This is a genomic window from Rhizobium sp. FG113, from assembly GCF_057809895.1.
In genome coordinates this window covers 110,774-168,444 of the sequence record NZ_JBMDKV010000008.1, presented here as the reverse complement: position 1 = coordinate 168,444, position 57,671 = coordinate 110,774, and the positions used below count along the sequence as shown (strand labels likewise).

General features: G+C 60.9%; 46 protein-coding genes (2 of these 46 running past the window's edge). 18 read left to right on the top strand and 28 right to left on the bottom strand.

What is annotated here, in order from left to right:
* From rho to ACODTZ_RS19615, 6 genes are all read left to right on the top strand, one after another.
* Positions 1-1,014, top strand: partial view of a transcription termination factor Rho gene (rho, locus tag ACODTZ_RS19640; RefSeq protein WP_018901115.1) — the 3' portion only. It extends 252 nt beyond the left edge of the window; only the last 1,014 of its 1,266 coding nucleotides appear in the window; its start codon lies off the left edge, out of view; it ends in the stop codon at positions 1,012-1,014.
* A 147-nt stretch (positions 1,015-1,161) separates the two neighbouring features.
* The gene (gene mnmE, locus ACODTZ_RS19635; protein ID WP_489027370.1) at positions 1,162-2,475 is read left to right on the top strand and encodes a tRNA uridine-5-carboxymethylaminomethyl(34) synthesis GTPase MnmE; all 1,314 of its coding nucleotides are present in this window, start codon (positions 1,162-1,164) and stop codon (positions 2,473-2,475) included.
* A 105-nt stretch (positions 2,476-2,580) separates the two neighbouring features.
* Positions 2,581-4,443 carry a tRNA uridine-5-carboxymethylaminomethyl(34) synthesis enzyme MnmG gene (mnmG, locus tag ACODTZ_RS19630; RefSeq protein ID WP_489027368.1) on the top strand — a complete coding sequence of 621 codons (1,863 nt, stop codon included), beginning with the start codon at positions 2,581-2,583 and terminating at the stop codon, positions 4,441-4,443.
* 31 nt (positions 4,444-4,474) lie between these two features.
* Positions 4,475-5,092 carry a 16S rRNA (guanine(527)-N(7))-methyltransferase RsmG gene (rsmG, locus tag ACODTZ_RS19625; protein ID WP_489027366.1) on the top strand — a complete coding sequence of 206 codons (618 nt, stop codon included), beginning with the start codon at positions 4,475-4,477 and terminating at the stop codon, positions 5,090-5,092.
* 19 nt (positions 5,093-5,111) lie between these two features.
* Positions 5,112-5,906, top strand: coding sequence for a ParA family protein (locus ACODTZ_RS19620; protein ID WP_113199342.1), 795 nt, complete (start codon positions 5,112-5,114; stop codon positions 5,904-5,906).
* A 31-nt stretch (positions 5,907-5,937) separates the two neighbouring features.
* A complete protein-coding gene (locus ACODTZ_RS19615; RefSeq protein ID WP_018901110.1) occupies positions 5,938-6,822 on the top strand; it encodes a ParB/RepB/Spo0J family partition protein in 885 nt (294 codons plus the stop codon).
* 6 nt (positions 6,823-6,828) lie between these two features.
* On the opposite strand, the gene holA is transcribed toward ACODTZ_RS19615, so the two are convergent.
* The 3 genes from holA to leuS are packed head-to-tail and all read right to left on the bottom strand — an operon-like array spanning position 6,829 to position 11,016.
* Positions 6,829-7,863: a DNA polymerase III subunit delta gene (gene holA, locus ACODTZ_RS19610; RefSeq protein WP_489027363.1), complete on the bottom strand. Its 1,035-nt coding sequence runs from the start codon at positions 7,861-7,863 to the stop codon at positions 6,829-6,831.
* 11 nt (positions 7,864-7,874) lie between these two features.
* A complete protein-coding gene (gene lptE, locus ACODTZ_RS19605; RefSeq protein ID WP_047509109.1) occupies positions 7,875-8,396 on the bottom strand; it encodes an LPS assembly lipoprotein LptE in 522 nt (173 codons plus the stop codon).
* Positions 8,386-11,016 (bottom strand): leucine--tRNA ligase, encoded by a 2,631-nt coding sequence (gene leuS / locus ACODTZ_RS19600; RefSeq protein WP_489027361.1) that lies wholly within the window; start codon positions 11,014-11,016, stop codon positions 8,386-8,388. The genes lptE and leuS overlap by 11 nt, the downstream gene beginning before the upstream one ends.
* 198 nt (positions 11,017-11,214) lie before the next feature.
* Here leuS and ACODTZ_RS19595 point away from each other — a divergent pair, with 198 nt between their 5' ends.
* The gene (locus ACODTZ_RS19595) at positions 11,215-11,874 is read left to right on the top strand and encodes a YggS family pyridoxal phosphate-dependent enzyme (RefSeq protein ID WP_489027359.1); all 660 of its coding nucleotides are present in this window, start codon (positions 11,215-11,217) and stop codon (positions 11,872-11,874) included.
* A 134-nt stretch (positions 11,875-12,008) separates the two neighbouring features.
* Here the strand turns inward: ACODTZ_RS19595 and ACODTZ_RS19590 are convergent, their stop codons facing one another.
* Positions 12,009-12,710, bottom strand: coding sequence for a DUF1013 domain-containing protein (locus tag ACODTZ_RS19590; RefSeq protein WP_026283466.1), 702 nt, complete (start codon positions 12,708-12,710; stop codon positions 12,009-12,011).
* Between the two features lie 222 nt (positions 12,711-12,932).
* Here ACODTZ_RS19590 and acs point away from each other — a divergent pair, with 222 nt between their 5' ends.
* Positions 12,933-14,888, top strand: a complete 1,956-nt coding sequence (gene acs, locus ACODTZ_RS19585) for an acetate--CoA ligase (RefSeq protein ID WP_112980303.1) — start codon at positions 12,933-12,935, stop codon at positions 14,886-14,888.
* A 48-nt stretch (positions 14,889-14,936) separates the two neighbouring features.
* Here acs and ACODTZ_RS19580 read toward each other — a convergent pair whose 3' ends face one another.
* On the bottom strand, positions 14,937-15,386 hold the full coding sequence (locus ACODTZ_RS19580) for a thermonuclease family protein (RefSeq protein WP_489027357.1): 450 nt from the start codon (positions 15,384-15,386) through the stop codon (positions 14,937-14,939).
* A 48-nt stretch (positions 15,387-15,434) separates the two neighbouring features.
* Positions 15,435-15,659, bottom strand: a complete 225-nt coding sequence (locus ACODTZ_RS19575) for a DUF1674 domain-containing protein (protein WP_112980301.1) — start codon at positions 15,657-15,659, stop codon at positions 15,435-15,437.
* A gap of 118 nt (positions 15,660-15,777) precedes the next feature.
* Between ACODTZ_RS19575 and htpX the strand changes: the two genes are divergently transcribed.
* From htpX to purH, 4 genes are all read left to right on the top strand, one after another.
* The gene (gene htpX / locus ACODTZ_RS19570) at positions 15,778-16,740 is read left to right on the top strand and encodes a zinc metalloprotease HtpX (protein ID WP_026283465.1); all 963 of its coding nucleotides are present in this window, start codon (positions 15,778-15,780) and stop codon (positions 16,738-16,740) included.
* Positions 16,731-18,125 (top strand): RsmB/NOP family class I SAM-dependent RNA methyltransferase, encoded by a 1,395-nt coding sequence (locus ACODTZ_RS19565; RefSeq protein ID WP_489027448.1) that lies wholly within the window; start codon positions 16,731-16,733, stop codon positions 18,123-18,125. Before htpX ends, ACODTZ_RS19565 begins: the two co-directional genes overlap by 10 nt.
* A 109-nt stretch (positions 18,126-18,234) precedes the next feature.
* A complete protein-coding gene (locus tag ACODTZ_RS19560) occupies positions 18,235-19,905 on the top strand; it encodes a heparinase II/III family protein (RefSeq protein ID WP_489027354.1) in 1,671 nt (556 codons plus the stop codon).
* Between the two features lie 93 nt (positions 19,906-19,998).
* The gene (purH, locus tag ACODTZ_RS19555; RefSeq protein ID WP_018901098.1) at positions 19,999-21,618 is read left to right on the top strand and encodes a bifunctional phosphoribosylaminoimidazolecarboxamide formyltransferase/IMP cyclohydrolase; all 1,620 of its coding nucleotides are present in this window, start codon (positions 19,999-20,001) and stop codon (positions 21,616-21,618) included.
* 16 nt (positions 21,619-21,634) lie between these two features.
* Here purH and ACODTZ_RS19550 read toward each other — a convergent pair whose 3' ends face one another.
* Both ACODTZ_RS19550 and ACODTZ_RS19545 read right to left on the bottom strand, forming a co-directional pair.
* Positions 21,635-23,020 (bottom strand): MFS transporter, encoded by a 1,386-nt coding sequence (locus ACODTZ_RS19550; RefSeq protein ID WP_489027352.1) that lies wholly within the window; start codon positions 23,018-23,020, stop codon positions 21,635-21,637.
* Between the two features lie 31 nt (positions 23,021-23,051).
* Entirely contained in the window at positions 23,052-27,827 is a 4,776-nt protein-coding gene (locus ACODTZ_RS19545) for an NAD-glutamate dehydrogenase (protein ID WP_489027350.1), read from the bottom strand.
* Between the two features lie 245 nt (positions 27,828-28,072).
* Here ACODTZ_RS19545 and pdxY point away from each other — a divergent pair, with 245 nt between their 5' ends.
* A complete protein-coding gene (gene pdxY, locus ACODTZ_RS19540) occupies positions 28,073-28,948 on the top strand; it encodes a pyridoxal kinase PdxY (RefSeq protein ID WP_111562716.1) in 876 nt (291 codons plus the stop codon).
* A gap of 69 nt (positions 28,949-29,017) precedes the next feature.
* A complete protein-coding gene (locus tag ACODTZ_RS19535; RefSeq protein ID WP_018901094.1) occupies positions 29,018-29,659 on the top strand; it encodes a carbonic anhydrase in 642 nt (213 codons plus the stop codon).
* 75 nt (positions 29,660-29,734) lie between these two features.
* On the opposite strand, the gene ACODTZ_RS19530 is transcribed toward ACODTZ_RS19535, so the two are convergent.
* The 14 genes from ACODTZ_RS19530 to ACODTZ_RS19465 all read right to left on the bottom strand — a co-directional run bounded on the left by ACODTZ_RS19530 (position 29,735) and on the right by ACODTZ_RS19465 (position 49,546).
* A complete protein-coding gene (locus ACODTZ_RS19530; RefSeq protein WP_113011936.1) occupies positions 29,735-30,559 on the bottom strand; it encodes a lytic murein transglycosylase in 825 nt (274 codons plus the stop codon).
* Between the two features lie 170 nt (positions 30,560-30,729).
* A complete protein-coding gene (locus ACODTZ_RS19525; protein WP_026283462.1) occupies positions 30,730-31,764 on the bottom strand; it encodes an aspartate-semialdehyde dehydrogenase in 1,035 nt (344 codons plus the stop codon).
* A 111-nt stretch (positions 31,765-31,875) separates the two neighbouring features.
* On the bottom strand, positions 31,876-32,103 hold the full coding sequence (locus tag ACODTZ_RS19520) for a hypothetical protein (protein WP_489027347.1): 228 nt from the start codon (positions 32,101-32,103) through the stop codon (positions 31,876-31,878).
* Positions 32,100-33,335 carry an OpgC family protein gene (locus tag ACODTZ_RS19515; protein ID WP_489027345.1) on the bottom strand — a complete coding sequence of 412 codons (1,236 nt, stop codon included), beginning with the start codon at positions 33,333-33,335 and terminating at the stop codon, positions 32,100-32,102. Before ACODTZ_RS19515 ends, ACODTZ_RS19520 begins: the two co-directional genes overlap by 4 nt.
* 98 nt (positions 33,336-33,433) lie before the next feature.
* Entirely contained in the window at positions 33,434-41,953 is an 8,520-nt protein-coding gene (locus ACODTZ_RS19510; RefSeq protein ID WP_489027344.1) for a glycoside hydrolase family 94 protein, read from the bottom strand.
* 331 nt (positions 41,954-42,284) lie between these two features.
* Positions 42,285-42,449: a DUF1328 domain-containing protein gene (locus tag ACODTZ_RS19505; RefSeq protein WP_018901089.1), complete on the bottom strand. Its 165-nt coding sequence runs from the start codon at positions 42,447-42,449 to the stop codon at positions 42,285-42,287.
* Between the two features lie 90 nt (positions 42,450-42,539).
* Entirely contained in the window at positions 42,540-42,704 is a 165-nt protein-coding gene (locus ACODTZ_RS19500) for a hypothetical protein (RefSeq protein WP_181459267.1), read from the bottom strand.
* Positions 42,705-42,843: 139 nt separating this feature from the next.
* Positions 42,844-43,026: a hypothetical protein gene (locus ACODTZ_RS19495; RefSeq protein WP_209234527.1), complete on the bottom strand. Its 183-nt coding sequence runs from the start codon at positions 43,024-43,026 to the stop codon at positions 42,844-42,846.
* Positions 43,027-43,186: 160 nt separating this feature from the next.
* The gene (locus ACODTZ_RS19490) at positions 43,187-43,936 is read right to left on the bottom strand and encodes an ABC transporter ATP-binding protein (protein ID WP_113011955.1); all 750 of its coding nucleotides are present in this window, start codon (positions 43,934-43,936) and stop codon (positions 43,187-43,189) included.
* A complete protein-coding gene (locus ACODTZ_RS19485) occupies positions 43,933-44,766 on the bottom strand; it encodes an ABC transporter ATP-binding protein (RefSeq protein WP_018901086.1) in 834 nt (277 codons plus the stop codon). Before ACODTZ_RS19485 ends, ACODTZ_RS19490 begins: the two co-directional genes overlap by 4 nt.
* Positions 44,763-45,710, bottom strand: a complete 948-nt coding sequence (locus ACODTZ_RS19480; protein ID WP_209188582.1) for an ABC transporter permease — start codon at positions 45,708-45,710, stop codon at positions 44,763-44,765. The genes ACODTZ_RS19485 and ACODTZ_RS19480 overlap by 4 nt, the downstream gene beginning before the upstream one ends.
* Positions 45,707-46,774: an ABC transporter permease gene (locus ACODTZ_RS19475; RefSeq protein WP_018901084.1), complete on the bottom strand. Its 1,068-nt coding sequence runs from the start codon at positions 46,772-46,774 to the stop codon at positions 45,707-45,709. Before ACODTZ_RS19475 ends, ACODTZ_RS19480 begins: the two co-directional genes overlap by 4 nt.
* Positions 46,775-46,792: 18 nt before the next feature.
* The gene (locus tag ACODTZ_RS19470; protein WP_489027340.1) at positions 46,793-48,436 is read right to left on the bottom strand and encodes an ABC transporter substrate-binding protein; all 1,644 of its coding nucleotides are present in this window, start codon (positions 48,434-48,436) and stop codon (positions 46,793-46,795) included.
* Between the two features lie 51 nt (positions 48,437-48,487).
* Complete coding sequence (locus ACODTZ_RS19465; protein ID WP_489027338.1) at positions 48,488-49,546, bottom strand: dipeptidase; 1,059 nt, start codon at positions 49,544-49,546, stop codon at positions 48,488-48,490.
* A gap of 259 nt (positions 49,547-49,805) precedes the next feature.
* Between ACODTZ_RS19465 and ACODTZ_RS19460 the strand changes: the two genes are divergently transcribed.
* Complete coding sequence (locus ACODTZ_RS19460) at positions 49,806-50,315, top strand: DUF1993 domain-containing protein (protein WP_113199320.1); 510 nt, start codon at positions 49,806-49,808, stop codon at positions 50,313-50,315.
* Positions 50,316-50,322: 7 nt separating this feature from the next.
* Here the strand turns inward: ACODTZ_RS19460 and ACODTZ_RS19455 are convergent, their stop codons facing one another.
* Both ACODTZ_RS19455 and galE read right to left on the bottom strand, forming a co-directional pair.
* Positions 50,323-51,843, bottom strand: a complete 1,521-nt coding sequence (locus ACODTZ_RS19455; protein WP_489027336.1) for an alkaline phosphatase family protein — start codon at positions 51,841-51,843, stop codon at positions 50,323-50,325.
* 12 nt (positions 51,844-51,855) lie between these two features.
* On the bottom strand, positions 51,856-52,839 hold the full coding sequence (gene galE / locus ACODTZ_RS19450; RefSeq protein ID WP_489027334.1) for a UDP-glucose 4-epimerase GalE: 984 nt from the start codon (positions 52,837-52,839) through the stop codon (positions 51,856-51,858).
* 344 nt (positions 52,840-53,183) lie between these two features.
* Here galE and ACODTZ_RS19445 point away from each other — a divergent pair, with 344 nt between their 5' ends.
* Entirely contained in the window at positions 53,184-53,966 is a 783-nt protein-coding gene (locus tag ACODTZ_RS19445) for a class I SAM-dependent methyltransferase (protein WP_489027332.1), read from the top strand.
* 174 nt (positions 53,967-54,140) lie between these two features.
* Here the strand turns inward: ACODTZ_RS19445 and ACODTZ_RS19440 are convergent, their stop codons facing one another.
* Genes ACODTZ_RS19440 through ACODTZ_RS19425 form a run of 4 tightly spaced genes read right to left on the bottom strand, consistent with a single transcriptional unit; the run spans position 54,141 to position 56,762 of the window.
* Complete coding sequence (locus ACODTZ_RS19440) at positions 54,141-54,794, bottom strand: CDP-alcohol phosphatidyltransferase family protein (protein ID WP_489027330.1); 654 nt, start codon at positions 54,792-54,794, stop codon at positions 54,141-54,143.
* Positions 54,791-55,183, bottom strand: coding sequence for a hypothetical protein (locus ACODTZ_RS19435; RefSeq protein ID WP_489027328.1), 393 nt, complete (start codon positions 55,181-55,183; stop codon positions 54,791-54,793). Before ACODTZ_RS19435 ends, ACODTZ_RS19440 begins: the two co-directional genes overlap by 4 nt.
* A complete protein-coding gene (locus tag ACODTZ_RS19430) occupies positions 55,180-56,130 on the bottom strand; it encodes a phosphatidate cytidylyltransferase (protein WP_489027326.1) in 951 nt (316 codons plus the stop codon). The genes ACODTZ_RS19435 and ACODTZ_RS19430 overlap by 4 nt, the downstream gene beginning before the upstream one ends.
* Positions 56,127-56,762: a lysophospholipid acyltransferase family protein gene (locus tag ACODTZ_RS19425; RefSeq protein ID WP_489027446.1), complete on the bottom strand. Its 636-nt coding sequence runs from the start codon at positions 56,760-56,762 to the stop codon at positions 56,127-56,129. The genes ACODTZ_RS19430 and ACODTZ_RS19425 overlap by 4 nt, the downstream gene beginning before the upstream one ends.
* A gap of 227 nt (positions 56,763-56,989) precedes the next feature.
* Here ACODTZ_RS19425 and ACODTZ_RS19420 point away from each other — a divergent pair, with 227 nt between their 5' ends.
* Complete coding sequence (locus ACODTZ_RS19420) at positions 56,990-57,271, top strand: DUF6074 family protein (RefSeq protein ID WP_409457180.1); 282 nt, start codon at positions 56,990-56,992, stop codon at positions 57,269-57,271.
* Between the two features lie 93 nt (positions 57,272-57,364).
* On the top strand, positions 57,365-57,671 hold the 5' portion of the coding sequence (locus ACODTZ_RS19415; protein WP_489027324.1) for a DUF2322 family protein. Its footprint extends 23 nt past the window's final position; 307 of the gene's 330 nt are visible here — the first part of the coding sequence; it begins with the start codon at positions 57,365-57,367; its stop codon lies beyond the right edge, outside the window.

The following is a 57,671-nucleotide window of genomic DNA, read 5'->3' as shown; positions in this document are numbered from 1 at the left end:
TCCCCGTCCCAGATCCGCCGCTTCTCGCTGAAGACTGGCGATACGGTTGAAGGCCCCATCCGCGGACCGAAAGAAGGCGAGCGCTACTTCGCGCTGCTGAAGGTCAACACGATCAATTTCGACGATCCGGAAAAGATCCGTCACAAGGTTCACTTCGACAATCTGACGCCGCTCTATCCGAACGAGCGCTTCAAGATGGAACTCGAGATCCCCACCAACAAGGATCTCTCTTCGCGCGTCATCGATCTCGTCGCGCCGCTTGGTAAGGGCCAGCGTGGTCTGATCGTCGCGCCGCCGCGCACGGGTAAGACGGTTCTCTTGCAGAACATCGCACACTCGATCACCGCCAATCACCCGGAATGCTATCTCATCGTTCTCCTGATCGACGAGCGTCCCGAAGAAGTGACGGACATGCAGCGTTCGGTGAAGGGCGAAGTCGTTTCCTCGACCTTCGACGAGCCGGCAACCCGCCACGTGCAGGTCGCCGAGATGGTGATCGAGAAGGCAAAGCGCTTGGTCGAACATGGTCGCGACGTTGTGATCCTTCTCGATTCGATCACGCGTCTCGGCCGCGCCTACAACACTGTCGTTCCCTCTTCCGGTAAAGTTCTGACCGGTGGTGTCGATGCCAACGCACTGCAGCGCCCGAAGCGCTTCTTCGGTGCTGCGCGTAACATCGAAGAAGGTGGATCGCTCACCATTATCGCGACTGCGCTGATCGATACGGGTAGCCGTATGGACGAAGTCATCTTCGAAGAATTCAAGGGTACCGGTAACTCGGAAATCGTTCTCGACCGCAAGGTCGCCGACAAGCGCATCTTCCCGTCGATGGACATTCTCAAGTCCGGTACGCGTAAGGAAGACCTGCTTGTTCCACGCCAGGATCTGCAGAAGATCTTCGTTCTCCGCCGTATCCTGGCGCCGATGGGCACGACCGATGCGATCGAGTTCCTCATCGACAAGCTGAAGCAGACGAAGAGCAATTCGGATTTCTTCGAATCGATGAACACCTGATTTATCCTTAGCCGGATTCAATCAAGCAAAGCCGGCCGCTATATTGGCCGGCTTTTCTGTTTCTATGAGCCTGACTGAAGTAGACCGACGACACTCACTCAGGCGGATGACAGATCGATTCGGTATCGTATCAATTGGAGTGTGTCCGTGGCGGAATTCACAGAGACGATCTATGCGCTTTCCAGCGGCGCCGTTCCCGCCGGCCTAGCCGTGATCCGCATAAGCGGGCCAAGTGTTCGGGATGTGATGGCCAGCATGGTCTCGGGCACCGTCCCTGCCCGCACCACCACGTTGCGAACGATTCGAACCCGTAACGGTGAGGTGCTGGACAATGGCCTCGTGCTGTTCTTCCCGGGACCTAACTCCTTTACTGGTGAAGACGTCGTGGAGTTTCACCTGCATGGCGGCCGCGCTGTCGTAAGTGCGGTTTACCGGGAGCTGAACTCGTTTGATGGGTTGCGACAGGCCTTGGCCGGCGAGTTTTCCCGACGCGCGTTCGAAAACGGGAAGCTTGACCTGCTGGAGATCGAAGGCCTTGCGGATTTGATCTCCGCAGAGACAGAGATGCAGCGTCGCCTCGCTCTTGAACAGAGCTCCGGCGGACTCTCGGCCGTCTATGAAGCTTGGGCACAGCGATTGACGCGCGGGCGTGCGTTGATCGAGGCTGAACTTGATTTTCCCGACGAGGACGATGTCCCAGGTTCCGTGTCGGACCAGGTCTGGTCAGACATGACTGAGCTTGCCAACGAGATCCATCAGCACCTTGGTATGGCGAAGACAGGCGAGATTATCAGAGACGGCTTTAAGGTTGTTATTGCCGGTCTGCCAAATGCGGGGAAATCGAGCCTGATGAATGCGCTTGTGAGGCGCGACATTGCGATCGTTACGGATATCGCCGGAACAACGCGCGATGTACTATCCACCGACCTCGATATCGATGGATTTCTCGTCAAGCTCTTCGATACTGCGGGATTGCGTGAGACAGAAGAGGTCGTCGAACGGGAGGGCATTCGGCGCGCACGCACCGCAATGGAGGCCGCGGATCTCGTTATCTATATAGAGGACATGTCCGTCTCGCCGGAGGACAGCACTGCTCCGTCATCCGCGTTGCGCGTTGGAACGAAGGCGGATTTGCCCAGCATCTCATCGAATCCATACGATGTGAGGATCTCTGTGGAAACCGGCGCCGGCTTGGACCAGTTGCGACAGGCGATCGGAGATCGGTTGCGCGAGATGGTACCTCCGCATTCGCTTGCTATCCCTACCCGCACGCGCCACAACGATTCGTTAGCGGAATGTATTGCAGCTATCGAGCGAGCCATCGCTAACGAGCATATTGACCTGGACATTAGAGCGGAGGAGCTCCGCATGGCCGGTGGCGCGCTTGGCCGCATCACAGGCCGGGTCGATGTCGAGAATCTGCTCGATGTCATCTTTGGTGAATTCTGCATTGGGAAATGATTCACGTGAAACACTGCGACGACGCCGAAAAGCGTGGTTTCACGTGAAACGTCTTGACTCGCGGGGCGGCTTGCCGCATCACCGAGCGATCTCAGGAGCATTGTTATGAATACCTCACGGTACGATGTCATCGTCATTGGTGGCGGGCACGCTGGATGCGAAGCCGCTTCCGCGGCCGCGCGCGCTGGCGCCAAGACCGCGCTCGTGACGCATAAGCGCGACACGATTGGCGTCATGTCGTGCAATCCTGCAATCGGTGGTCTCGGGAAGGGTCATCTGGTTCGCGAGATAGATGCGTTGGACGGACTGATGGGGCGCGTGGCTGATGCCGGCGGCATCCAGTTTCGTATGCTCAATCGCAAGAAGGGTCCGGCCGTACGCGGCCCTCGCACGCAGGCAGATCGAAAGCTCTATCGCCAGGCGATGCATGCCGAGATATCTTCGATCCCCAATCTGACGATTATCGAGGGCGATGCCTTCGATCTGTCGATCAAGGATGGCCGCGTTTCTGGCGTTATTATGAAAGATAGCCGGATTCTGGATTCCGGTGCCGTCGTCTTGACGACCGGCACGTTCTTGCGCGGCCTCATCCATATCGGTGACACGAAGATTCCGGCGGGCCGTGTCGGCGAAGAGCCGTCGATGGGGCTTTCGAAGACCCTTTTAGGCATGGGATTGCAACTCGGCCGTTTGAAGACCGGCACTCCCGCTCGACTGGACGGAAAGACCATCGACTGGGCGGGCGTTGGCCGGCAGGGCGCCGATGACGACGCGGTCCCCTTCTCTTTCATGACCGATCACATCGCTAACCCGCAGATCGACTGCGGCGTTACGCGGACGACGGAAGCGACACATCGCATCATCGTCGATAATCTGAAGCGGTCGGCAATGTATTCCGGCCAGATTGAAGGCGTCGGCCCGCGCTATTGCCCCTCGATCGAGGATAAGCTGGTCAAGTTCGGCGAGAGAGATGGCCACCAGGTGTTTCTGGAGCCTGAAGGTCTCGATGATGACACCGTCTATCCCAACGGGATATCGACATCGCTTCCCGCCGAGGTTCAGGACGCTTTTATTCGTACGATACCGGGCCTGGAGCAAGTCGCTATCCTGCAACCAGGCTATGCGATTGAATACGACCACGTCGATCCGCGAGAGCTCAAGCCTTCGCTCGAAGTGAAGAAGCAGCCTGGATTGTTCCTGGCGGGGCAGATCAATGGCACGACCGGATACGAGGAGGCCGCCGCGCAAGGGTTGGTTGCCGGACTCAATGCAGCGCGTCTGGCTGGCCAACAAGACGCGGTGCGTTTCAGCCGTACCGATTCCTACATTGGCGTGATGATCGATGATCTAACGTCGCGCGGCGTGGCCGAGCCGTACCGTATGTTTACGTCGAGAGCCGAGTACCGTCTTTCACTCCGCGCAGACAATGCCGATGTTCGCCTCACTCCGCTTGCGATGTCGCTGGGGATTGCGTCGCGCGCGCGCTCTGATCGGTTTGAACAGTATGCGTCGGCGATCGAAACAGGCCGAGCACTTTTGACGTCACTTTCGGTCACGCCAACCGAGGCGCGTCGATTTGGGCTTAAGCTCAACCTCGACGGCCAACGCCGGACGGCTTATGAGTTGCTGGCGTTCCCTGATTTCGATCTTGAGACACTTCGGCCGGTATGGCCGGAGTTGGTTGCGATCGATTCCAAGGCGGGTGCTGCGCTTGAGATCGAGGCAAACTATGCGGTCTATATGGACCGGCAGCAGGCCGATGTAACCCATATCAAGCGGGATGAAGAGCGGCTTATCCCTGCGGATTTTGACTTTGATCGCTTGTCCGGCCTGTCCAACGAGCTTAAGCAGAAGCTGGCGAAAGTTCGCCCCTATGACGTCGCGCAGGCTTCGCGAATTGATGGGATGACGCCGGCGGCAATTTCGCTTTTGCTCGTGCATCTGCGGCGTGGCGAAGTGGCGGCATAGACTGCAACCTACACTATTTGAGAGTCCTCATATGGAATTGAACGGCCGGCGTGTTTCACGTGAAACACAGGAACGACTTGAGCATTTTGTGGGTCTATTTCAGAAATGGAGCAAGGCTATCAACCTCTCCGCGCCTTCCACTCTCAAGGACGCGTGGGAGAGGCACATCGCAGATAGCGCTCAAATCTTCCAGCTTCAGCCGCACGCGGGAAACTGGGTGGATCTCGGTAGCGGCGGCGGTTTTCCCGGCGTGGTAACAGCAATCTTCCTCGCGGAGCTCAATGACGGCTGGGTGCATCTGGTTGAGAGCAACAACAAGAAGGCTGCCTTCTTGCGCACGGCGCTGAGGGAAACGGGCGCCCGTGGTTCCGTGCATCCAGTGCGGATCGAGGATGCGATCGCGGACCTGCCAGCCTGCGACTTCGTGTCGGCCAGGGCGCTTGCGGACCTGGATAAACTTCTGGAGTTCGTCTATCCATTCGCAATCCGTAACGAAAAAATCCGCGCGTATTTCCACAAAGGCCGGGATTACCGATCAGAGGTGGCAAATGCGCATGGTCGCTGGGCATTTGATCTGGTAGAACACAAGAGTGCCGTCGAGATGGACTCAGTCGTTCTCGAAATTTCCAATTTACGGCATTTGGTCTAACAAATCGGGCGTTGCGACAATGGTTGCTGGACGGAATCGGATTATCACGATCGCAAATCAGAAGGGTGGCGTCGGCAAGACGACGACAGCTATCAATCTGGCAACCGCGCTAGCGGCGATCGGCGAGCGCGTTCTTATCGTAGATCTTGATCCCCAGGGTAACGCAAGCACCGGTTTGGGTATCGATCGCAAGAGCCGTAGCCGGTCTTCCTACGATCTTCTGATCGGCGACCACGGTATTCTTGAGGTGGTACAAGAGACGGCTGTGCCAAACCTCTTCATCGTTCCATCCACCATGGACCTGCTGGGTATCGAGATGGAGATCGCGCAGCAGAGTGATCGCGTCTTCAAGCTGAAGAAGGCGCTTGCCGAGCGCGATGCATTTCAGTTTTCCTATATCCTTGTCGATTGCCCGCCGTCCTTCAATCTCTTGACCATGAATGCAATGGCGGCCGCACATTCGGTGTTGGTTCCCCTGCAGTGCGAATTCTTCGCGCTTGAGGGGTTGAGCCAGTTGCTGGAGACCGTTGACCAGGTTCGCAGGAGCGTGAACCCGCAGCTCGATATCCAGGGTATCGTGCTGACGATGTTCGATTCGAGAAACAATCTGGCACAGCAGGTCGTGAACGATGTGCGCACCCATCTCGGAGAAAAGGTTTACCATACGTTAATCCCGCGGAACGTGCGGGTGTCTGAGGCGCCATCCTACGGCAAGCCTGCCATTCTCTACGATCTCAAATGTGCTGGAAGCCAGGCCTATCTGCAGTTGGCTTCCGAAGTCATTCAGCGTGAACGCCAGCGTCTGGCTGCCTGAACAAGCTCTTGAATAAGTGGTGAGTACCGACATGAACGATGATGTCTCGAAGAGAAGACTGGGACGCGGCCTCGCGGCGCTAATTGGCGAAATGGATCAGCCGGCGCCTGTTGACGCAAGTCAGCGCGCAGTGAGCGCCGATCGTTTGGTGCCGATCGAGTTCATCACGCGCAACCCGCGCAACCCGCGTCGCTTCTTCGATGACGGCGAGCTTCATGATCTTGCAAGCTCCATCCGCCAGCATGGTATTGTGCAGCCGGTTGTTGTACGTACACTTTCGACCAGTCAGTATGAAATCATAGCCGGCGAAAGACGTTGGCGCGCAGCACAGCTGGCGGGCCTGGTTGAGATTCCTGTCATCGTTCGTGATGTGGATGACAAGACCGCACTTGAGATCGCGATCGTCGAGAACGTTCAACGATCCGACCTGAATGCATTGGAAGAAGCGCTTGGCTACGAGCAGTTGATCGCGGACTACGGCTACACGCAGAACGATCTCGGCGAAATCATCGGCAAGAGCCGCAGCCACGTCGCCAATTCGCTGCGGCTTCTGAAGTTGCCGGAGCCTGTTCGCGACTTGCTCGCCGCTGGCAGTCTGTCTGCAGGCCATGCGCGCGCGCTGGTTTCCACGTCGGACCCAACCGTCCTGGCTCGCACGATTGTTTCCAAGGGCATGTCAGTGCGCGACGCGGAGCGGCTTGCGCAGAACGACATCAAGGCGCAATCGGAGCCGAAGCCAGCAGTCAATCCGCGGGATCAGAAGGATTCCGATACGATCGCGCTTGAGCGTACCCTCTCCGATACGCTTGGATTGGACGTCGTCATCAATCACAAGGCGAATGGCGGGCAGATCCGGATTTCTTATAAGTCATTGGATCAATTAGAAGAAATCTGCCGACTTCTGGAGCGGCGCTGATCCGGCCTATTTTCGGCCGGACTGAAGCGTGGTGGATAAAAGCGTCTGCATGGCGATCGTGTCCTCTAGCGAGGCGCGGCGCCGGGTTTGCAGGATGGCGGCTTGCAAGCGGCTTGTTTCACGAGCCAGCGCGTCTGCAGACCATGTTCTAAGCGCTTGCTCGATGATTGGCTTGCGCTTGAAATGAAGGTGGCGCCCGAGCGTCTGCATGACCTGGGACGCTGGCGTGCGCTTCTCTTCCATCTCGGCCCGCATGGCATCCATCAATTGAAACTGCCGCAGGCATGCCTGTATGACCAGGAAGACGGAGGTCTTTGAAGCCGTGATCTTCTGCATGGCATGCAGGAAGTTCCCGGAATTTCCGGTCAGGATCGCATCGACGGCATCGTCGACGGATATGGCGCTGGCATCGCCGATAATCTCCGTGACGTGATGCTCCTCGATAACCTCAAGATTGAGGCAGTAAAGCGCGAGCTTTCTCACCTCGTTGCGCGAAGCTATACGATCGCCCCCGATCAGTTCCAGCAGCGCTTGGCGCGCTCCGGTGGTGATACGAAGGTTCGCGCCAGCGAGCTCTGCGTCTATCAGGCTATTGAGCGCGCGCGCATCATCGGCGTAGCATGGGATAGTCGCGACGCTCCGGGCCCCTTCGCTCGTCTTGCGCAGGAGCGAGCCTTTTTTCAGATCGCCAGCCTCGATGATGACAAAGGTCGCTTCGGGAGGCCTTTGCGCAAGCACCTGCAGGGCGTCAACGAGGTACTTCTCGTTTGCAGCGCCGCGGATCCAGATAAGCTTCTGGCCACCGAAAAGGCCGATCGCGCCTGCCTCGTCGAGCAGGCGTCCGTGGTCTTTCTGGAGGTCGCCAATATCAAGTTTGATCAGGGAAAACGGGTCGGTTAGATCGACACCAGTCTTGGCGGCGAGCAGGCTGGCGCGCTCAGACACCAGCCCGCGATCCGGGCCATAAATGACGAATAATTGGTAGTGGCGGGCGGATTTTTCTAGAAATCCCTCGAACTCATGCGACTTTATCTCCGCCACTTAGTCGCTCCTCAGCGGCCAAGCGCCGCGGCGATATCGGCAGCCACGAATTCAGCCACCTGGCGTGCTGCGCGGTCCTCAGCGTCGCGAATAGCGCGCTGCTTGGCAAACTCCTGAGCGGGGAAATCGACAAGTGCTGTTGCCGACTGATGGCCGGCACGGATCACATGGCCGTCCTTGTTCGACTTTAGCGTGTAGTCGACGCTGACGGTGGCACGGCCCGCGCGTGACTCATCCGAGGATGCAACCAGCAACGTATCGATGACGTTTGATCGGGCGTTCATTTCGACCTTGTAATCGGCCTTGTCCGGTTCGCCGGCGCCGCGAGAGGCGAGGAAGATCAGTCGATTGCGAACTTCCTGCTCGACGCGCGAATTCGCCTCGGAGAAAGCTATGGATGACAGCTTGCCGGCAACGCCTGACGTTTCGGAATAGAGCGGCCGAACCTGGCACGAGGCGAGAAGAACCGTGGTTGCCAGCACCGCGGCAATCCCTGCGCGGCTGGCCAGCCTGGAAGCGATATTAAACGACAATGTTCACAATCCTTTGCGGAACCACGATAATTTTCTTCGGCGCCTGGCCGTTGAGTACGCGCTTGACATCCTCCAACGCAAGGGCGGCATCGCTGACCGTAGTTTGATCTGCGTCGCGAGAGATTGTCAATTCAGCGCGCTTCTTGCCGTTGATCTGCACCGGCAGGACGACGTCGTTTTCAACGACAAGAGCGTCGTCGTACTTCGGCCACGCCGTCTGCGAGAGCAGCGTGTCGTGACCGAGAACCGACCAGCACTCTTCGGCCAGATGTGGTGTCATCGGCGCCACGAGCTGGACGAGGATTTCGGCCGCATCGCGCACGGCGGCACGATAGGCGGCATCGGCCTTGCCTGCTGCAACGGTCGTCAGCGGGCCGGCAATGGCGTTCACGAGCTCATAGATGCGCGCAACGGCCTTGTTGAACCACAGCTTGTCGTAGTCGTTCTGGACGGCCTTCAGTGTCTTGTGTGCCAGCTGGGAGATGGCAAGTGCATCGCCATCCTTAGCCGGAGTCGCAGACACATCCCTCAGAGCTTCGGCAGCTTCCGAGATCAGGCGCCACAGGCGCTGGGTGAAGCGGTGGGCGCCTTCGACGCCTGCTTCCGACCAGATCACATCGCGCTCGGGCGGGGAGTCCGACAGAACGAAGAAACGGGCCGTATCGGCGCCGTAGGAAGCAATGATGTCATCGGGATCGACGACGTTCTTCTTCGATTTCGACATCTTCTCGATTGAGCCGATGGCAATCTCTTCGTTGCTGGAGAGGAGGAACGCACGGCGTTTTCCGTCCAGTTCCTCGATCTTGATATCGGCCGGTGCGACCCACTCGCGGCTCATGCCGGAGCCGCGGCTATAGGTCTCGTGCACCACCATGCCCTGCGTGAACAGGCCCTTGAATGGCTCCTTCACGTCGACATGGCCGGTTTCGCGCATGGCGCGGGTAAAGAAGCGCGAATAGAGCAGATGCAGGATCGCATGTTCGATACCGCCGATATATTGATCGACGGGCAGCCAGCGGTTGGCAGCCGCGAAATCCGTCGGCTGGCTCTCCCAAGGCGCCGTGAAGCGGGTGAAGTACCAGCTGGAATCGACGAAGGTGTCCATCGTGTCGGTTTCGCGACGAGCATCCTTGCCGCAATGCGGGCAGGCGACGTGGCGCCAGGTGGGGTGCCGGTCGAGCGGATTGCCCGGTTGATCGAAGGTCACGTCCTCCGGCAGCTTGACCGGGAGATCCTTCTTCGGCACTGGCACGACACCGCAATCCTGGCAGTGGATGACCGGGATGGGGCAGCCCCAGTAGCGCTGGCGGGAAATACCCCAGTCGCGCAGGCGGAAGTTGACCTTGCGCTCGCCCTGAGGCGCATTGCCCAGCGATGCGGACGACAGACGGTCGGCCACGATATTGAATGCTTCGTCCGTCGACTTGCCATCCAGGAAGCGCGAGTTGATCATGATGCCGTCGCCATCATAGGCGGTATCACCGACAGCGAAGGTCGCGACGTCGCCGTCACGCGGCATGACAACAGGTATGACGGGCAGGCCGTATTTGCGGGCGAAATCGAGGTCGCGCTGATCGCCTGCCGGGCAGCCGAAGATGGCGCCCGTGCCGTAGTCCATCAGCACGAAATTGGCGATGTAGACGGGCAACTCCCAGGAGGGGTCCAGCGGATGGCGGACACGGATGCCCGTGTCGATTCCCCGCTTTTCGGCGGTCTCGAGTGCTGCCAGCGACGTGCCGGCACGGCGGACGTCTTCGCAGAAGGCGTCGATCTCGGCGTTCTTGGCCGCCGCATCCTTGGCCAGCGGGTGATCGGCGGAAATGGCGAGGAATGACGCGCCAAACAGGGTGTCCGGGCGCGTGGTATAGACCATAACCTCGGTCTCGCCGGCAGGGGCTGTTTCGCCGACGATTTCCCAGCGGATCGTCATGCCTTCGGAGCGGCCGATCCAGTTCTTCTGCATCAGGCGGACCTTCTCAGGCCACTGATCGAGACCATCCAAAGCGTCCAGCAGATCCTGGCTGAAGTCGGTAATCTTGAAGAACCATTGGGTCAGTTCACGCTGCTCGACAAGCGCGCCGGAGCGCCAGCCGCGACCGTCGATGACCTGCTCGTTGGCGAGAACGGTATTGTCGACCGGGTCCCAATTGACCTTCGACTGCTTGCGGTAGACGAGACCCTTTTCCAGGAAGTCCACGAACATATGCTGCTGGTGCTGGTAGTATTCGACATCGCAGGTCGCGAATTCGCGGCTCCAGTCGAGCGAGAGGCCCATCGCCTTCAGCTGCGACTTCATCGATGCGATGTTCTGGTAGGTCCAGGCCGCGGGATGAACGTTGCGCTCCATGGCGGCGTTTTCAGCCGGCATGCCGAACGCGTCCCAGCCCATGGGATGCAGCACGTTGTAGCCACGGGCGCGCTTGTAGCGCGCGACGACGTCGCCCATCGCATAGTTGCGGACGTGGCCCATGTGGATACGGCCGGACGGATACGGGAACATCTCCAGCACGTAGTATTTCTCGCGCGGATCAGCGTTGTCGGTCTCAAAGACCTTCGCTTCGTTCCATTTTTTCTGCCAGCGAGGCTCGGCATCGCGCGGATTATAACGTTCGGTAGCCATGGTATTCGTATTTCCGGAAAATCAAGGGAAGTTGGTGGTGACCTTCACCATGAAACCACCGTAGCGTCAAGTTTTGCAGACGTGGTTTGGGGCCAATCGGCGCGTAGCTGCGATAATTTCGAGCCTTCGGACCTTGGCAAGCCAAGATCGGGTGTTTAGTGCATTTTCATTGTTTTCGATGATGGACCGAGGCGCAACATGGAACTTCAAGAGCGACTGGAAGAGGTTCGCGGCCGGATCGCCGCGGCGGCCCGCGAAACGGGAAGAGCGGAAGGCTCGGTGCAGCTCGTGGCCGTGTCCAAGACATTCGATGCGGATCAGATCCGCCCCGCCATCGAGGCTGGTCAGCGCGCGTTCGGTGAAAACCGCGTGCAGGAGAGCCAGGGCAAGTGGCCGGAGCTGAAGAGCGAGACGGCTGGTATCGAGCTTCATCTGATCGGACCGCTGCAGTCGAACAAGGCCGGTGAAGCGGTCGCGCTCTTCGATGTCATCGAGACTGTCGATCGCGAGAAAATCGCGCGTGCGCTGGCTGATGAAATGAAGCGCCAGGCGAAGGCCCCTCGCCTCTATGTGCAGGTCAATACAGGCCTTGAGCCGCAGAAGGCCGGCATTGCGCCTGACGACACGGCGGCGTTCGTGGCGCTCTGCCGCGATGAGCTCGGTCTTTCCATCGAAGGGTTGATGTGCATTCCGCCGGCGGATGAAAATCCGGGCCCGCATTTCGCCCTGTTGGCGAAACTGGCGAAGGCTTGCGGCGTCGAGAAGCTCTCGATGGGCATGTCGGGTGACTACGAGACAGCGGTTGCCTTCGGCGCCACCAGCGTACGTGTTGGGTCTGCCATTTTCGGCACCCGCTGACCATCGTCTCTTATTCTCGTGGTTCGTTCGAATGTTTCACGGGAAACATTTGCGATCCGCGTTATCGCGCAATTGCAAACCGGCAATAAAAAACCCCGCCGAAGCGGGGTTCTAATCTCAGTCCGTCCAACCGCTTAGTAGCGATCGTCTTCGTCCTCATCCGGCGTCGAGGATTTCAGCGATTTCAGCTTCGCGAAGACGGCGTCGGCGTCGATTTCCTTCTCTTCCTCACGCTCGTAGCTCGGGGCCAGGCGTTCGGTTTCGTGCGCGGACTGCAGCGTTTCTCCGAGCTCGGCAGCGGTCGGCAGCGGACGGCCCTTGGCGGCCTTTTCGACTTCCATGTCGAGGTCGATCTGGCTGCAGAGGCCGAGCGTGACTGGATCCATCGGCGTCAGGTTGGCGGCGTTCCAGTGGGTGCGCTCGCGGATCTGTTCGATGGTCGACTTGGTCGTGCCGACGAGGCGCGAAATCTGGGCGTCTTTCAGTTCCGGATGATTGCGAACCAGCCACAGGATGGCGTTCGGACGGTCCTGGCGCTTGGAGACCGGCGTGTAGCGCGGGCCACGACGCTTGGATTCCGGAACGCGCACCTTCGGCTCGGAAAGCTTGAGCTTGTGGGCCGGGTTCTTCTCGGCGCGTTCGATTTCGTCGCGCGACAGCTGACCGGTGGAGATCGGATCCAGGCCCTTAATGCCCTGCGCAGCTTCGCCGTCGGCGATCGCCTTCACTTCCAGAGGGTGCAATTTGCAGAACTGAGCGATCTGGTCGAAAGACAGAGCTGTGTTGTCGACGAGCCAAATAGCGGTCGCCTTCGGCATAAGCAGTTGTTGAGCCATGGATATAGTCCTTCTGTCGTCCGCGCCGGTGTCGCGGTCCGTGGGTTGTCACCACTATGTCCGGGAAATTATGCCGCTATATAACCGGAGTGACGCATAATTGCAATTGATCACGAATGAAATGACCTTTGTCTAATTGCCGGGTCGATCTGACCTGTTATGAATGCACAAAACCGCCTGTGGCGTGCTTCTGCCGCCGGCGTCCGAGTGAGGAGGAAATCGATGTCGGAGAAGATCTACCCGGTGCAAAAGCCGGTTCAAAACCATGCGCTGATCGACAAGGCCAAGTACGAGAAATGGTACGAGGAGAGTGTCGAAAACCCGGATAAGTTCTGGGGCAAGCATGGCAAGCGGATCGACTGGTTCAAGCCTTATACGAAGGTTAAGAACACTTCTTTCACCGGCAATGTGAAGATCAAGTGGTTCGAAGACGGCCAGACGAACGTCTCCTACAACTGTATCGACAGGCACCTGAAGACCAACGGCAATCAGGTCGCGATCATCTTCGAGGGCGACAACCCCTACATCGACAAGAAGATCACCTATAACGAACTCTACGAGCATGTTTGCCGAATGGCGAACGTGCTGAAGAAGCATGGCGTCAAGAAGGGCGATCGTGTCACCATTTACATGCCGATGATCCCCGAGGCGGCCTATGCGATGCTTGCCTGTGCCCGTATCGGCGCCGTGCATTCCATCGTCTTCGGCGGCTTTTCGCCGGAAGCGCTGGCGGGCCGGATCGTCGACTGCGAATCAACCTTCGTCATCACCTGCGATGAGGGCGTGCGCGGCGGCAAGCCGGTTCCGCTCAAGGAAAACACCGACACGGCGATCCATATTGCAGCACGCCAGCATGTGATCGTGGAGAAGGTGCTGGTGGTTCGCCGCACCGGCGGTAAGACGGGGTGGGCTCCGGGCCGCGACCTCTGGTATCACCAGGAAATGGCGACGGTGAAGCCGGAGTGCCCGCCCGCCAAGATGAAGGCTGAGGATCCGCTTTTCATTCTCTACACGTCGGGTTCGACGGGCAAGCCGAAGGGTGTGCTGCACACCACCGGCGGCTACCTCGTCTACGCGGCGATGACGCATGAATATGTGTTCGACTATCACCCAGGCGATATCTACTGGTGCACGGCCGACGTCGGCTGGGTCACCGGCCACTCCTATATCGTCTATGGCCCGCTTGCGAACTGCGCGACGACGCTGATGTTCGAGGGTGTTCCCAACTTTCCGGATCAGGGACGCTTCTGGGAGGTTATCGACAAGCACAAGGTCAACATCTTCTATACAGCGCCGACGGCCATCCGTTCGCTGATGGGCGCCGGCGATCATTTCGTGACGCGCTCGTCGCGGTCCAGCCTGCGTCTGCTCGGCACCGTGGGCGAGCCCATCAATCCCGAAGCCTGGGAATGGTACTATAACGTCGTCGGCGACAAGCGTTGCCCGGTCATCGACACCTGGTGGCAGACGGAGACGGGCGGCCACATGATCACGCCGCTGCCTGGCGCAACCGACCTGAAGCCGGGATCGGCAACCAAGCCGTTCTTCGGCGTGAAGCCGCAGCTGGTGGACAATGAAGGCAACGTGCTCGAGGGTGCGGCGGACGGAAATCTCTGCATCACCGATAGCTGGCCGGGGCAGATGCGCACGGTCTACGGCGACCACGAGCGCTTCATCCAGACCTACTTTTCGACCTACAAGGGCAAGTATTTCACCGGCGACGGCTGCCGGCGGGACGAGGACGGTTATTACTGGATTACCGGTCGCGTCGATGACGTGCTTAATGTCTCCGGCCATCGGCTCGGCACGGCCGAGGTCGAATCGGCGCTGGTGTCGCACAGCCTCGTGTCGGAGGCCGCGGTCGTCGGCTATCCGCATGCGATCAAGGGTCAGGGCATCTATTGCTATGTGACGCTGATGGCCGGCAACGAGGGTTCGGACGAACTTCGCCAGCAGCTGATCAAGCATGTCCGCAACGAGATTGGCCCGATCGCGGCACCCGACAAGATCCAGTTCTCGCCCGGGCTGCCGAAGACCCGATCGGGCAAGATCATGCGCCGCATTCTGCGCAAGATCGCCGAGGATGATTTCGGCTCATTGGGCGATACGTCGACGCTGGCTGATCCGGCTGTTGTCGATGATCTGATCGCCAATCGGCAGAACAAGGCGGCTGCTTAATATCAGCTGTCTGCCAATAAGAGGCCGCTTCGGGAAACCGGAGCGGCCTTAATCTTGGTCGGGGCATGGCATCTTCGGCTTCCGACCGCCGTCGTAGGCAACGGCGATCCCCTCGCCCAGCATATACTGAGCCGGATTCCGCCCATCGGATAGCGTCACGTCGGCCAGGATGCGGCCGAAATACTTGTCGCCGGAAATGCGGGTCAGCTGCACTTGCGGTGAGTTGTCGGTGAGCTCTTCCAACACTTGGCGGGCATCGATCCCCGCGCGCCTGACCGCAGCGCATTTTGAGTGCATCTCGGGCGTATCGATGCCACGAATTCGGACATAGACTTCCACGGTCTGCTGCGGCCACGGGCGAGCGGCGACCAGCAAGGTGTCTCCATCGATCACGCGCAGAATTTCAGCCGACACAGGCCCGGCGATCTCATCGCGCGCGAAAGCCGGCATCGAAATTGCCGCAAGGATCGCTAGTGCTGTGATGGCGCGCGTGAACATATCAGGAATAAATTCCGATATTCATGCGAAGTCAATAGGAATATTTACTTAGAAGTCGATGGCGCGACCGTTTATTTCCCAATCGCCGAAGCGGGCCGGATCGGCACCCCCTCGCCCACCGATCTCGGTCGGCATATCGGCCGGCTGTTCGTTGCGGCGACGCTCCTCGGCTTCGGCAAGCGCACGCTTGGCGGCGGGCGAGAGCATCTTGCGCGGGCGCTCGGTGCCCTCCTCGGCCAGAGCTTCGATATTGTCGTTGTCCGCTTCCTGCATCACGCACGCCCGCTTGAAAATATTGAAAATGGCCGATGAATAACCAGTTTATAGGACGCCGACGCGGCGATTGAAACCCTTTGAGCGCAAACGGCGCTCGCCTGAAATGGAGATGATGATGAACCTTGTCCGTACTGCCATGTTGCTTGCCTTCATGACGGCACTGTTCATGGTCGTCGGGTTCATGATCGGTGGCCGTAGCGGCATGATGATCGCGTTCCTGGTTGCGGCCGGCATGAACTTCTTCTCCTACTGGAATTCCGACCGCATGGTGCTTTCGGCTTACCGTGCCCAGGAGATCGATGAGCGCAACGCGCCGGAGTTCTTCAACATCATCCGTGATCTCTCGCACAATGCCGGCCTGCCGATGCCGAAGGTCTATCTCTATGACAGCCCGCAGCCGAACGCTTTCGCGACGGGCCGCAATCCGGAGAATGCCGCAGTGGCCGCGTCGACGGGCCTGTTGAGCGCGCTGTCGCCGGAAGAGGTTGCAGGCGTGATGGCCCATGAGCTCGCGCACGTCCAAAACCGCGACACGCTGACGATGACGATTACGGCGACGCTTGCCGGCGCCATTTCGATGCTCGGCAATTTTGCCTTCTTCTTCGGCGGCAACCGCGAGAACAACAACAATCCGCTCGGCTTCGTGGGCGTTCTGCTGGCAATGATCGTCGCGCCGATGGCCGCCATGCTGGTGCAGATGGCGATCAGCCGTACGCGCGAGTATTCGGCCGACCGGCGTGGCGCCGAGATTTGCGGCAACCCGCTTTGGCTGGCCTCCGCGCTGGGCAAGATCGCCCGTGGCGCCTCGAACATTCCGAACTATGACGCGGAACGCAATCCGGCGACGGCGCACATGTTCATCATCAATCCATTGACGGGTGCGGGCATGGACAACCTGTTTTCGACCCACCCGAATACGGAAAACCGCATCGCCGCGCTGCAGGAAATGGCAAGAGGCGGCATGAATAACTCGACGCCGTCGGCTCGTGCTGCTAATCCCGTGCGCAAATCGCGCTCAGTTCCGGATGCCGGCCTTGGCCGCGGTGGCTCGCAACCGCCAAAGGGTCCCTGGTCTTGAGTTCAGACGGTAAGAAAAAGCCATTTCGCAAACAAAAGTCGTCGACGCCGGAGGAATCGTCCGCTTCCGCGAAGCCTGGTCTGCAGGCGCGTGCCGCAGCCTCGAAGATTTTGGCTGCCGTCATCGACCGCAAGCTCTCGCTTGATGGCGCGCTCGACCATGAACATGGCAATCCGGCTTACAAGGCGTTGGCCGACGACGACCGTGGTCTTGTCCGCGCAATTTTGAACACCACGCTGCGTCACCTGCCCCGCATCGAGGCCGCGGTGTCATCGTTGCTCGAATCGCCTTTGCCGGAGGGTGCGCGCTCGTTGCAGCACGTGCTCTCGATCGCGGCGGCTCAGATCCTCTATCTCGACGTTCCCGATCATGCCGCGGTCGACATTGCCGTCGAGCAGGCCAATCTCGACCCGAGAAACCGGCGCTTCGCCAAGCTGGTGAATGCTGTGCTGCGTCGCCTTGGGCGCGAGAAGGAAGAGATCCTTCGCCAGATCGACGACATTCCCTCGATGCCTGGTTGGTTTCTTGAGCGATTGGAAAAAGCCTACGGCCTTGAAGCGGGGCTGGCGATTTCGGATTCCCAGCTGCAGCCCGCTGCCATCGACCTGACGGTCAAATCGGATCCACAGGCCTGGGCTGAAAAGCTGAACGGTATCGTGTTGCCGACCGGCGGGGTCCGGCTTGCCGCATTCGATGGCTCCATTCCGTCTCTCGAAGGTTTCGACGAGGGATTGTGGTGGGTGCAGGACGCGGCGGCGAGCATCCCGGCGCAGCTCTTCGGCGATCTGTCCGGCAAGCGTGTTGCCGATCTCTGCGCCGCTCCTGGTGGCAAGACCGCGCAACTGATCCTGGCGGGCGGCATTGTGACCGCCGTCGAGCAGTCTGAAAACCGTATCAAGCGCTTGCGTTCGAACCTTGATCGTCTCCAGTTATCGGCAGAAACGATGGCGCAGGATCTGACCAAGTTCACGCCCGACGAACTCTTCGACGCCATCCTGCTCGACGCGCCCTGCTCTTCTACCGGCACGACGCGGCGGCATCCCGACGTGCTTTGGACCAAGGGGCCGGAAGATATCGCAAAGCTCGCCGCGCTGCAGGAGCGTCTGCTTCGCCATGCGCTGCAGCTGTTGAAGCCCGGCGGCACGATCGTGTTTTCCAACTGCTCGCTTGATCCGAGCGAAGGTGAAGACGTCGTGGCGCGGGTGCTCAAGGACACCAAAGGATTCGAGCGCGTGGCGATCGAGCCGAGCCGCTGGCCGGGGCTGGAAGAGGCAATCAGTCCGCTTGGCGAGTTCCGCACGACACCCGACATGCTGAAGCTGCCAGCTGGTTTCGCGCCGGGTCTGGACGGTTTTTATGCGGCCGTGTTGCGCCGTGTTGCCTGATCGAAGAGCAACTGGCATAGTTAAGCATTGTTGCAGAATCATCGACGGTCAGTGCCGTTTCCGGACTTGTCCATCCAATCCTAACGATATGGGTCAATAGACAATCGAAATGCGGTCCGGACGGTTTTCAGGTCTTTACCTGCGGGAGGCTTGGCGGCGGGTACTTTGCCGTGCTGCACTTCTGCGCCTCAAGTTGTTTCGTCACACGGTCTATGTGCCCGAGCGGCTGATCGTGGCGCCGACGGATCTCAGGCCCGTCGATTCGCATGTCGCCGAGGAAATCATCAACGGTCGCTTCCCGCTTGCCGGCCGCATGCTGGAGACCGGCGGAAAGTCGCCGTTCACGTTTAGCCTACCGTCGCGCGCCTTTGCCATCAAGCTCCATGGCTTCGGCTGGCTGCGCCATATGCGTTCCAAGAAGAACGATCTGCATTCCAACGTCGCCCGCGCCATCGTCAATAGCTGGCTGTCCATTCATGGCGGCCGGATGGAGGGCATTGCCTGGGAGATCGATGTCACGGCGACGCGCGTCATTGCGTGGCTGTCGCATTCACCTGTCGTGCTGCAGAATGCCGATCGCGGCTTTTATCGCCGGTTCGTCCGCTCGCTCGCGTTTCAGGTCCGCTTCCTGCGCCGCATGGCACGCTATGCGCCGCCCGGCGAGGTGCGTTTTCGGGTGCGCCTTGCGCTTGCCATGGCCTCGATCTCCATGCCGGTGCGCGCCAGCGTGATCCGCAAATCCTCCGAAGCGCTCGATGTCGAGTTCGATAGCCAGATTCTGCCGGATGGGGGGCACGTGTCGCGTAATCCGCGTGTCGCGCTCGAACTCCTGCTCGATCTGCTGCCGTTGCGGCAGACCTATATCAATCTCGGCCACGATCTGCCGCAGAAGCTGATATCCGGCATCGATCGCATGTACCCGGCGCTGCGCTTCTTCCGACATCAGGATGGCGATCTCGCTCTGTTCAACGGCGCGACCTCGACGTCGGCGAATGAGATCGTTTCGCTGCTGCGCTACGACGAGACGGCGGGCGAGCCGTTCAAGGCGATGCCGCATTCGCGGTATCAACGCCTGGCGGCCGGGCGCACCGTCGTTATCGCCGATACCGGCCTTCCGCCTGCTGGTAACCTCTCGCGCACTGTTCATGCAGGATGCCTGTCCTTCGAGATGTCATCAGGCCGGCATCGCTTTATCGTGAATTCGGGCTCGCCGAAATTTGCCGGCAACCGCTATGTGCAGGTCGCGCGTACAACGGCGGCGCATACGACCGTGACGCTCAACGATACGTCCTCCAGCCGGTTCGCGTCTTCCGATTTCCTGGCGCATCTCATCACCGATCCGGTGAAGACGGTTCAGGTCGATCGCGTGGTGGCGGACGACGGCCGGGATGTCGTCAAGGCGAGCCATGACGGCTATCTGAAGGAGTTCGGCGTCCTGCACGAGCGTGAGCTCACCTTGAACGCCACGGGGTCGATCATGACCGGGCTCGATCGCCTTGCTGTTTCGGAAGAGCGCAGAGGCGAAGGAGAACTGCAGGCCGTTGCGCGTTTTCACGCCCACCCGTCGATCAATCTGAAACAGATGGACCGGGAGTCCATCCTGATGACGGCGCCAGATGGCGAGAGCTGGTTGTTCTCTTCGCCAGGCAATACGGTCGAGATCGCCGAGGACGTGTTCTTTGCCGATGCCTCCGGCATCTGCGCCTCCGATCAGATGGAAATCAGCTTCGCCTATCCGGAAAAGCCGGAAATACGGTGGTTTTTGTCCCGCAGAAGCTAGCGGCTGTTTTCGCCGACGCAAAGCTGTGCTAACGCGGCGCCATATTCCGCGCACCTCGCCGGATGTCTCCCGAAGATCGAACGGAGAAGCCACATGGCCGTTGTTTCCAAGAAAATCCCCGCCCCCGACAAGGTTGCCGTCAAGACCGCCTTGCTCTCCGTGTCCGACAAGACCGGCATCGTAGACCTCGCGCGCGCGCTTGCCGAAAAGGGCGTCCGGCTGCTGTCGACCGGCGGCACCCACAAGGCGATCGCAGCTGCCGGCCTTGATGTCACCGACGTTTCCGACGTCACAGGCTTTCCGGAGATCATGGACGGCCGCGTCAAGACGCTGCATCCCAAGGTTCACGGTGGACTGCTGGCGATCCGTGACGATGCCGAGCACCAGGAAGCGATGAAGGCGCATGGTATCGATGGCATCGACCTCGCCGTCATCAACCTCTATCCCTTCGAGGATGTGCGTGCGGCGGGTGGCGATTATCCGACCACCGTCGAGAATATCGACATCGGCGGCCCGGCGATGATCCGCGCCTCGGCCAAGAACCACGCCTATGTGGCGATCCTGACTGATCCGGCTGACTATCCGGAGCTTCTCGAGCAGCTTTCGTCCGATGCCGGCCAGACCAGCTATGCCTTCCGCCAGCGCCTCGCCGCCAAGGCCTATGCGCGCACGGCCGCCTACGATGCGATGATCTCTAACTGGTTCGCCGAGGCGCTGTCGATTGACACGCCGCGTCACCGGGTCATCGGTGGCGTGCTGAAGGAAGAAATGCGCTACGGCGAAAACCCGCACCAGACGGCCGGCTTCTATGTGACCGGCGAAAACCGTCCGGGTGTTGCCACGGCAACGCTTCTGCAGGGCAAGCAGCTCTCCTACAACAACATCAACGACACGGACGGCGCCTTCGAGCTGATCGGCGAGTTTTCGCCCGAGAAGACCGGCCCGGCCTGCGCGATCATCAAGCATGCCAATCCGTGCGGCGTCGCCACCGGCCCGACGCTGAAGGACGCCTATCTTCGGGCGCTCGCCTGCGACAGCACGTCCGCTTTCGGCGGCATCATCGCGCTCAACCAGCTGCTCGATGCCGAGACGGCGGAAGAGATCGTCAAGCTGTTCACCGAAGTGATCATCGCGCCTGAAGTGACGGAAGAGGCCAAGGCGGTGATCGCCGCCAAGAAGAACCTGCGCCTACTCGTGACCGGCGGCCTGCCCGATCCGCGCTCGCGCGGCCTCACGGCGAAGACCGTTGCCGGCGGCCTGCTGGTGCAGAGCCGTGACAACGGCATGATCGATGATATCGAGCTCAAGGTCGTCACCAACCGCCAGCCGACGGCGCAGGAACTGGTGGACCTGAAATTCGCCTATACGGTTGCCAAGCACGTCAAGTCGAACGCCATCGTCTATGCGAAGGACGGCCAGACGGCCGGTATCGGCGCCGGCCAGATGAGCCGCATCGATTCCGCCCGCATCGCCGCGCTGAAGGCTGAGGATGCCGCCAAGGCGATGGGCTGGGCCGAGCCGATGACCAAGGGCTCCGCTGTTGCGTCTGAAGCCTTCTTCCCGTTCGCGGACGGGCTGCTGTCGGCGATTGCCGCCGGTGCCACGGCCGTCGTGCAGCCAGGCGGCTCGATGCGCGACCAGGAAGTGATCGATGCGGCGAACGAGCACAATGTGGCGATGGTTTTCACCGGCATGCGCCACTTCCGCCACTAAGCTTCGATGAAAACGGCTACGCCCTATCCGCCGGATAGGGCGTCCGGATCAACAGGATGAGCCCGCCGGCCAGAAACAGGACGAGCGTGGCCATGCCGAGATGCGACGAGCCTGTCGCATAAGTCACGATCGAAAACAGCAGCGTCGCCATGAAGCTGGTTGCCCGGCCCGAGAGCGCGTAAATGCCGAAATAGCGGCCGGCCTCATCAAGGTTGACGCTGCGCGCCAGATAGGAGCGCGACGAGGCCTGCACAGGGCCGAATGCCAGGCCGATCAGCAGGCCGTAGCCGATATAGGCTTTCTCCGCCGCCGTGCCGAACAGACCTCCTGAATCCGCCATCGGAAGCGGCACGAGTCCAAAGAGCGTATAGCCGGGTTCGGTCGATACGATGCCGAAGGTCGCCAAAAGCAGCATGGTCAGGCTGATGACGATGGTCGCCTTCGAGCCGATGCGCGCATCGATCCGCCCGGCGATGATGCAGCCGAAAATCGCCACCACATTGAGGATGATGCCGTAGATGCCGATCTCGATGGTTGCCCAGCCGAACATGCCGGCGGCAAAGGCGCCGCCAAGGATCAGCAGGCCGTTGACGCCGTCCTGGTAGATCATGCGGGCGACGAGAAAGCGCATGAGCGGGCGGCGCTCTTTCAGTTCCGCCAGCGTGTGCCTGACTTCACGCAGCCCGGAGCGGACGGCGGCGCCGAAGGGAAGGCCGCCTTTCACGTCAGGCGTGAACAGAAACATCGGCAGTACGAAAATCAGATACCAGACGGCCGAGATTGGGCCGGTGATGCGCGCATCCTCGCCGGTGTGCGGATCAAGGCCGAAGAGCGGGTCGAGGCCGAGGATCGTCTTGCCGGTCTCGGGACTTCCGGCAAGCAGCGCCACCACGGCGATCAGCACGATCATTCCGCCAAGATAGCCGAGGCCCCAGGCGGTGTTGGACAGCCGCCCGACTTCATCCTTGCCGACGAGGCGCGGCATCATGGAATCGTTGAAGACGATCGAGAATTCCGCGGCGATCGACGCCAGGATCATGAAGATCACCGGATAGATGACCGGTGAACCGGGGGCCGCGAACCAGAGGCAGCAGAGGCTAGCGATCTTGATGACGGCGAAGAAGCCGATCCATGGCTTTCGCCCGCCGGACTGATCGGCGATCGAGCCGAGAATAGGCGAGAGAATGGCGATGATCACCGAGGAGATCGTCGCCATGTTGCTCCAGAGCGTCTGCGCGGAGACCGGATCTGCCGTCAGCCTGGCCACGAAGTAGGGGCCGAAGATGAAGGTGGTGACGACGGTGAAGAAGGGTTGCGCGGCCCAGTCGAAGAACATCCAGCCCCAGATGCCCTTGCGCGTGGCGCGCTGGGGCTGTGTTCCCGTCCAGTCAATGCGATTCACCGGCCTGCTCCTGATTTGGGAGCGGACTGTCTCACCTCGTCCCGTCTCTGGCAAGATCGGTCAGCAGGCCGGCGGCGACGGTGATGCGGGCCAGATTCGGATCACCACCCTCGCTGAGACCCGCCAGTTCCTCGGCGATGCGGTTGATCCTGATCCGGTCGCTCGCATGCCATGCCTGCACCGGCAGCTTTTCCTTGCCGTTGTTTGATAGGGCGGAGCTCACGATATCGCGGCGCGCGGTCGCGATCTGGTCGAGGCTTCGCGCCAGGGCCAGGTTTTCGTAATGATCGGAGGTCGTGATGCGGCTACCGGCCGCCAGCAGTCGGCCGATACGGAAGGTCTGGCTCACCGCGAAATAGCTCTCGGCGGCGCGGATCAGCGGCTCGCCCGTGCGTTCCGCGATCTGCATGATCTCCGGCACGAGCGCGAATCCGATCAGATGCGCGATCTCGGCTGCAAGCTTGTCCGGCACGCCGGCGGCTTGATATTCGGTCTGGCGCGCCTCGAGTTCGGGAACGACCTGGTTGGCGAAAACCGGCTGCAGCTTCTTGAAGGCCGCACGAAGCCTCTCGATGGTCTCGGCGATAGCGCCCTTCGCCATCTGCATCTTCAACAGCAGACGCGTCAGGACGGTGAAGATATGGCTGATCTCCTCGTAGATGCGGTTCTGCATCTGGCCGGAAATCCGGCCGTCGAGCGCATCGGTCTCGCTCCAGAGCCGGCTCAGATCGAAGCCGTCGCGCGCGATGATGGCGGCGCGTACCACTTCGGGCGCCGATGCGGCCGTCGCGTCCATCATGCTGACGGCAAAGCTCGGGCCGCCGCGGTTGATGGCCTCGTTGGCCAGCACCGTCGCCACGATCTCACGCTTCAGGCGGTGGTTGGCGATATCCGACGCGTTGGACTTGCGCATCTTGGCCGGGAAGTATTGCGAGAGCGTCGCCTCGAAATAGGGATCATCCGGCAGATCGCTTGCCGCGAGCGCGTCGAAGAGAACGATCTTGGCGTATGATAGCAGGACGCCGATCTCCGGCCGTGTGAGCGGTCTGTTGGCGGCGTAGCGCTCGGCCATGGCGGTGTCGTCGGGAAGCGTCTCGACCTTGCGGTTGAGCTGCTTGGCGGTCTCCAGAACGCCCATGAAGCGGGTGAGTTCGAGGCCGTTCGCGGTGCCCTTGCGCTCGGTCAGCGAGATGGCGAGCGACTGCAGGTAGTTGTTGCGTAGCACCAGCTTGCTGACTTCATCGGTCATCGAGGACAGCAGCTGGTCACGCTTCTGTCGCGTCAGCCGGTCGTCGTGCATGGCGGCGGCGAGCGCGATCTTGATGTTTACTTCGACGTCCGAGGTGTTGACGCCGGCGGAGTTGTCGATCGCATCGGAATTGCAGCGACCACCTTTCAGGCCGTAGGCGATACGGCCGCGCTGGGTGACGCCCAGGTTGGCACCCTCGCCGATGACCTTGGCACGCACCTCGTCGGCGCTGATGCGGATGGGATCGTTGGCGCGGTCGCCGACGTCGGTGTCGGTTTCCGATGTCGCCTTCACGTAGGTGCCGATGCCGCCGAACCAGAGAAGGTCGACAGGGCTTTTCAGGATCGCGGTCATGACTTCAAACGGCGTCGCGACCGTCTTGTCCATGCCGATCGCGGCGGCGGCTGGCGCGGTCAGCGTCACCGATTTCGCCGAGCGCGAGATAATCATGCCGCCCTTCGAGAGCAGGTTCTTGTCGAAGTCTTGCCAGCTCGAGCGCGGCAGATTGAACAGCCGCTGACGCTCCGCCAAGGTCTTGGCCATGTCAGGATCGGGATCGATGAAGATGTCGCGGTGGTCGAAGGCGGCCAGAAGCCGGATCTTCGGCGACAAGAGCATGCCGTTGCCGAACACGTCGCCCGACATGTCGCCAACGCCCGCGACCGTGAACGGCGTCGTCTGGATGTCGATGTCCATTTCGCGGAAATGGCGCTTCACGGTCTCCCAGGCGCCGCGGGCGGTGATGCCCATCTTCTTGTGGTCATAGCCGGCGGAGCCGCCCGAGGCGAAGGCATCGTCGAGCCAGAAGCCTGCCTCCTGCGCCAGCGCATTCGCGGTGTCGGAGAAGGTTGCCGTGCCCTTGTCGGCGGCGACGACGAAATAGGGGTCGTCGCCATCGAGCCGCACCGTGTTTTCAGGCGGGATGATTTCGGTGCCGGAAATGTTGTCGGTGATCGAAAGCAGCGTACGGATGTAGGTCTTGTAGGCTTCACGCCCGGCATTGAAGATCTCGTCGCGATTGCCGCCGACAGGGAGCTTCTTCGGATAGAAGCCGCCCTTGGCGCCGACAGGCACGATCACGGCGTTCTTGACCTGCTGCGCCTTTACGAGGCCCAGCACTTCGGTGCGATAATCCTCGGCGCGATCCGACCAGCGAAGGCCGCCGCGCGCCACCCGGCCGAAGCGCAGGTGAACGCCCTCGACCTCGACGCCGTAGACGAACATCTCCCGGAACGGTTTCGGCGCCGGCAGGCCATCGATCAAATGCGGATCGAGCTTGAAGGCCAGCATCGCCTTTGCGGAACCGTCGGGATTGCGCTGGAAGTAGTTGGTGCGTAGCGTCGAGTCGACCACGTTGACGTAGCGACGCAGGATGCGGTCGTCATCAAGGCTTGGAACGTCCGACAGCGCGGTCTCGATCCTGGCGTGAAGATCTGTCGCCTTCTTGATCCTGTTCTTCTCGGTCAGTTTCGGGTCGAGGCCATCGTGGAACAGGCGGAAGATGAGCGAGGAGATAGCCGGGTATTTATCCAGCGTCGTCGCGATGTAATCCTGCGAATAGGCGATACCAGCCTGGCGCAGATAGCGCGAGTAGGCGCGCAACACGCTTGTTTCGCGGGCCGACAGGCCGGCCGAGATGATCAGGCGGTTGAAGTTGTCGTTGTCGATGACACCGGCAAAGGCGAACAGGAAGGCTTCTTCCAGCGCGGCTCCATGCTGCTGCAGATCGATCTCGGCGCCGCTTTGGGCTTCGAGTTCCATGTCATGCAGCACGACCAGCTTCTCGCTGCCGTCGGCCAGCGTCACGTTGATGTCGAAGGTGCCTTCGCTGATGACGCTGAAGCCGAGATTCTCGAGGAGCGGAACGCGGCGGGAGAGCGCGAGTTGGCCATTGAAGTGGAAGATCTTCAGGCAGAGCAGCGACACGCCGTCCTTGAGGCGCGTGTAGAATTCGATGCGGATCTGCTCGCCCGTCGCGCAGGCGACGATGTCGGCGAAGTCTGCGAAGGTTTCCTCTGGCGGGAAGAGATCCTGGTAGGCGTTGCTGACCTTGATCTTGGGCGCCTTCGGACCGGCAAGCATTTCGAAGCGGTCGTCCCAGCGGGCAGTGATCGCGCGGATCGCTTCTTCGAGCTTCGCCTGAGGGATACGCGGCGTCTTTCCGCCGGAGCGGCCGATGATGAAATGGACGCGGGCGACGCCACCTTCGGGGAAAGCCGGATAGTAGGCCGAGACGCGGCCGTCATAGATGGTCTTGAGGTAGGTGCCGATTTTCTCGCGGACGATCGAATCATATTCCTCGCGCGGCACGTAAACGATAACGGAGACGAAACGATCGAAGTGATCGATGCGCGGCAGCACCCGCACACGCGGTCGGTCGGTGAGATCGTTGATCTGTTCGGCGAAGGTGGCGAGTAGGGTAGTGTCGATCTGGAAGAGATCGTCGCGTGGGTAGGATTCCAGCGTGTTGTCGAGCATGCGGCCGGAATGGCTCATCGGATCGAAGCCGAAATGCTCCTTCACCTTCTCCACCTTCGAGCGCAGCAGCGGGATGTCGGTTGCGAGCGACGTATAGGCCGTCGAGGTGAAAAGGCCGACAATGCGCAGTTCGCCGGTGACATTGCCACTCTCGTCGAAGCGCTTCACGCCGACATAGTCCATATAGGCGCGGCGGTGGACGACGGATTTGACGTTCGCCTTCGTGACGATCAGGAACTCCGGGCCATCAAGGAAGGCGAGGATTTCCGGCGTCGTGGTGACGGCATCGCGGCCTGTCCGGAGCACCAGGACATCCGGGTTGGAAAGGATGCCGAGCCCCGTGCCCTTGTCGCGCTCGACCTTCGCATCCGAGCCCTTGCCGGAATAGACATATTCGCGCATCCCCAGAAGGGTGAAGTTGGCGTCGCGTAGCCATGTGAGGAACGCGACCGCTTCATCGCGATCTGCCTTGCGGCGGCCGACATTGCGCGACGACAGTTCGTCGATGGCGGTGCCGAGCTTGTCCAGCATCGGCTTCCAGTCGGAAACCGACAGGCGCACCTGTTCGAGGACGATTTCGATCCGCTCGATCAGATCGGCGGACTGCGCCGGGGTGAGTGGGGCGAGGTGTAGCTGAATGTGGCTGACGCGGTTTGCCGGCTCGCCCGGCATATCCGGCGAATAGAGTTCCGGCGGGTGACCTGGCTGCATGACGAGAATGGGATGAACCGCCATGAAAAGATCGCGGTAACTGCTCGTCACCTCACCCATGACCGATTCGTAGAGGAACGGCATGTTGTGATCGGTCACCGACAGGACCGATACCGCCACGCCATCCGGTTCCACATTGTCGAGCGAGGTGACGGTGACACGCGGCGCATTGCCGGTCCAGGCGGCGAGTTCGGCCGCGCAGTGGACGGCGGAAATCGCCAGCATTTCAGGCGTGTAGGATTCAAGGTCATCGCCGCTGGCGCGTCCGAAGAGAATATCCGGCGCGAGATAGTGCTCGCCCATTGCCGTCGCGATCTTGTTCGCGCTCTCGATCTGCTTTTCCCGTTTCGGATTGTTTCGAGCAGCCATTGACTGTGTCCCCCATTTTCTCGATTGCGCGCAGGTTAGCAGAAGGTTTGACAGAAAAATTGCTAAAATAGGGACGTCGATCGCAGTTTTCGTGCGAATTTAGCCGGCATGTCGTCAATTCTGTAAAAAATGATCCGAATATGATTTTCGTCGCCAGAAGTTTGATCACGTCCGAATGAAGAGTTGTTGACAGTCGCGCAGCAAAAAGACGATCAACTGAGGATCGGAACCCGGATCGGATAAACATGTCGCAGAATGCAGCAGGCACGGTGATCGTCATATCGAGCCACGTCGTTCGTGGATCGGTCGGCAATCGGGCGGCGGTGTTCGCGCTCGAGACGCTCGGCCACCAGGTATGGGCGCTGCCGACCATCGTTCTACCCTGGCATCCGGGCCACGGCCGTTCGACGCGGCTGACCTTCGCGGAGGCCGATTTCGACGCGGCGATCGACGATCTCATTCGCGCGCCGTGGATCGGCGAGGTCAAGGCGGTGCTTTCGGGCTATTTCGGCAATGCCGCGCAAGCCCGCTCCGTCGGCCGTCTGATCACCGCGCTCAGGGAGCAAAATCCCGATCTGTTTTACGTTTGCGATCCCGTGATGGGCGATCTCGGCGGGCTTTATGTTCCCGAGGCGACGGCCGAAGCAATCCGGGACCATCTGATCCCGCTGGCATCGCTGGCGACCCCAAATCGCTACGAACTTGCCTGGCTGTCCGGCGCGCCGCTGGAGAGCAATACCGAGATCATGGAGGCGGCACTCGCCCTTGGGCCCGCTCGCATGCTGGTGACCTCGGCGGTGCCGATGATGGCTGGTGGAACGGGCAACCTCTATCTTTCCGGGCGCCACGCGCTGCTTGCCGAGCACCGGTTGATCGACAATCCGCCAAACGGCCTGGGCGATCTTCTCGCCGCGCTTTTCCTATCGCGGCTGCAGTCCGGCATGGAAGACGAAAAGGCGTTGCAGCTGGCGACGGCCAGCGTCTACGAGGTGCTGGCTCGGGCGGTGAAGCGCGGTAGCGATGAGCTGACGCTCGCAAACGACGCCTCCAGCCTGTCGACGCCAATGGCGATGGTGCAGATGCGGCATCTGATGCATCCGGCGCAGCGGCGAAAGAGCTAGCGGTCGCGCCGTTAACGCATTTGGCGCTGCGATATTGATCTTGCATCGCTCACGCTGTAATCGAAGATCATGCAGCGTTTTCCAGATACACTTCTCGACGGCTATCGCAACTTCATGAGCGGGCGTTATGCCGACGCTCGTGACCGATACAGGACGTTGGCGGAGCACGGGCAGAGCCCGAGCACGCTGGTCATTGCCTGTTCGGACTCTCGCGCGGCACCGGAGCTCATCTTCGATTCCGGGCCCGGCGAGCTCTTCGTCGTGCGCAACGTAGCCAACATGGTGCCGCCCTACGAGCCTGATAGCAATTTCCATGCGACCTCGGCTGCGCTCGAGTTCGCGGTTCTGGCCCTGAAGGTCACTGATATCGTCGTCATGGGGCACGGTCGCTGCGGCGGTATCCGCGCTGCGCTCGATCCCGATGCCGAGCCGTTGTCGCCCGGCGACTTCATCGGTCGCTGGATGTCGCTGGTGCGGCCGGCGGCTGAGCAGATCCAGAGCAACGACGTGATGACACCCGGTGAACGCCAGACGGCGCTGGAGCGTGTGTCGATCCGCAACTCGATCGACAATCTCCGCACATTTCCGGAGATCAAGGCGCGCGAAGAGGCTGGTGACATCCAGCTTCATGGCGCCTGGTTCGATATTTCGACCGGCGAATTGTGGGTCATGGACGCAGAAACGCGCGACTTCATTCGCCCTGACGTCTGACACGATAATCCGAGCCAAGCAAAAAGGCGCTGCGGTTTCCCGCGGCGCCTTTTTCATTTCATCATCAGGTGTGGATCAGTTCGCATCGATCTGCTGGCCGATATAGGCGATCGCCTGCTGATAGACCGTTGCAGCGTTCCAGCCCGAGATGGCTGCGAAGTTCGGCTCTCCCGGCTGGTAACCGGCACCCGGACGCCATCCGTGGCCCTTCAGGAAGTTCGCGGTCGAGGCCAGCGCGTCGGCGCGTGAGCCGACCATGTCGACCCGGCCGTCACCATCGCCATCCGCTCCATAGAGCACGACGTTGCGCGGGAGAAACTGTGTCTGACCGATTTCGCCATGGGCTGCGCCGCGCGCCTGCGGGCTGAGGAAGCCTTCGCCGACGAGCTGAAGCGCTGCGTAGAGCTGGTCAGTGAAATAGGCGGTACGGCGGCAATCGAAGGCCAGCGTGGAGACAGCGGACATGGTGTGCTGGGTGCCCATGTAGCTGCCGAAACCGGTTTCCATGCCCCAGATCGCGATCAGCGGGCCGGCCGGAACGCCGTACTTGCGTTCGATGTTGGCAAAGAGCGCCGCATTGGCGCGCTTCATGCCCTTGCCGCGCGAGATGATGGCCTGGCCGCCGCGCTTCTGCATGAAGGCGTCGAAGGAGAGCTTGAAGCTCTTCTGTCCGCGGTCGGCGGAAATTGTCGGTCTGTTGTAGACGACGTTGGCGAAGGCCTTGTCGAGAACGGAACGGCTGACGCCGTTTGCCGCTGCTTCCTGCTTGAAGGCAACCACCCACTGGTCGAAGCCCGCGCTGGTGTTGCTGCACTGTGGTGCCGCTTCAGCCGTTGCCGGAAGTGCCTGGAACATGGCGAACACTGCCGCCGCTGCCAGCAAAAGTCTTGTCTTGCGCATCGAATACCCCGATCTCGATCAGCCTAGCCTTCAGCCGGACTGGAGCCCGCTATTGGCAACGTTGTCACGACCATTCATTTGACGAGCGCGAGATGCCGTCTGACATCCCGCGCCCCTGAATAAGCCTTAACTTAAGTAACGGGCTTAACAAGACATGGTTAAGAAAATATTCAAGCAGCCTGCTTGCGTGGCTTCACAAGTCCGCGATTGACGAGCAGTTCGGCGATCTGGATCGCGTTCAATGCCGCGCCCTTGCGCAGGTTGTCGGAAACCACCCACATGTTGAGGCCGTTCTCGACGGTTGCGTCCTCGCGGATGCGCGAGATGAAGGTCGCGTCTTCACCGGCGGATTCGTAAGGCGTGATGTAGCCGCCGTTCTCGTGCTTGTCGATCACCTGGCAACCAGGGGCATCGCGCAGGATATCGCGAGCCTGATCGGCGGTGATTTCCTTTTCGAACTCGATGTTGACCGATTCCGAGTGGCCGATGAAGACGGGAACGCGCACGGCCGTGCAGGTCACCTTGATCTTCGGATCGAGCATCTTCTTGGTTTCGGCCAGGACCTTCCACTCTTCCTTCGTGTAGCCGTCTTCCATGAAGCTATCGATATGCGGAATGACGTTGAAGGCGATACGCTTGGTGAACTTCTTGTTCTCGATCGGATCGGCAACGAAGACCGCGCGCGTCTGATTGAAGAGTTCGTCCATGCCATCCTTGCCGGCGCCGGAAACGGACTGGTAGGTCGAGACGACGACGCGCTTGATCGTGGCGGCTTCGTGAAGCGGCTTCAGAGCCACGACGAGCTGGGCGGTCGAGCAATTCGGGTTGGCGATGATGTTGCGCTTGGTGAACTGCTCGATGGCGTCAGGGTTCACTTCCGGCACGATCAGCGGAACGTCCTGGTCGTAGCGCCATGCGGAGGAGTTGTCGATCACGACGCAGCCCTGCGCGCCGATCTTCGGCGACCACTTCTTCGATACGTCGCCGCCAGCAGACATCAGGCAGATATCGGTGTCGGAGAAATCGTAGTTTTCGAGGTTCATAACCTTCAGCGTCTTGTCGCCGTAGGAGACTTCAAGACCCTGCGAGCGCGCGGAGGCGAGCGCTACGACTTCGTCAGCGGGAAAACCGCGTTCGGAAAGGATGTTGAGCATCTCCCGGCCGACATTTCCGGTGGCTCCCGCAACTGCAACTTTAAAACCCATTTTCAAGCTCTCTTTCTCATCTCTCCTCTTGTTCGGTGAGGGGGAAAGCGCGCAACGATTGCGGCTTTCTGTCCCCAGCCGAGCCGGGGAGAGAGCGGCAGGCCAGAGACGTCAGACGGTTTTCGTCGTCGTTTTGGCCTTGGTTTTGGAAGAAACCGGAAAAATCATAACCATCCCGGCAACTCGTGCCCGGTCACTGCGTGCGGCAATGGCGTGTTCTTGGCGAACCATGGATATTCCTTTTCCACCGCTGCTCTTAAAAGGTTTTCCACAGGAGTCAAGGTTTTTGCTAGGGGGCGCGCTGTGCTGATAGCGCTGGCGCGGCCCTTGCTGTGTCACTTCCGATTGATGCCACGGCCGTTATCGGCGCGTACGGAGACTGTCTGGAGTGCCCGGCCCTGCGGTGCCTTCAGCTTGGCGGAAGCGGCGCGACCGAGCTTTCTCTTGCGCTCCAGGTGGTAGGCGTAGACGAACTGGATCACGATACCGAGAACCACGAAGATCGGGCCAACGATCCGGTCGCCATTGTTGATGTAGAGCAGCACCTGACCGACCATCGCCAGGATCGTGCCGGCGACGAAGATGTTCAGCGAATGGCGGCCAAAGATCACCAGCGGATTGTCCTCGGGGCGGCGCAGCAGGTTCGAGAGCGCGCCGATGTTGAGCACAAGGTAGGTGAGGGCCAGCACGTGCAGAAGACGCGGCAGGGACAGGAAGGTCTTGTCAAAGCCGGTGATGACTGGCGGCAGGCCAAGCGAGGCCAGCGCATTGCCGATGCCCCAGAGCTGACCGACGACCCATACGAAGGACAAGGCGACATAACCGGCGGCCAGGGCCATCAGCAGCGGGTGCTGAGGCAGCTTACCGCCACGGCGCACATGCATCATGCCGACGATGCCAATCGTGAACAGGAACTGCCAGGAGAGAGGATTAAGGAACCAGTAACCCTCGATCAGGGTGTTGTGCGGGGCGATCTCATATATCCCCGACAGCAGCCAGACCGAGCCGGAGACGAGCAATGCCAGCAGTGGGCTTTTGGCTTCAAGCAGCAGGATGATGGGGACCATCAGCATCAGCGCGCCATACATCGGCAGAATGTTGTTGTAGCCGATCTGGTGGCCGAGCAGCATCAGCGCCGGAATCCCGGCCTGCGGGTTGGTGAGAACCGCGAGAATGTTGATTTCGCAAAGAAGGCCAGCGCGATGGAACAGCCATGCACCCGCGATGAAAAGCGCGAGCGTCATGAATGTCGTGATCATGTGGGCGAGATAAAGCGTGAAGGCGCGCTTCGTCGATTTCTTAGCCGTCTCAAACCAGGCGGCGACTTTGAAGCGCGAGCCGTAGGCAATGCCCACGGCGATGCCCGAGATCAGCACGAATGCTTCGGCGGCATCAGAGAAGCCGTAATTCTTTGTGGTCAGATGCTCGAAGATCTGGCCGGGCACGTGATTGATAAAGATCGTGATGAGCGCGAGACCGCGCAGAACGTCCAATCGCGTGTCTCGTTTCGATGGCGCCGCGGTCGCGATCCTGCGTCCTGCACCGAACGTGTTTTCGGGCGTCGTTACCATTGACCTCTCCATGCTTCCATTTTGCAAACGCAGTTGAGGCCAAAAGGTTTCCCTTTTGGCCTCAACGAATCGCCGGATGGTTTGCATGAAAAGTGCGGTTATCCGACCGGATATCCCTCATCGGGATCGGTGACTTGACGTCCGTTGATGGTCAAATCGTAGCCCGTTGGATGGGACGATTTTGAGACCGAAATGAGGTATTTAGATCCTGCGTGTTCGATTTCCGCGGAGAAGCCTTCCCACGTTGTCGGCAGCGACGGCTTCACATGGATGCGGCCGTTCTTGAGCCGGATTCCAAGGATGCCTTCAACGGCCGCGCGATAGAGCCAGCCTGCGGAGCCCGTGTACCAGGTCCAGCCACCACGACCCGTCAACGCGCCGTCGCCGTAGACGTCGGCGGCGATGACATAGGGTTCCACGCGGTAGTGCTCGGCGGCTTCAGGGTCCTTGGCGTGGCTGATCGGGTTCAGGAGGTCGAAGCAACGCAGCGCGTCGTCGCCGCGGTTGAGCTCGGCCAGCGCCATGACGACCCAGGTGGCCGCGTGGGTGTACTGGCCGCCGTTTTCGCGAACGCCGGGCGGATAGGCCTTGATGTAGCCGGGATCCTTGGCCGAGTTGGCGAAGGGCGGCGTGAACAGGCGGATGATGCGCGCGTCCATGTCGACGAGCTTGGCAAGTACCGAATCCATGGCCTTGGCGGCATGGGCCGGATCGCCCTCCCCTGACAGAACGCTCCAGGACTGCGCGATCGAATCGATCTGGCATTCCAGGCTTTCCTTCGAACCGAGCAGGCTGCCGTCATCGAAGGTGCCGCGGCGGTAGTGGGCACCATCCCAGGCGGCGGTTTCAAGCGCTGCCTTGAGTTCGGTCAGGTGCTTGCCCCAGCGTTCGACGCGGGCTGTGTCACCACGTTCGGCTGCGAAGGCGCTGAAGGAGCGCAGCGCCCCGGCGAGGAACCAGCCGAGCCAGACGCTCGTGCCCTTGCCGCCGATGCCGACGCGGTTCATGCCGTCGTTCCAGTCGCCGCCGAGGAACAGCGGCAGGCCGTTCGCTCCCTTGCGGGCGATGGCGAGATCAAGCGCGATGGCGGCGTGCTCGTAGACGCTCACATTGTCCTCGGATTTTTCCGGGCGATAGAACGAATCGTGCTGTCCCTGCAGAAGGGCCGGGCCCTCGATGAAGGCGAGCTCGTCGTCGAGAACGCTCTTGTCGCCGGTCACCGTGCAATAATGGTGGATGGCATAGGCCAACCAGACCACGTCGTCGGAGATCAGCGTGCGAACGCCGGCGCCCGTTCCCGGCAACCACCAATGCTGGACATCACCCTCGCGGAACTGACGCGAGGCGGCGTTGACGATCTGCTTGCGGGCGATCGACGGCTCGTGCAGCACGAATGCCAACGTATCCTGCAGCTGGTCGCGGAAGCCGAAGGCGCCGCTGGCCTGATAGAAGGCCGTGCGTGCCATGATGCGGCAGCCGAGGCTCTGGTAGGGGAGCCAGGTGTTGATCAGGGTGTTCATGCCCTGGTCTGGGGTCGAGATCTGCAGCTTGCCTGTGAAGGCGTGCCAGAAGTCCCGGTTTGCCTGAACCGCGCCGTCGAAGGACGCCTTGCGGATATCGGCGATCAGCGTGCGGGCCTCTTCCTTCGTCGCGGTATCGCCGAGATAAAGGATGACGTCACGCTCTTCGCCGGCGGCAAGGTCGATGTCGATTGCAAGAGCCGCTGCCGGATCGCCATCCAGATCGATGTTACTCGACAGAACCGTAGCCGGATTCAAGGCCGTAGGAGCCTTGATGGTGCCCGCCTTGCCGATGAACTCGCGGCGGCTTGCCGTGTAGCCCGACAGCGTCTCGCTGGCGGCGAAGAAGGCCACGCGCGAGGAGTAGTCGATGCTGTAGTTGTTGCTCGCAAACAGCGCGCCGGTTTCGGCGTCGTGCTCGGAGAGGATGAACGGTGCCGTCTTCTGCGGATTATTGCCGAGCACCCACTCGACATAGCCGTAGAGACGCAGCTTGCGCTGGCTGCCGCCGTTGTTGCGAAGGCGCAAGCGCTGCAGCTTCACCGGCCGTTCGCGATCGACGGTCTGCGTCAATTCCAGAGACACATCGTTCTGGACGCTGGAGAACACCGAGTAGCCGAGGCCGTGTCGGGCTTCGAACTGGATATCCTGACGGTCGGACAGGGCAGCAAACGGCGTCATCACGGTTCCGCTGTCGCGATCCATCACATAGATCGCTTCGCCCGGACGGTTGATGACTGCATCGTTGGTCCAAGGGGTCAGCTGGTAGTCACGCGAATTGGTGCTCCACGTGAAACCGGCGCCTTCGGCCGCGACGTGGAAACCGAACTTCTCATTCGAGATCACGTTGATCCACGGCTGCGGGGTGGCATGGCCACCAGGGATGCGGACGACATATTCGCGCCCGTCGCCGGAGAAGCCGCCGATACCGTTCCAGAAGTTCAGATCGCCATGCTCTTCGACAACAAGTGCCGGGACCTGCGCCCTGGCGACCGGTGCCGTGCGCTTGGCACGCGACTTCGTGGCGTTGACCTTCTCGAGTTCCTGCTGCTCTTCCTTGGTCGGCGCAAACAGCGCCACGGCACGATTGATCTGATCGATGATCTTGCCGTTCTTGGCATGGAAGGTGACGCGGGATGCCGAGATCAGCGCGTGGTAGGTCGATTCCTCCATCAGATCCTTGCGGACCGTGAAGATGTGCTGGCGCAGGCCATCTGCTTGGCCGAGACGGCGGACGTTCTCGGCCATTTGGTCGACGGCGTGCTGCATGTCCTGTGCGTACGAAGAGGCACGCTCGTTCATGATCACGAGATCGGCGGTGACGCCGCGCGAGCGCAGGTATTCCTGTGCCAGCAGCGCTTCCCTTACGATATCCAGATCCATGTCGTCGTTGATGCGGAGGGTGAAGATCGGGAAATCGCCCGAAATTGCCAGCGGCCATAGCGAGGACTGCGACTGCATGCCTGCCTGAACCGCTGCCGTATCCGCACGCAGATACATGTCTGGGTAGACGAGGTGGCGGCCGAGATGCTGGAAGGCGGATGCCTGCTGCGAGGTAACGCCAACGTGGCGCATCTGCACCTGCGTGCGCGTCCATGCCTGTACGAGCTCGTGGTTGAAGGCATCGGCGTGGCGGTAGCGATCGACCGCTTGGTCCACCTCGTTGCGCGATGGTGCCGCGATGGTCCAGAAAATGACGCTGACCTTCTTGCCGGCAGGAACGCGGACGGTGCGGCGCAGCGACAGCACCGGATCGAGCGTGAAACCGTCGGTGCCCGAGAGCGTTGCGCCCTGGTCGAAGGCGGCAGCGTTTGCGAGGCTGCGGCCGCGGCCCAGGAACTTGCGGCGGTCGGTTTCGAACTCGGTATGGCGCGTTGAGCCGGCATTGTCGACGATCAGATGCGCGACCGCGATATTCGGCTCGTTGCCGTCGCGCTTGTTGCGCTCGACACGAATGACATCGCCGCGCTTGCCGATCTCCGTCTTCACGAACATGCGGGCGAAGGCCGGATGGGCATTGTCGGTGTCGTCGTTGGTCAAGACCGGTTCGAGATAGGAGGTCACTTCGATGAAGCGGTCTTCCGTGCCGGTGTTGAGCAGCGTCAGGCGGCGGCCCTCGGCGTCGTGCTCGGTGGCGACGATGACCTCGACTTCGCTGGTGAGTTCGCCGACGGTCTTGGTGAACTCGGCCTTTTCATCGGCGAAGAGAACCTTGACCTGCTCGCCTTCGATGCTCTTCGGTTCCGCCGTTGCCGACCACCATTCGTTGGTGGCGGTGTCGCGCAGGAAGATGAAGGTGCCCCAGCGATCTTCGGTCGGATCGGGCTTCCAACGGGAAACGGACTGGCCGTTCCAGCGCGAGTAGCCGGCGCCGGTGGCGGTCAGCATCATCGAGTAGTGGCCGTTGGAGAGGAAGACCAGTTCGCGGTCACGTGCGGCGGGATCGTAGATCTTGCGGATCTCGGGACGCAACAGGTCGTCCTGGATGCTGGCCGGGGTGTCGGACTCGTGCTTGCCGCTCATGACGGGAATGTCGCGCGGCGCCTTTTCCTGCAGCATCAGCTCTGCCGCTTCGATGACGGGATCGGAGTGGAAGAGTTCGCGCAGGTGGCCGTTGAAGGCGACGTTGGCGACGGCCGCGATCGACATGCCATGGTGGTGGGCATAGTAGTTGTAGACGACAGCGCAGGTCTTGCCCTCGGGCACGCGGGTCGGCGTGAAGTCCACGGCGTCGTGGAAGCCATATTTGCCGAGCGCGCCGAGCTTGCGCAGGCGTTCGAGGTTCTCGATAGCCGCCGGCGGATTGTACTGGCTGGCGAGGATCGAGGCATAGGGGGCGATGACGGCGTTGTGGCCGAGACCGCGCTTCAGGCCGAGCGTCGGTACGCCGAAGTTCGTGTACTGGTAGTTGAGGTTATGGTCGCGGGCGTTGAAGGCCGCTTCCGAGATGCCCCACGGAATACCCAGCTTGCGAGCGTAATTCATCTGCTCGACCACGACCAGATTGTTGGTCTGGTTGAGGATACCGCCGCCACGCTCCTGCATGACGAGAGGCGGCATCAGATATTCGAACATTGAGCCGGACCAGGAGACCAGCGCGCCGCGCGAGCCGACCGGCACGACCTGACGGCCGAGGCGGTACCAGTGTTCGGTCGGCAGGTCGCCCTTGGCGATGCCGAAGAGGCTGGTCAGGCGGCATTCGGAGGCGAGAAGGTCGTAGCAGGCCTGATCGAGTTCGCCGCTTTCGACGCGGTAACCGATCGATAGAAGGCGACGTTCCGGACGGAAGAGGAAGCCGAAGTCCATCGAGAAGGCCAGATCGCGGGCCTTGTCGCGCAGTGCGATTAGGCGCGGGCGGAGCGCGTCGATGTTGGCGAGGTCGAAGGTGCTGTCCGAGATATGGGCTTCGCAGACCTTGACCAGCGCCTCGGCCCACTGGGTGACCTCGGCGCTCAGCGCCGACTTCACCTCGTGATCGAGGTTGGCGGCGAGCTTCTGGATGTCGCGGGCAAGAACCGAGAGGTTGATGATGCGGATCGACGCGAATTCATGCTCGCGCTTGACGGCGGCGAGCGCGTTCTGGAAGCCGATGATGCGTTCTTCCAGGCGGCGGCGCAGCGGACGTACGGTCTTGCGATCATCGGGCAGGTCGGCCAGCACTTCGGCCAGGATGCCCGCCGTGTCGCCGACGCCGTCGAGGCTGCCCTGCATGTGCGCGGACGGGGCTTCGGCCCAGTTGCGGCAGGCGGATGAGATCGCGATCAGGTGACCGGCGAGGTTGCCGCTGTCGACGGCGGAGACGTAGCGCGGTCCAAGCGTTTCCAGCGTATCGGTGTGGTACCAGTTGAAGAGGTGACCACGGAATTTCTCCATCTTGTCGATGGTGGCGATCGTCTGTTCGAGGCGCTCGATGGTTTCCTCGAAGGAGAACCAGCCGAACTGGCGGCCCGAGACCACGGACAGGAGGTAGACGCCGATGTTGGTCGGAGACGTGCGTGTCGCGACGATGACGTGCGGCGTTTCCTGGACGTTGTCAGGCGGCAGATAGTTCTGTTCGGCCGTCGTGAAGGTGTCGAAATAGCGCCAGGTACGGCGTGCGATCTTGCGCAGGTCGTTGGAGACAGATTCGGCGACTTCAAGGCGATCTTCGGTTTCCGCCGACTGGCTGACGTAGTAGGCGACCAGCGGGGAGAGTATCCAGAGCGCAACGAAGGGGATGCCGACCAGATACGCCTTGTCGCCGGAAACGACCGCGAAGGCGAGGCCGAGCAGTGCAAGCACCGGTGCGTGCCACATGGCCTTGTAATAGGACCAGATCGTGCCCTGCTTGCCGGCCTGGACGCTGGCTGCGGTTTTCCATTGCAGCATCAGCTTGTGGCTGACGAAGAGGCGGTAGAGCGAGCGGCCGATGGCGTCAGCCATCATGCAGGCGCCGTCGGCAATGAAGACGATGCGGAGCGCCACCTGCGCGTTGGCGGCGCGGATGTCGGACCAGACGGTATAGAGGTGGGCGCGCGCGACGATATCGCTGGTGCGCGGAATGATGCCGTTGATCAGCGACAGCGTCGGAGCGACGAACAGGCAGAAGATCAGGACGATCTGCCAGATCAGCGCGCCAAGCGGATCCATGAAGTACCAGCCGAGCACGGAAGCGAAGAACCAGGCGATCGGGGTCAGCGAGCGGCGCAGGTTGTCGAACATCTTCCAGCGGCCGAGCGCGGTGACGCCGTGCTTGGTGCTGAACATGTAAGGCAGCAGCTGCCAGTCGCCACGCGCCCAGCGATGCTGGCGCGACGTCTCGACTTCGTAGCGGGTCGGGAAGTCCTCGACGAGCTCAAGGTCGGTCACAAGCGCGCAACGCGCCATCGAGCCTTCGAGCAGGTCGTGGCTGAGGACCGAGTTTTCCTCGATGCGTCCCTTCAGGGCCGCTTCGAAGGCGTCGACGTGGTAGAGGCCCTTGCCGGTGAAGGTGCCCTCGCCCGCGAGGTCCTGATAGACGTCGGAGACGGTGAAGACATAGGGGTCCAGACCGCGGTTGATCGAGAAGACGCGCTGGAAGACGGATGCGTCCTTGCCCGTCGTCAGCGACGGCGTCACGCGCGGCTGCAGGACGCCATAGCCGCTTTCGACGCGGCCGGTTTCCGGGTTGATCACGGGGCGGTTGGTCGGGTGATAGAGCTTGCCGACGAGCTTGGTGACGGCGTCGCGCATCAGGCGCGTATCGGCGTCGAGCGTCATCACGTACTGGACATTTTCGGGCACGATATTGGCGCCCGGCAGATAGGTCGTGTCGCGGTCGCCGCGCAGGAGCAGGTTCAGCTCGTGCAGCTTGCCGCGCTTGCGCTCCCAGCCCATCCACGCGCCTTCCGACGGATTGTAGAGGCGGCGGCGGTGCAGGAGATAGAAGCGGGTCTTGCCGTCATAGGCATAACGCGCAGAGAGGTTGGCGACTTCGCGGCGAGCGTAGTCGAGAACTTCGAGATCGGCGGCCGTCTCCTCAACCTGGCTGTCCGGCCAGTCGCTGAGAAGCGCGAAGTAGATTTCGCCGCGCGGGTTGGCGAGATAATGAACCTCGATGTTGCGGACGAGTTCGTCGACGCTGTCGCGGTTCGAGATCAGGCAGGGGACGACCAGAAGCGTGCGTGCGTCCTCCGGAATGCCTTCCTTGAACTCGTAGCCGACGAGGCGCGCCGGCGTGACGAAGAAGGAGAGCACGGTGTTGAAGAGACCCGTCGCGCCTTCCGATGCCGGCAGCGAGAACATGATCAGGAGCAGGATGATGGCGATCGGCGCCATGCCGGCGCTTGCCATGAAATGGCCGACGATGACCATCGCGAGAATGGTGAGGAGCAGTACGGGTACGGCGATCGACAGCCAGTTGAACCGGCGCACGGCGCGAACGAAGTGCTGAACCAGCGTCGGGCTGTAGGTCGCTCTTGCTTCCAGCTTCGGGCGCTGCGCGCCGGCCAGGAATGCGCCAACGTTCGGCTCATGGGGTTGCTCGTCGGCGGACGCCTTGGCTTCATCCGTCATGTCGAGCGCGAGCTGCGCGATCTCCATTTCGGTCATGGTGGAGCGCTTGGCGAGCTTTTCGATCTGCTTGCGGTACTTGTTGCGCGAGCCGGAATCGAGAAGACCGTAGTCGGAGTTGTCCCAAAGCAGCTTGTCGACGTGGCTGACCTGTTCGACCCAGACGGACCATTCAGTGTCGTCGATCTCGCGCAGGCTGCGAATGATGTTGCCCATGGTGACGTTGCCGGACGAGAGACGGCTGTGCTCGGCCATCGTCGTCGCTTCGGTGTCACGGCCGAGCGCCTCAAGGCGCTCATCCAGCCATGTGATGGCGAGGCTCGAGGTCTGCGAGCCGTCGCGCATGCGGTAGAGGAACTGCGTCGAGAAGGTATTGTCCTCGGCAAGCGGCTCAAGCGTCTTCAGATACTCGGCTGCCTTCGCGGGATCGGTCAGGCGCACCAACTCGTCGGCTGCCTCGTTGGCGCGGCGGCGCATGCGGCGGCTGCGCTCGACGCGGATCGAAATGCGGCGCAGGTTTTCGACCAGAACGTAACGCACCAGCGAAGGCAGCGCCCAGAGCTCGCCGATCCGCAGTGTTTCATGTTCCTGGAAACCATCAACCAGTGCGGTGAGGCTTTCCTGCGAAATGGTGCTGTGTGTGTGGGCGACATAGAGCCAGGCCAGCGCCAGTGTGCGCGGGATCTTGGTGCCATTCACATCGATCGTCGGCAGTTCGCGGTAGAAGCGCTTGGGGAAGTCGCGGCGGACTTCCTGGATTGCTTCCTCGACGATGTAGTGGTTGTCCAGAAGCCACTCGGCGGCCGGGGTAATCGTCTCACCGGCCTCCACATCCGCTGCCGTCGTGCGGTAGACGCGCAGGATTTCCTTCTCGTTCTCCTTATGCCGGGCGAAGAAGTCGAAGGGTGCGAAAGCGACCAGCGAATTGACACCTGAGGTGGCTGCGGATGCACCCATCGCCCTGATGTCTTCGATCGACATATAGGTCGCGCGGATCGAGTCGTTGTGATCGATCTGCTTGGTTTCGGACTCGCGGGACGGGCTCGGAGACGTGGGGGAAATAGACATGGGTTCGGTTCTGGATCCAAACAAAGTTATGGTCGGTAGGGTTTGCCTTGTGCACTGCCAAATATGACTGCCGCATGAACAATACCGGTCTTTTGCGGCCACACTGAAAACATTGGCAGTGGCAATCGAACGGCAATGCGAATCGATTTAGATTTGATCTTGCGACCAGCCGGGCAAAGAGGTGGGTGAGATTGAACGACGCCTCCCCGCCAAGCCAATCGGGAAAGTTGGACACTATTGCGACAATTCAAGTCAAGAGGTTTCGGCAAGTGGCGAACGCACGAAAAATCCGGCGCCTTTTGGACGCCGGATTTCGTTGATTATGCTGGATTTAGACGCGGCGCATGAGCCGCGCGACAAGCGATACAACAAACAGCACCAGGAATATGAAGAACAGTACCTGGGCAATCGATGCTGACGCGCCTGCGATGCCGCCGAACCCCAGAACGCCGGCGATCAGGGCCACAACAAGAAATACGAGTGCGTAGTAAAGCATTGCCATCTCCATTTAGTCGTTGCTGACCAGATAACGATGGTGTGCCTTTTTGGTTCCGTGCCTAGTGAAAAAGGGTTTGTTTTCGGTGCTCTAACCGATAACGCCGCAGACTACGGCTGCGAGAAAGGTGAACGCGGCCACGACCAGCGCCGCATTGGCTGCCAGATGCAAACGGCCACGCGTCGTTGCCGGCTTCTTGGAACGTGCGGAACGATAGTGGTCCGCGTGAGTATGCGACATACCCAAGTTTGCCATGTGTTGCCTCCGCCTGTTTTCAGCTCTTATTGAGAGCTCAGTTTCTTATATAGTCTATCTGAATGGTAGAGATAAAATTCCATCAGATGTCGCTTGCTGAGAAAATCCGTCTTGTCTTGGACGGTCGAATAGGGAGCATCTAACAGATGGTGTGCCAGGCCCAGATCAGGGAGCGCTCCACCGCGCTATCCTTGTAGGAGCTCTTCTTCTTCGCAATGATCTTTCTATCCCGCTTTGCCGTCTTGAACAGCGGAGCTGTCCGCTTGGCAGCCTTGGCTGGAGGTGCGAAGTAACCCATGGTCATGCCGCCGAGAAAGAACATCTTTATCTCCATGATCACGAAAGCTAACAGCCGTTAACGCAATCATGACAGAAGCAAGGCAGCTGTCAATAGTCTAGTCGATTGGTCGTGTTTTAACGGACCGTTATTCTTAACGGTCCGCCGATTGTTAAAAATTTCAATTACTTGAAAAGATTGGGCTTCAGACTTTCACGAAGCCCTTGCTCGCGACCATCAAACTTTTCGTGTAATCTTCGTGAACCTCGGCCTTGGCGAGCTGATCGGCCGTCAGACGTTCGACCACCGTGCCGCCGCGCATCACGGCGAGGTTTTCGCACATGTGGGTGATGACGCCGAGGTCGTGGCTGACCATGACGAAGGTCAACTTCCTGTCACGCCTGACCTGCTCGAGGAGGTTCAGCACCTCGGCCTGGACGGAGGCGTCCAGCGCAGACGTCGGCTCGTCGAGCAGCAGGATCGACGGCTCGACGATCAGGGCGCGGGCAATGGCGACGCGCTGGCGTTGACCGCCGGAGAGCTGATGCGGATAGCGGAACCGAAAGCCATTGCCGAGGCCGACTTCATCGAGCGCGCGGGCGATGCGTGTGTCGCTGTCCGAGATGCCGTGGATCGCCAGCGGCTCGAGCAGCAGCCTGTCGATGGTCTGACGTGGATGCAGCGAACCGTAGGGGTCCTGGAACACCATCTGGACCTTGCGATAGAAGGCCTTGCTACGCTTGGAGCCCGAGAGCTGCTCGCCGTGGATCTTGATCGTCCCGTGCTTGACGGGTGCGAGCCCGGCGACAGCGCGCAGCAGAGTGGATTTTCCGGAGCCGGATTCACCGACGAGACCAAAGGACTGGCCCTCGGCAATCTCGACGCTGACATCCTTCAGCGCATGGAAATGGTCGTAGATGACGGTGACATTGTCGACGGAAAGGGCTGCTGTCATGCCGCCCACTCCGGCTTGCGGTCCAGCACCGGCAGAGGATGCCTGTTTTCGCCGATCTGGGGCATGCAGTTCAAAAGTCCTTGCGTATAGGGATGCTGGGCGTTCTTGAGCTCGGAGGCCTTCAGCTCCTCGACCACCTTGCCGGCATACATGACGATGACGCGGTCGCAGAAGGAGGAGACGAGGCGCAGGTCGTGGGACACGAAGATCAGACCCATACCGCGCTCGGACACCAGGCGGTCCATGATCCTGAGGACATCGAGCTGCACGGTTACGTCGAGCGCCGACGTCGGCTCATCGGCGATGAGGAGTTCGGGGTCGGCGATCAGCATCATGGCGATCATGGCGCGCTGGCCCATGCCGCCGGATACTTCATGCGGATAAAGATTGAAGACGCGCTGCGGTTCGCGGATCTGCACGGCTTCCAGCATGGCAATCGCGCGGTCTCGCGCTTCGCCCTTGCCGATCTTCTCGTGGGTTCTCAGCGTCTCGCAAATCTGCTTGCCTATCGTCATGACCGGATCCAGCGAATATTTCGGATCCTGTAGCACCATGGCGATGCGTTTGCCGCGCAGCTGCCGACGCTCCTTGGCCGAGGCCGACAGGAGGTCGATGCCGTTGAAGTCGAGTGTGTCGGCACTAACGATGCCGTGCGGCGGCGTCAGCCCCATGATGGCGCGGCCGGTCTGCGACTTGCCGGAGCCGGATTCGCCGACGATGCCGAGGCGCTCCTTGCCGAGCGTGAAGGAAACGCCGCGCACGGCTTCGATAACGCCGGTGCGCGTGGGGTAGCTGACCTTGAGGTTCTTGACGGTGAGAAGCGTGCTCATTGGCCGCTCTCCTTCGGGTCGAGCGCGTCGCGCAGGCCGTCTCCAAGCAGGTTGAAGCCGAGGCTGACAACGAGGATAGCGATCCCCGGCATGGCGGCAACCCACCATTGGTCGAGAATGAAGCGGCGGCCCGAGGCAATCATCGCGCCCCACTCAGGCAGCGGCGGCTGGGCGCCGAGGCCCAGGAAGCCGAGGCCGGCCGCCGTCAGGATGATGCCCGCCATGTCGAGCGTGACACGCACGATCAGCGAGGAGATGCAGAGCGGCATGACATGACGCACGACGATGCGCAGCGGTGATGCGCCCATGAGGCGGACGGCCGAGATGTAATCGGAGCGCCGCACCGTCAGGGTCTCGGCACGCGCGATACGGGCGTATGGTGGCCACGAGGTGATGGCGATCGCGATGATGGCGTTCTGGATGCCCGGGCCGAGTGCTGCCACGAAGGCGAGCGCCAGGACGAGCTTCGGGAAGGCGAGGAAGATATCGGTGATGCGCATCAGGATGGCATCGACCCAGCCGCCGGCATAGCCGGACACCGTGCCGACCAGAAGGCCGATCGGTGCGGAGATGATGGCGACGAGGACGACGACCATCAGCGTCAGGCGGGAGCCGTAGATCAGGCGAGAATAGATATCGCGGCCCTGGTCGTCTGTGCCGAGAAGATAACCCTCGGCGCCCGGCGGCAGCAGGCGGGCGTTGCGCAGATCGCCGACGACGGGCGAGTGCGTTGCCAGCACATCGGCGAAGGCGGCCATCAGGAGCAGCGCGATGATGATGAAGAGACCAACGACCGCCAGGCGGTTGGCGGTGAACTGCCGCCAGGTGACGTAGGCGCGGCCGAGACGGGCTTGCGTGCGCGACTGCGGACGGTCGGAGAGCAACCACTCGCGGCGGGTCATCGGTCTGACATTGGTTGCAGTGTCGTTTGCTTGCATGCTCATCGGGTTCGGGTCCTGGGATCGAGGGTCCGATAAAGAAGATCAGACAAGAGGTTGATGCCGATGAAGACGGTGCCGATGACGATCGTGCCGCCAAGCACGGCGTTCATATCGGCATTCTGCAGCGAATTGGTGATGTAGAGGCCGATACCGGGCCAGGAGAAGACCGTTTCGGTCAGCACCGATCCCTCGAGCAATCCCGCATAGGATAGCGCGATGACGGTCACGAGCGGCACCGCGGCATTGCGCAGCGCGTGGCCCCAGATCACCCGGGTTTCCGACAGGCCCTTGGCGCGCGCGGCAACCACATATTCCTGGCTGAGTTCGTTCAGCATGAAGCTGCGGGTCATGCGACTGATGTAAGCGAGCGAGAAATAGCCGAGCAGCGAGGCGGGCAGGATGATGTGGCGGAAGACGTCGTAGAAGACGTCCCACTGCCCCTGCATGGCGCTGTCGAGCAGATAGAAGCCGGTGACCGGCGTGAAGCTGTATTCGAAAACGATGTCGATGCGGCCGGGGAAGGCAACCCAGCGCAGCTTGGCGTAGAAGATCACCAGCGAGATCAGCGACAGCCAGAAGATCGGCACGGAATAGCCGATGAGGCCGATGACGCGCACGATCTGGTCGGCGAAGCTGCCGCGCTTGACGGCGGCGAGGACGCCGAGCGGCACGCCGATCACCGAGCCGATGATGGTGCCGAGCGTGGCGAGTTCGATCGTTGCCGGGAAGACGCGCTTGATATCGACCATGACGGGATTGGTCGTCAGCACCGAGGTGCCGAAATCGCCGGCCAGGATCCCTTTGAGGTAGATGTAGAACTGCTGGTAAAGCGGCAGGTCGAAGCCCATTTCGCGCCGCACGCGTTCAACCACGTGGGCGGGCGCGCGGTCGCCGAGAATGGCGAGCACCGGATCGATGGGCACGACGCGGCCGATGAAGAAGGTCACGGCCAGAAGGCCGAGATAGGTGGTGACGGCGGCGACCAGAAAACGGCCCACAGCCTTCGCAAAAGGAAGAGCACGGCCGGGTTTCGGCCGTGCTTCCGTCTTTGTTTCGACGATGCTCAATCTATCAATCCTGCCGGATCATTCCTTGCCGATCATGCCGACATAGTTGGTGTCGAAGCTCGGGCCGAGTTTGAAGTTCGATACGCCCTTGCGGTAGCCCGCGACTTCGGTCTGCTGGAAGATGAAGACGAACGGGCTGTTGGCCAGGTACTTCTTCTGGATGTCCTGATACATCGCTGCGCGCTTGTCGTTGTCGCGTTCGAGCAGGGCAGCCTTGGCTTCCTTGTCCAGTTCAGGCGCTTCAAACGTGTTGCGCCAGGCGAGCGTCTTCACGGTACCGGCGTCGGAGTTATCCGGGTTGCTGGTGAAGGTATCGGCGTTGGAGTTCGGGTCGAAGTAGTCGGAGCCCCACTGGCCGATGTAGATGTCGTGCGTGCGGGCGCGGAACTTGGTCAGCGTCTGCTTGCCGTCACCCGGGATGATTTCCATCTTGATGCCGGCCTGGGCGACCGACTGCTGGATGGATTCGGCGATGCCGGTTACCGGCTGCGTGTTGCGCACGTCGATGGTGACCGAGAAGCCGTCCTTCAGGCCTGCCTTGGCGAGCAGTTCCTTGGCCTTGGCGACGTCGAACTTGTAGGGGTTCTCGTCGAGCGCGCCGAGCTGGCCCTTCGGCAGGAAGGTCTGGTGAATTTCGCCGATGCCCTTGATCAGGGTGGCGCCAATCGCGTCGTAATCGACCAGGTACTTGAAGGCTTCCTGGACTTCCGGCTTCTTCAGGTTCTCGTTCTTGGAGTTGAGGCTGATGAAGTAGACGGTGCCCTTCGGCGCGCTTTCGCTGGCGAGATCGGCGTTCTTGGCGACGGCGTCGAGGTCGCCCGGCTCCAGGTTGCGGGCGATATCGATGTCACCGGCTTCGAGCGCCAGACGCTGCGCAGAGCTTTCCTTCATGAAGCGATAGATGACGCGGGCGAGCTTGGCCTTTTCACCATAGTAGTTGTCGTTGCGCTCGAGCACGACAACTTCGTTGGCGCGCCATTCGCGCAGCTTGAAGGCGCCGGAGCCGGCATAGCCGGTCTTCAGCCACTCGTTGCCGAAGTCGTTGTCGTACTTGTAGTCGGCCGACGGGGTGACCGGCTTGACGTGGTCGAGAACCAGCTTCTTGTCGACGACGGAGGCAACCGTTGCCGTGAGGCAATTCAGGACGAAGCTTGGCGCGTAGGGCTTGTCGACGGTGAAGGTGAAGGTGTTCTCGTCGGTCGCCTTGACTTTTTCGGTGACATTGTCGCCCGTGATGCCGAACTGGGTGATGATGAAGGCGGGGCTCTTGTCGAGCTTGACGGCGCGCTCGAAGGACCATGCAACGTCTTCGGCGGTGATCGGGTTGCCGGAGGCGAACTTCATGCCGGGCTTCAGCTTGAACGTATAGGTCAGGCCGTCATCCGAAACGGTCCAGCTCTCGGCGAGGTCGCCCTTGACCTTGGACGTGTCGGCCATGTCGAGGCGCACGAGCAGGCTGTAGGTGTTGCTGGTCATCTCGGCGGTCGAGAGCTCGAAAGCTTCGCCCGGATCCATGGTGATGATGTCGTCGATCGCGAAGCCCTCGACAAGGGTATCCTTCGGGGTCTCGGCGAAGGCGGCGGGCGCAGCCATCATCAGGATGGAAAGGGCGGCGCCGGCGGAAAGCGCACGGAAGCTGCGGTTCAATCTGGTCATCATCATAATTTTCGTCCCCTGTTCATTCTTGAATTCAATCAAAGCACGTCAGCAGTCTCAGGCAGCCTCTTCTCCCCATGCCGAAGACAGAATTCGAAGCCAGTTTTCGCTGGCCATTTTCTTCAAATCCTCGCCACCATATCCAGCACGCTGAAGCGCATCAATCAGCTTCTGGTTGCCCGAGGCGTCGCCGATTTCATCCGGTATGGTTGCGCCGTCGAAGTCCGATCCGAGCGCCACGCAATCGATGCCGATGCGCTCGACGAGGTAGTCGATATGGCGAACCATGTCGCTGAGCGGCGTGCCGCCGTCCGAGCGGGCGTCGTCGCGCAGCATGGCGGTTGCATAGTTGAGGCCGACGAGGCCGCGGCTTTCCTTGACCGCGTCAAGCTGCCTGTCCGTCAGGTTGCGGGCGACCGGTGTCAGCGCATGGACATTCGAGTGGCTGGCGACGAGCGGCTGGTCCGTCGTCTTCGCGACATCCCAGAAGCCCTTTTCGGTGATGTGGGCGAGATCGATCATGATGCCCATGCGGTTGCACTCGCGAACCAGCTCGAAGCCGGCATCGGTCAGGCCAAGGCCGGTATCCGGCGACATCGGGAAGGCAAACGGAACGCCGTGGCCGAAGATGTTGTGCCGGCTCCAGACGGGGCCGAGCGAGCGAAGGCCTGCGGCGTAGAAGACTTCCAGCGCGGCCAGATCGGACCCGATCGCTTCGCAGCCTTCCATATGCATGACAGCGGCGAAAACGCCGTCGCCGATGGATTTGCGGATGTCCTTGACCGTGCGGCACAGACGCCAGGCGCCGGCGCGATCGAGGCGCAGGGCGATCGCGGCCATTTCATTGGCGATCCGCAGCGATGGCAATGGATCGAGAGGCGCTGCGAGCGGGGTGACGTAGTGGCCGTCCTTGTCGGGATCGGCGAAGACCAGATCGCCCGAGGGAATGTAGATGGCGCAAAGGCCGCCGGCGAGGCCACCTGCCTTGGCGCGTGGAGCGTCGATGTGGCCGGTGTCCGTTCCGTTCGCAAACTCGGCAATGGGATCGCCGCCCTCCCGCTCATGCGTCCAGAGGCGGAGAAGAACGTCGTTGTGGCCGTCGAATACGAATTGCATGTCAGTTCCTGTAAGCCCTCATCCCGTGAACCAGGGCGAGCGATGCGAAGCGCGCAGAATAGAAAAGCTGGTAAAATAAGCCACCTCTTTTTTGGGATTATTTTGGCGCAACAACCCACGGTTAGGCGCGCTACGACGGCCTGGCCGCGACGCCTTAAAAACATCGAGAATGCAGCGCGGGCCGATGAAAATGATATGTGGCCTGACTATATGCTATCGCGGAAACGGTGGCCGGTCGTCGGCCCCGGTGGAGAGCGCAATGTCTATTTCAATCTATCGCCTGACAGTGCCGGTATTTCAGCGCGGCCTGACAACCTTGACCAACTATCTCGACAAGGCGGAGGCCTTCGCCAGCGAGAAGGGCATCGATCCCGTGGAGCTCGTCGCGACGCGGCTGGCGCCGGATATGCTGCCGTTTTCCGGCCAGTACCAGCGGGCCACCGATAGCGCCAAGCTTGCCATTGCACGGCTAACGGGTACGGATGCGCCGAAATTTGAGGACAACGAGACGACGATCGCCGAGCTCAGGGCGCGCGTCGCGAAAACGGAAGCCTATCTTGCGACCGTTTCGCCGGATACGCTCGATGGCGCTGAAACCCGCGAGGTCGTCATTTCTCCCGGCGGCAACAGAACGGTCTTTCGTGGCGACGACTACGTCTTGAGCTTCGCGCTGCCGAACTTCTATTTCCACATCTCGATGGCGCACGCGATCCTGCGCAACAAGGGCGCGCAGGTCGGCAAGCTCGATTATCTCGGGCGGTTCTCCTGACGTTTAATCAGGGCCGGTGTCGAACCGGCCCTTTCTCCGTCAGCTCGGTATAGGCCAGCGTCTGGTCGAGGTGGCGGGCGCGGAGCGACAGCAGTTTTTCCGCGTAGGCGAGCCGTGTCGAAGCGTGCGCGGGGTCGGCCGCGATATTTCGCAGCTCCATCGGGTCGCTCCTGAGATCGAAGAGCAACGGCGCCAAGCCGGCGAAATGCACATATTTGAAATTCTCGTCCCTGATGACGGCGAGATTGCATTCGTTCGATCGCAGGCCGAAGTGCCGTTCGGCATGCTGATGAGCGATGTCGCGGAAATCGAACTCCCAGAAGGCCGCATCCCGCCAGTTCGCGATACCCTTCCCCTCGGCAAAGGGTAGCAGTGACTGCCCGTCCAGGCCGTTTTCCGGCTCTACATTCAGGCGTTCGCAAAGCGTCGGAAAGATATCGGCGGCGCTGGTGAAGTGCTCGACCGTTCCGCCGCGAGTGCCCGATCGCGGATCGCGGATGACCAACGGGATGTGATAGCTCCCGTCAAAGAAGCCGCCCTTGCCGAAGGTCCAGTGATCGCCAGCCATCTCCGCATGATCCGAGGTGAAGACGATGACCGTGTTTTTCCAGGCGCCGACATCCTTGAGCGCGGCCCAGATACGGCCGAGTTGCGCGTCCACTTCGGCGATCATTCCATAGTAGATGGCGCGGATTGCCGCGATGTCCTCGGCATTCCAGTCATCGACCGGGCCCGTCGCGCCGTGGATGAAGCTGCCCTTGTCGTTTCGCGGCATCGCGTAGGCGAGATAGGGGTGCAACGCTTCCTCGCTCTTTCGATCGGCTGCGCGGGAAAAGGCGGGCCCGTCCTCAGGCGAAAACATGTCGTTATAAGGCGCCGGCGCGGAAAAGGGCGGATGCGGGCGCAGGAAGGACATGTGCGCGAACCACGGACTATCCTGTTCGCCCAGCCAGCGAATGAACTCGCCTGTCAGGAAGGCCGTCTGCGTCTCGTCTTTCGAATAGGCGGTCGGCGCGTTGGAGATTTCGCCGGGCCGGGCGCCCAAGGGGATATGAATATCACGGCTCGTCGCATCCTGATGGCCGCGCGATCGCAGCCAGGATAGCCATTGTCTCTCATGTTCCGGGAGCAATTGCCGCGCGGTGAACCCGGGCAGCAGGCCTTCATAAGTGGTCAGATGCGGATCGTTGGCATCGACGCCGCGCGGGTCGGGTGCGGTATCCGTGTAGCCGAACAGGGTCGGCTCGTAGCCGGCACGGCGTGCGGCGAGCGCCAGATTATCGAACCTGCCATCGAGCGGTGAGCCGTTGCGGCAAACCCGATGGTTCATCTGGTAGAGGCCGGTATAGAGCGTGGCGCGCGCCGGCGAGCACGGCGCGGCGCCAGCGAAATGACGGGCAAACAGCGTGCCTTCGGCCGCCAGCGCATCAACATTCGGTGTCCTGACGCAGGCGTGATTGCGTGCCGAGAGGCAATCACCGCGCCACTGGTCCGCGGTGATCAGCAGAATGTTCGGTTTGCCCGTCATCGATCTGGCCAATCAGTGATGGTTGGATTTCGAATGCCAGTTCCAGGCCGAGCGGATGATCTGGGAGAGATCATGCTGCGGCACCCAGCCGAGCACTTCGCGTGCCTTGTCGTTGTTGGCGACCAACGTGTGCGAATCGCCTTCGCGGCGGCCGACATATTCGACGGGGAATGGCTTGGCGGAGACGTCCTCGATGGCGCCAAGCAGTTCCTTGACCGTCGTGCCGGTGCCGGTGCCGAGATTGAGCGCAACCGAATCACCGCCGCGCAGCAGATGCTCGACGGCGCGGACATGCGCATCGGCAAGATCGAGCACGTGGATATAATCGCGCACGCAGGTGCCGTCGCGGGTCTCGTAATCGCTGCCGAACACCTTGAAGCCGTCGCGCCGTCCGAGTGCGGCGTCGATCGCGAGCGGGATGGCGTGGGTTTCCGGCTGATGCCACTCGCCGATACGGCCTTCGAAATCGGCGCCGGCGGCGTTGAAATAGCGCAGCACGACCGAGCGGAAGCCGGTGTACTTGTCGTAATCGGCAAGCGCCTGCTCGACGATGTATTTCGTCTGGCCATAGGGGTTGATCGGCACCTGGCGGTGGGTTTCATCCAGCGGCACACTCTGCGGCAGACCATAGGTCGCGCAGGTGGAAGAGAAAACGAAAGCCTTGATGCCGGCCGCCTGGGCCGCTGCCAGCAAGGTCAGCGTGCCGATGACGTTGTTTTCGTAGAAGGCGACCGGATCCTTTACGGATTCGCCGACCTCGATCAGGGCCGCGAAGTGCAGGATGGCTGCGGGCTTGTGCTTGGCCAGAACCTCGTCAAGGCGCACGCGATCCCTGATATCGCCTTCTTCGGCCGGACCCCATTTGACGAACTCGCGGTGCCCGTTGGAGAAGTTGTCGTAAACGACGGGCTTGAAGCCCTTGTTGGCGAGATCGAGACATGTGTGGGAGCCGATATAGCCTGCACCACCAACGACCAGAACTGTTTCACCTGCCATGCACCACCTTCTGTGATTTGGAATCGGACCACACCAGAGTTAGGCCAACGACATGGCGATAAAAAGAACGAAGTGGGTTGTATGCCGCTTTCGCCGCATCTTATGGCCAACGCGATTACCGATTTTCGTTAGCCGAGATCGAAGACCGGTCGAATGAGGATTATTCGCCTGCGATGCATGATCAACATATGCCTAGCCGACAATATCACTGGAATTACTGGTAGCGACAGAAAATCTTTCTACCTATGATACTGCCTTATTTTAGCTTTCATGCATGGTCTATGCTTTGTGTCTTGTCATGTCTGTTTCACTAGACTTCAAAGATATCTGGAAAAACATCGCGCATGGATGCAGCTATTCGCAAGTTTATCTTTCATGATCTTCAAACGATCGAGGGTTACATTGATCCTCCGGATGCGCTGGTGTTTCTGGCGATCCTCCAGCATCAGGCTCTGGCCGGTTTTGAAGGGGCGATTGCGGAGATCGGCGTCTATTACGGGCGATCGTATTTCCTGTTCCGGCGCATTTGCGGTGACGAGCAGCGAATCGTCGCCATCGATCTTTTCGATCTCGACAGCGCAACGAAGGGCAGCGCGCAATATCTGCAATTTGTCGAAAACGGCCGCCGGCTTGGCCTTCCTGTGTTTGAAGATCTGGTGATCAAGGGCGACAGCACGCTTCTGAAGCCCGCGGATATCTTCGCGAAGGTGGGGCCGGTCCGGTTCTTCAGCATCGATGGCGGGCACATGCTGCATCACGTGATGTCCGACACGCATCTTGCGGCGGATACGCTGACCGATAGCGGCATCATCGCATTCGACGATACGTTCAACCCGACATGGCCCGAGGTGACGGTTGGCGTCGCAGACTTCCTGCGCGAACAGCAGGGCGAGTTCGCCGTTTTCTGTATCACCAAATACAAGACCTATGTCTGCCGCCGGGCATTTCACGCCGAATATTCCAGGGCGATCGCCGCCTCTCCCGATCTTGCCGCTTTCGAACATGTCGAAACCGAGTTTCTCGGCTCCAAGGCGGCGCGGCTTGAAAACCCGATGCGTCGACGGCTCGTGCACCAGCTTCTGGTGCGCAGCGGCATGAGCGTGTTTTCGGAGCGAGCCTATCGATAGCCGGCTTTGCCGTGAGCGGGCGATAGAAAGAAAAATGCCTCGCCGAAGCGAGGCTAGTCCAAGGTCGCTTCGGGGAAAACAGAAGCGACGCGGCTGTTTTATTGCTGCGCTAACTTTCCGCAAGCGCAGTTTCGCGAATTTCGGTACGCCCGGCAAAATGGTCGCGGGCGGATGTCAGGACTGACTGCCGCCACTTTTTAAGCTTGCGACAAGCCGGCGGCCGCGACGCAGAGCGGTGAGTGCGGCGCCGACCGCGATCAGCCATAGCGCGGCGATCAGGACTTCGTTCGTGCCGCCCCAGAGCGGCTGAAACACCGACAGGATGGCGGCGCCTGATATCGTTGCCATGCGGTGCTGCTTGGCCATGGGGCCGGAGAAATCGCTCGGCTGGCCGGTGGCGCGGCCGAGTTCGCGGACATAGGCGGTGAGCACCGCAAACGCCGCGGCCGCCCAGCCAAGCTCCGGCGCCCCGATACCCGCCCCTGCCCCGACGAGGATCAGGATGTCGGCAACCCGGTCCGGGAACTCGTTCCAGAACGGCCCATCGGCCGCCCCCTTCCCGCCCTCGACCGCGACCATGCCGTCGAAGAGATTGCAGAGCAGCCGTAGCTGGCAAAAGAGCGCGGCGGCGATGAAAAAAGGCGCCTGCGCCCAGCCGGTGCGATATCCCGATAGAAAGAATGCGCCGCCGGCGAGTGCAGCTGCGATCATGCTTGCCTGCGAGATCTGGTTGGGCGTGATTGATTTCGACGCCAGCCATTGCGCGATCGAGCGTGCCCAGTGTGTGTCGCGGCTCGCCAACGGCCTGCGGTCACCTGTTTCGGTCATGCCCGCTCCCCCTTCCGGTAAAGTGAATAATTGTAGATCGCCGCGTAGCTGGACGAAACGGCCAGCGGCAGCGCGATCGTCTTTAGAATTTCGGGCGTGCCGCTCAGCGCGTGGATCGTTGCGAGAATGGCACTGGATGCCAGGCAGGCGATCAGCGGCGGCGCCCAAAGGGCTTGCGTTCCATTCATCCGGCGTGACAGTTGCTCGACCGCAGTCTTGAGAAACAGCGTCAGGCAGGCGGACAATGCGCCCTGGACGAGACCGGCAAGCAGGACGCGGCCGGGCGGGTATTCCCGGTTTGCAAACATCGCCCATCCGCCCATCGCGCAGAAGGCGAATGCGACATGGGTGATGCTGTTGCCCGCGATGCGCCGCAGCCTAGTCGTCATGTGGCCGACCACCAGTAGCGGACAAGATGGAAGAAGATCGGGGCGGAAAAGACGACGGAATCGAGCCGGTCGATCAGGCCGCCATGGCCCTCGATCAGGTTGCCCCAATCCTTGACGCCGCGGTCTCGCTTGATCGCCGACATCACCAGCCCGCCGAAGAAGCCCATCATAGTGATGACGAAGGCCAGCAACCCGGCCTGGAATGCTGTGAACGGCGTGATCCACCAGAGGCCGGCGCCGATCAGCGTGGCGCTGGCAACGCCGCCGACAAAGCCCTCGACAGTCTTGGAAGGCGACAGCTTCGGCGCGATCTTGGTGCGGCCGAAGAGCTTGCCCCAGACATATTGGAGCACGTCGCTCAGCTGCACGATGATGACCAGAAAGGCGATGAGCAGCACATTGCGGCCCTCATAGCCCGGAATATCGAGCGTCAGCAGCGCCGGCACGTGGGAGGCGCAGAAGACGCAGATCATCAGCGCCCATTGCACCTCCGCGATCCGATCGAGAAAGCGCTCGGTGTCGCCACGCAGCACCGAGATGATCGGCATCAACAGGAAGGCATAAACGGGAATGAAGATCGCGAAGATGCCGTATTGCTTCGTCCAGAGCAGAAAATACTGCAGCGGCAGCACGACGAAGAAGGCGGTCGCCAGCGCCCAGTGATCGGCGCGCTTGGTGTGCGTCAGCGTGATGAACTCGCGCAGCGCCGCGAACGAGCAGAAGCCGAAGAGGATAAGGATGCCGACGCGGCCGATCATGAAGGCGATGCCGATCAGGATCGCCATCACCCACCACGCCTTGATGCGCGCGTTGAGGTTCTCGATCGAGGCATTGGCGCCATCGGGCGAGAGGCGGCGCTGCAGCACATAGCCGATCGCGGACGCGACGACGAGCACCGCGAGGATGCCGAGCACGAGCGTGAGGAGGTCGGAATTGGCCGTGTTCATTCGCTACCGCCTGGCTGTTTTGGAGAGAGATCGAGAAGGGCTGTGCGCGCCCGATCGAGAAAGGCCTGCTTGTCTTCGTTCGGATGCATGAGCATCGGGTCTCCGAAGGTGACGGTGCAGATCAGCGGGATCGGAACGATCTCGCCCTTCGGCATGACGCGGTTGAGATTGTTGATCCAGACGGGGACGAGGCGGGCATCCGGACGTGCTGATGCGAGATGGAACAGCCCGCTCTTGAACGGCAGCAGCGACGCGTCGGTCAGATTGCGGGTTCCCTCGGGAAAGAGAATGAGCGATGAGCCGGCATCCAGCGCATTCGCCATCACTTCGATCGGGTCACTGGTCCGCTTGTCGCGATCGCGCTCGATCAGCACGGCGTCGAACACATCGCTGCCGATAAAGCGCGTGATCGCGGATCTCAGCCAGTATTCGGCCCCCGCCACCGGGCGTGTGGACCGGCGCAGGCGGGGTGGTAGAACGGCCCAGATCAGAATGAAATCGCCATGGCTCGAATGATTGGCGAAATAGATGCACGTGTCCGTGGTCGGGCCGTCGCTTGTCCAAATGGCGCGCACGGCCGTTATGGCACGCGCAAACAGAACGATGGCCGTCGCCACCGGTCCCGCGATCATCTTCCGTACCAAATCGATCCCCCATCCACCTGACACATATAAGATGTGTAGCCTTGTTTATGGCGGATCAAAAGCCCTCGGCTTTGCGCAACCGCCGGCAGGTCGGGACCATACCGGCACAACGCGTCAGATGGTGGAGGAAAGCGTTAACCATGCTTCGGTAGGAATGGTGTCGAACACAACGGAACGAATCGATGTCGGTAAACACAAGCAAGAGTTTGAAGGCCATGACCACAAGTGAAATCGTCCTTTTTCCTGTGGCCTCGCGCGCCGGCGACATCGATCGCAGCGCCGCCGAACTCGAGCGCCTGCATGGTGCCGATGCCGTTCAATACTGGAAGACCGAGTGCAGACGCCTTGCGAGCGAACTCGAATCGCTCGGCCTGCCAGAGGCGGAAGTTCGTCACCAGGTGATGGTTTTCCAGACCGAGGTGCAGCAGGCCCTCGTGCAGCGCTCGCAGTCGCGCGCGATTTCGCAGAGCCGCAGCGGTCGCGCGCTGAAGCGGTAAGCAGGCAGGCGTGAGTTTTGTTCTGCGGCATGGCGACATGGAGCCGAAGCTGCTAGACGCAAGGCCAGCCCGCCACGCGAAAAGGAACCCGCGATGATCCAGCCTACGGCTTCGTTCAAGGACAATCTGCAACTGCTGCCCTCAGTCGAAGGCCTTGCTCGCATAGACCTTACCGACCCGGCCGGCGTCATTGTCGCGACGATCGAAAACCAGCCTGGCAAACAGGGTTCGCTCGCGGTCTACCAATATCTGCAGCAATGTTTCGGCATCCTCGACAAGCAAGCCGCGACCTACGCCCTGGACCTCTTTGCCGAGCACACCGCCGACGCGAAAACCCGCCCCGGCGCCCATCCCAATATCGACCGCCTGCTTGATATCATCGGCGGCGCGGCGCCATTGG

Coding starts and splice junctions, on each gene's coding strand:
- mnmG (WP_489027368.1), top strand. CDS start 2,581: ATGAATACCTCACGGTACGATGTCATCGTCATTGGTGGCGGGCACGCT.
- rsmG (WP_489027366.1), top strand. CDS start 4,475: ATGGAATTGAACGGCCGGCGTGTTTCACGTGAAACACAGGAACGACTT.
- ACODTZ_RS19620 (WP_113199342.1), top strand. CDS start 5,112: ATGGTTGCTGGACGGAATCGGATTATCACGATCGCAAATCAGAAGGGT.
- ACODTZ_RS19615 (WP_018901110.1), top strand. CDS start 5,938: ATGAACGATGATGTCTCGAAGAGAAGACTGGGACGCGGCCTCGCGGCG.
- leuS (WP_489027361.1), bottom strand. CDS start 11,016: ATGGCTACCGAACGTTATAATCCGCGCGATGCCGAGCCTCGCTGGCAG.
- ACODTZ_RS19595 (WP_489027359.1), top strand. CDS start 11,215: ATGGAACTTCAAGAGCGACTGGAAGAGGTTCGCGGCCGGATCGCCGCG.
- ACODTZ_RS19590 (WP_026283466.1), bottom strand. CDS start 12,710: ATGGCTCAACAACTGCTTATGCCGAAGGCGACCGCTATTTGGCTCGTC.
- acs (WP_112980303.1), top strand. CDS start 12,933: ATGTCGGAGAAGATCTACCCGGTGCAAAAGCCGGTTCAAAACCATGCG.
- ACODTZ_RS19580 (WP_489027357.1), bottom strand. CDS start 15,386: ATGTTCACGCGCGCCATCACAGCACTAGCGATCCTTGCGGCAATTTCG.
- ACODTZ_RS19575 (WP_112980301.1), bottom strand. CDS start 15,659: ATGCAGGAAGCGGACAACGACAATATCGAAGCTCTGGCCGAGGAGGGC.
- htpX (WP_026283465.1), top strand. CDS start 15,778: ATGAACCTTGTCCGTACTGCCATGTTGCTTGCCTTCATGACGGCACTG.
- ACODTZ_RS19560 (WP_489027354.1), top strand. CDS start 18,235: ATGCGGTCCGGACGGTTTTCAGGTCTTTACCTGCGGGAGGCTTGGCGG.
- purH (WP_018901098.1), top strand. CDS start 19,999: ATGGCCGTTGTTTCCAAGAAAATCCCCGCCCCCGACAAGGTTGCCGTC.
- ACODTZ_RS19545 (WP_489027350.1), bottom strand. CDS start 27,827: ATGGCTGCTCGAAACAATCCGAAACGGGAAAAGCAGATCGAGAGCGCG.
- pdxY (WP_111562716.1), top strand. CDS start 28,073: ATGTCGCAGAATGCAGCAGGCACGGTGATCGTCATATCGAGCCACGTC.
- ACODTZ_RS19535 (WP_018901094.1), top strand. CDS start 29,018: ATGCAGCGTTTTCCAGATACACTTCTCGACGGCTATCGCAACTTCATG.
- ACODTZ_RS19530 (WP_113011936.1), bottom strand. CDS start 30,559: ATGCGCAAGACAAGACTTTTGCTGGCAGCGGCGGCAGTGTTCGCCATG.
- ACODTZ_RS19525 (WP_026283462.1), bottom strand. CDS start 31,764: ATGGGTTTTAAAGTTGCAGTTGCGGGAGCCACCGGAAATGTCGGCCGG.
- ACODTZ_RS19515 (WP_489027345.1), bottom strand. CDS start 33,335: ATGGTAACGACGCCCGAAAACACGTTCGGTGCAGGACGCAGGATCGCG.
- ACODTZ_RS19510 (WP_489027344.1), bottom strand. CDS start 41,953: ATGTCTATTTCCCCCACGTCTCCGAGCCCGTCCCGCGAGTCCGAAACC.
- ACODTZ_RS19505 (WP_018901089.1), bottom strand. CDS start 42,449: ATGCTTTACTACGCACTCGTATTTCTTGTTGTGGCCCTGATCGCCGGC.
- ACODTZ_RS19500 (WP_181459267.1), bottom strand. CDS start 42,704: ATGGCAAACTTGGGTATGTCGCATACTCACGCGGACCACTATCGTTCC.
- ACODTZ_RS19495 (WP_209234527.1), bottom strand. CDS start 43,026: ATGTTCTTTCTCGGCGGCATGACCATGGGTTACTTCGCACCTCCAGCC.
- ACODTZ_RS19490 (WP_113011955.1), bottom strand. CDS start 43,936: ATGACAGCAGCCCTTTCCGTCGACAATGTCACCGTCATCTACGACCAT.
- ACODTZ_RS19485 (WP_018901086.1), bottom strand. CDS start 44,766: ATGAGCACGCTTCTCACCGTCAAGAACCTCAAGGTCAGCTACCCCACG.
- ACODTZ_RS19480 (WP_209188582.1), bottom strand. CDS start 45,710: ATGAGCATGCAAGCAAACGACACTGCAACCAATGTCAGACCGATGACC.
- ACODTZ_RS19470 (WP_489027340.1), bottom strand. CDS start 48,436: ATGATGATGACCAGATTGAACCGCAGCTTCCGTGCGCTTTCCGCCGGC.
- ACODTZ_RS19465 (WP_489027338.1), bottom strand. CDS start 49,546: ATGCAATTCGTATTCGACGGCCACAACGACGTTCTTCTCCGCCTCTGG.
- ACODTZ_RS19460 (WP_113199320.1), top strand. CDS start 49,806: ATGTCTATTTCAATCTATCGCCTGACAGTGCCGGTATTTCAGCGCGGC.
- ACODTZ_RS19455 (WP_489027336.1), bottom strand. CDS start 51,843: ATGACGGGCAAACCGAACATTCTGCTGATCACCGCGGACCAGTGGCGC.
- galE (WP_489027334.1), bottom strand. CDS start 52,839: ATGGCAGGTGAAACAGTTCTGGTCGTTGGTGGTGCAGGCTATATCGGC.
- ACODTZ_RS19445 (WP_489027332.1), top strand. CDS start 53,184: ATGGATGCAGCTATTCGCAAGTTTATCTTTCATGATCTTCAAACGATC.
- ACODTZ_RS19440 (WP_489027330.1), bottom strand. CDS start 54,794: ATGACCGAAACAGGTGACCGCAGGCCGTTGGCGAGCCGCGACACACAC.
- ACODTZ_RS19435 (WP_489027328.1), bottom strand. CDS start 55,183: ATGACGACTAGGCTGCGGCGCATCGCGGGCAACAGCATCACCCATGTC.
- ACODTZ_RS19430 (WP_489027326.1), bottom strand. CDS start 56,130: ATGAACACGGCCAATTCCGACCTCCTCACGCTCGTGCTCGGCATCCTC.
- ACODTZ_RS19425 (WP_489027446.1), bottom strand. CDS start 56,762: ATGATCGCGGGACCGGTGGCGACGGCCATCGTTCTGTTTGCGCGTGCC.
- ACODTZ_RS19420 (WP_409457180.1), top strand. CDS start 56,990: ATGACCACAAGTGAAATCGTCCTTTTTCCTGTGGCCTCGCGCGCCGGC.